At 45.1% G+C, this 57,671-nt stretch carries 47 protein-coding genes (1 of these 47 only partly in view); 31 read left to right on the top strand and 16 right to left on the bottom strand.

Features of this window, described 5'->3' with window-relative positions:
* Window positions 1–391 carry the 5' end (the start) of a KAP family P-loop NTPase fold protein gene (locus MJ764_RS04490; protein WP_239325009.1) on the bottom strand. It extends 1,043 nt beyond the left edge of the window, so the window shows 391 of its 1,434 coding nt (coding positions 1–391); the start codon lies at window positions 389–391; the stop codon falls past the left edge of the window.
* A 512-nt stretch (window positions 392–903) separates the two neighbouring features.
* On the opposite strand from MJ764_RS04490, the gene uvrB reads away from it, so the two are divergent.
* A complete protein-coding gene (gene uvrB, locus MJ764_RS04495) occupies window positions 904–2,931 on the top strand; it encodes an excinuclease ABC subunit UvrB (RefSeq protein ID WP_100090757.1) in 2,028 nt (675 codons plus the stop codon).
* 14 nt (window positions 2,932–2,945) lie between these two features.
* On the opposite strand, the gene MJ764_RS11445 is transcribed toward uvrB, so the two are convergent.
* Window positions 2,946–3,068 carry a hypothetical protein gene (locus tag MJ764_RS11445; RefSeq protein WP_275415250.1) on the bottom strand — a complete coding sequence of 41 codons (123 nt, stop codon included), beginning with the start codon at window positions 3,066–3,068 and terminating at the stop codon, window positions 2,946–2,948.
* A gap of 66 nt (window positions 3,069–3,134) precedes the next feature.
* Between MJ764_RS11445 and MJ764_RS04500 the strand changes: the two genes are divergently transcribed.
* The 7 genes from MJ764_RS04500 to MJ764_RS04530 all read left to right on the top strand — a co-directional run bounded on the left by MJ764_RS04500 (window position 3,135) and on the right by MJ764_RS04530 (window position 15,443).
* Window positions 3,135–3,581, top strand: a complete 447-nt coding sequence (locus tag MJ764_RS04500) for a hypothetical protein (protein WP_239325010.1) — start codon at window positions 3,135–3,137, stop codon at window positions 3,579–3,581.
* 382 nt (window positions 3,582–3,963) lie between these two features.
* A complete protein-coding gene (gene mqo, locus MJ764_RS04505; RefSeq protein WP_239325011.1) occupies window positions 3,964–5,457 on the top strand; it encodes a malate dehydrogenase (quinone) in 1,494 nt (497 codons plus the stop codon).
* A gap of 1,164 nt (window positions 5,458–6,621) precedes the next feature.
* Window positions 6,622–7,404, top strand: coding sequence for a DUF3304 domain-containing protein (locus MJ764_RS04510; protein ID WP_239325012.1), 783 nt, complete (start codon window positions 6,622–6,624; stop codon window positions 7,402–7,404).
* A 521-nt stretch (window positions 7,405–7,925) separates the two neighbouring features.
* Window positions 7,926–8,702 (top strand): DUF3304 domain-containing protein, encoded by a 777-nt coding sequence (locus MJ764_RS04515; RefSeq protein WP_239325013.1) that lies wholly within the window; start codon window positions 7,926–7,928, stop codon window positions 8,700–8,702.
* Between the two features lie 342 nt (window positions 8,703–9,044).
* Complete coding sequence (locus MJ764_RS04520; RefSeq protein ID WP_239325014.1) at window positions 9,045–9,827, top strand: DUF3304 domain-containing protein; 783 nt, start codon at window positions 9,045–9,047, stop codon at window positions 9,825–9,827.
* 317 nt (window positions 9,828–10,144) lie between these two features.
* Complete coding sequence (locus MJ764_RS04525) at window positions 10,145–14,341, top strand: T6SS phospholipase effector Tle1-like catalytic domain-containing protein (protein ID WP_239325015.1); 4,197 nt, start codon at window positions 10,145–10,147, stop codon at window positions 14,339–14,341.
* 319 nt (window positions 14,342–14,660) lie between these two features.
* Window positions 14,661–15,443 (top strand): DUF3304 domain-containing protein, encoded by a 783-nt coding sequence (locus MJ764_RS04530; RefSeq protein ID WP_239325016.1) that lies wholly within the window; start codon window positions 14,661–14,663, stop codon window positions 15,441–15,443.
* 66 nt (window positions 15,444–15,509) lie between these two features.
* Here the strand turns inward: MJ764_RS04530 and MJ764_RS11450 are convergent, their stop codons facing one another.
* Window positions 15,510–15,632 carry a hypothetical protein gene (locus tag MJ764_RS11450; protein WP_275415251.1) on the bottom strand — a complete coding sequence of 41 codons (123 nt, stop codon included), beginning with the start codon at window positions 15,630–15,632 and terminating at the stop codon, window positions 15,510–15,512.
* A gap of 289 nt (window positions 15,633–15,921) precedes the next feature.
* On the opposite strand from MJ764_RS11450, the gene MJ764_RS04535 reads away from it, so the two are divergent.
* Complete coding sequence (locus MJ764_RS04535) at window positions 15,922–16,698, top strand: DUF3304 domain-containing protein (RefSeq protein ID WP_239325017.1); 777 nt, start codon at window positions 15,922–15,924, stop codon at window positions 16,696–16,698.
* Here the strand turns inward: MJ764_RS04535 and MJ764_RS04540 are convergent.
* Complete coding sequence (locus MJ764_RS04540) at window positions 16,687–16,923, bottom strand: hypothetical protein (protein WP_239325018.1); 237 nt, start codon at window positions 16,921–16,923, stop codon at window positions 16,687–16,689. The two genes, MJ764_RS04535 and MJ764_RS04540, sit on opposite strands and share 12 nt — an antisense overlap.
* 255 nt (window positions 16,924–17,178) lie before the next feature.
* Between MJ764_RS04540 and MJ764_RS04545 the strand changes: the two genes are divergently transcribed.
* Window positions 17,179–17,967, top strand: coding sequence for a DUF3304 domain-containing protein (locus MJ764_RS04545; RefSeq protein WP_239325019.1), 789 nt, complete (start codon window positions 17,179–17,181; stop codon window positions 17,965–17,967).
* A 67-nt stretch (window positions 17,968–18,034) separates the two neighbouring features.
* Here MJ764_RS04545 and MJ764_RS04550 read toward each other — a convergent pair whose 3' ends face one another.
* Window positions 18,035–18,190: a hypothetical protein gene (locus MJ764_RS04550; protein ID WP_239325021.1), complete on the bottom strand. Its 156-nt coding sequence runs from the start codon at window positions 18,188–18,190 to the stop codon at window positions 18,035–18,037.
* 256 nt (window positions 18,191–18,446) lie between these two features.
* Between MJ764_RS04550 and MJ764_RS04555 the strand changes: the two genes are divergently transcribed.
* Complete coding sequence (locus MJ764_RS04555) at window positions 18,447–19,223, top strand: DUF3304 domain-containing protein (RefSeq protein ID WP_239325023.1); 777 nt, start codon at window positions 18,447–18,449, stop codon at window positions 19,221–19,223.
* Between the two features lie 478 nt (window positions 19,224–19,701).
* Window positions 19,702–20,478 (top strand): DUF3304 domain-containing protein, encoded by a 777-nt coding sequence (locus tag MJ764_RS04560; RefSeq protein WP_239325025.1) that lies wholly within the window; start codon window positions 19,702–19,704, stop codon window positions 20,476–20,478.
* A 2,241-nt stretch (window positions 20,479–22,719) separates the two neighbouring features.
* On the opposite strand, the gene MJ764_RS04565 is transcribed toward MJ764_RS04560, so the two are convergent.
* The 3 genes from MJ764_RS04565 to MJ764_RS04575 form a co-directional block, all read right to left on the bottom strand.
* Window positions 22,720–23,661 (bottom strand): SHOCT domain-containing protein, encoded by a 942-nt coding sequence (locus MJ764_RS04565; protein ID WP_239325026.1) that lies wholly within the window; start codon window positions 23,659–23,661, stop codon window positions 22,720–22,722.
* 43 nt (window positions 23,662–23,704) lie between these two features.
* Entirely contained in the window at window positions 23,705–24,190 is a 486-nt protein-coding gene (locus tag MJ764_RS04570) for a hypothetical protein (RefSeq protein WP_239325028.1), read from the bottom strand.
* A gap of 465 nt (window positions 24,191–24,655) precedes the next feature.
* Window positions 24,656–25,030, bottom strand: coding sequence for a hypothetical protein (locus MJ764_RS04575; RefSeq protein ID WP_239325029.1), 375 nt, complete (start codon window positions 25,028–25,030; stop codon window positions 24,656–24,658).
* 1,428 nt (window positions 25,031–26,458) lie between these two features.
* Between MJ764_RS04575 and MJ764_RS04580 the strand changes: the two genes are divergently transcribed.
* The 5 genes from MJ764_RS04580 (at window position 26,459) to MJ764_RS04600 (ending at window position 33,964) form a co-directional block, all read left to right on the top strand.
* Window positions 26,459–28,150 (top strand): glutamine--tRNA ligase/YqeY domain fusion protein, encoded by a 1,692-nt coding sequence (locus MJ764_RS04580; RefSeq protein ID WP_239325031.1) that lies wholly within the window; start codon window positions 26,459–26,461, stop codon window positions 28,148–28,150.
* Between the two features lie 129 nt (window positions 28,151–28,279).
* A complete protein-coding gene (gene yccS / locus MJ764_RS04585) occupies window positions 28,280–30,412 on the top strand; it encodes a YccS family putative transporter (protein WP_239325032.1) in 2,133 nt (710 codons plus the stop codon).
* Window positions 30,413–30,610: 198 nt separating this feature from the next.
* Complete coding sequence (gene proP / locus MJ764_RS04590; protein WP_239325034.1) at window positions 30,611–32,176, top strand: glycine betaine/L-proline transporter ProP; 1,566 nt, start codon at window positions 30,611–30,613, stop codon at window positions 32,174–32,176.
* A 109-nt stretch (window positions 32,177–32,285) separates the two neighbouring features.
* Entirely contained in the window at window positions 32,286–33,164 is an 879-nt protein-coding gene (locus MJ764_RS04595) for a hypothetical protein (protein ID WP_239325035.1), read from the top strand.
* Between the two features lie 473 nt (window positions 33,165–33,637).
* Window positions 33,638–33,964, top strand: a complete 327-nt coding sequence (locus MJ764_RS04600; RefSeq protein WP_239325037.1) for a GIY-YIG nuclease family protein — start codon at window positions 33,638–33,640, stop codon at window positions 33,962–33,964.
* Window positions 33,965–34,000: 36 nt separating this feature from the next.
* Here the strand turns inward: MJ764_RS04600 and MJ764_RS04605 are convergent, their stop codons facing one another.
* Window positions 34,001–35,002 carry a L,D-transpeptidase gene (locus MJ764_RS04605; protein WP_239325038.1) on the bottom strand — a complete coding sequence of 334 codons (1,002 nt, stop codon included), beginning with the start codon at window positions 35,000–35,002 and terminating at the stop codon, window positions 34,001–34,003.
* A 118-nt stretch (window positions 35,003–35,120) separates the two neighbouring features.
* Between MJ764_RS04605 and rlmD the strand changes: the two genes are divergently transcribed.
* From rlmD to MJ764_RS04620, 3 genes are all read left to right on the top strand, one after another.
* A complete protein-coding gene (gene rlmD, locus MJ764_RS04610) occupies window positions 35,121–36,440 on the top strand; it encodes a 23S rRNA (uracil(1939)-C(5))-methyltransferase RlmD (RefSeq protein ID WP_239325039.1) in 1,320 nt (439 codons plus the stop codon).
* Window positions 36,441–36,615: 175 nt separating this feature from the next.
* Window positions 36,616–37,191 (top strand): YceI family protein, encoded by a 576-nt coding sequence (locus MJ764_RS04615; RefSeq protein ID WP_239325041.1) that lies wholly within the window; start codon window positions 36,616–36,618, stop codon window positions 37,189–37,191.
* Window positions 37,192–37,483: 292 nt separating this feature from the next.
* Window positions 37,484–37,918 carry a GNAT family N-acetyltransferase gene (locus MJ764_RS04620; protein WP_239325043.1) on the top strand — a complete coding sequence of 145 codons (435 nt, stop codon included), beginning with the start codon at window positions 37,484–37,486 and terminating at the stop codon, window positions 37,916–37,918.
* A 131-nt stretch (window positions 37,919–38,049) separates the two neighbouring features.
* Here MJ764_RS04620 and MJ764_RS04625 read toward each other — a convergent pair whose 3' ends face one another.
* Genes MJ764_RS04625 through MJ764_RS04645 form a run of 5 tightly spaced genes read right to left on the bottom strand, consistent with a single transcriptional unit; the run spans window position 38,050 to window position 40,869 of the window.
* The gene (locus MJ764_RS04625; RefSeq protein WP_239325044.1) at window positions 38,050–38,808 is read right to left on the bottom strand and encodes a peptidylprolyl isomerase; all 759 of its coding nucleotides are present in this window, start codon (window positions 38,806–38,808) and stop codon (window positions 38,050–38,052) included.
* Between the two features lie 52 nt (window positions 38,809–38,860).
* Window positions 38,861–39,727, bottom strand: coding sequence for a SurA N-terminal domain-containing protein (locus tag MJ764_RS04630; protein WP_239325046.1), 867 nt, complete (start codon window positions 39,725–39,727; stop codon window positions 38,861–38,863).
* Window positions 39,728–39,759: 32 nt separating this feature from the next.
* Window positions 39,760–40,035, bottom strand: a complete 276-nt coding sequence (locus MJ764_RS04635; RefSeq protein ID WP_239325047.1) for a BolA family protein — start codon at window positions 40,033–40,035, stop codon at window positions 39,760–39,762.
* Window positions 40,028–40,321, bottom strand: a complete 294-nt coding sequence (locus tag MJ764_RS04640) for a YciI family protein (RefSeq protein ID WP_239325049.1) — start codon at window positions 40,319–40,321, stop codon at window positions 40,028–40,030. The genes MJ764_RS04635 and MJ764_RS04640 overlap by 8 nt, the downstream gene beginning before the upstream one ends.
* A complete protein-coding gene (locus MJ764_RS04645; protein WP_239325050.1) occupies window positions 40,321–40,869 on the bottom strand; it encodes a septation protein A in 549 nt (182 codons plus the stop codon). Before MJ764_RS04645 ends, MJ764_RS04640 begins: the two co-directional genes overlap by 1 nt.
* A 378-nt stretch (window positions 40,870–41,247) precedes the next feature.
* Here MJ764_RS04645 and MJ764_RS04650 point away from each other — a divergent pair, with 378 nt between their 5' ends.
* The 11 genes from MJ764_RS04650 (at window position 41,248) to accD (ending at window position 55,866) form a co-directional block, all read left to right on the top strand.
* Complete coding sequence (locus tag MJ764_RS04650; protein ID WP_239325052.1) at window positions 41,248–43,620, top strand: motility hub landmark protein FimV; 2,373 nt, start codon at window positions 41,248–41,250, stop codon at window positions 43,618–43,620.
* A gap of 712 nt (window positions 43,621–44,332) precedes the next feature.
* Entirely contained in the window at window positions 44,333–45,541 is a 1,209-nt protein-coding gene (locus MJ764_RS04655; protein WP_239325054.1) for a hypothetical protein, read from the top strand.
* A gap of 919 nt (window positions 45,542–46,460) precedes the next feature.
* Entirely contained in the window at window positions 46,461–47,312 is an 852-nt protein-coding gene (gene truA, locus MJ764_RS04660; RefSeq protein WP_239325056.1) for a tRNA pseudouridine(38-40) synthase TruA, read from the top strand.
* A gap of 38 nt (window positions 47,313–47,350) precedes the next feature.
* Window positions 47,351–47,983, top strand: coding sequence for a phosphoribosylanthranilate isomerase (locus tag MJ764_RS04665; RefSeq protein ID WP_239325058.1), 633 nt, complete (start codon window positions 47,351–47,353; stop codon window positions 47,981–47,983).
* A gap of 305 nt (window positions 47,984–48,288) precedes the next feature.
* Window positions 48,289–48,897: a hypothetical protein gene (locus MJ764_RS04670; RefSeq protein ID WP_239325060.1), complete on the top strand. Its 609-nt coding sequence runs from the start codon at window positions 48,289–48,291 to the stop codon at window positions 48,895–48,897.
* Between the two features lie 915 nt (window positions 48,898–49,812).
* Window positions 49,813–51,015, top strand: a complete 1,203-nt coding sequence (gene trpB / locus MJ764_RS04675; protein WP_239325062.1) for a tryptophan synthase subunit beta — start codon at window positions 49,813–49,815, stop codon at window positions 51,013–51,015.
* A gap of 55 nt (window positions 51,016–51,070) precedes the next feature.
* On the top strand, window positions 51,071–52,249 hold the full coding sequence (locus MJ764_RS04680; RefSeq protein ID WP_239325064.1) for an MFS transporter: 1,179 nt from the start codon (window positions 51,071–51,073) through the stop codon (window positions 52,247–52,249).
* Window positions 52,250–52,337: 88 nt separating this feature from the next.
* Window positions 52,338–52,613, top strand: a complete 276-nt coding sequence (locus MJ764_RS04685; protein WP_100090785.1) for an ACT domain-containing protein — start codon at window positions 52,338–52,340, stop codon at window positions 52,611–52,613.
* A gap of 9 nt (window positions 52,614–52,622) precedes the next feature.
* Complete coding sequence (locus MJ764_RS04690) at window positions 52,623–53,984, top strand: PFL family protein (protein WP_100090786.1); 1,362 nt, start codon at window positions 52,623–52,625, stop codon at window positions 53,982–53,984.
* A 154-nt stretch (window positions 53,985–54,138) separates the two neighbouring features.
* Window positions 54,139–54,924, top strand: coding sequence for a tryptophan synthase subunit alpha (gene trpA / locus MJ764_RS04695; RefSeq protein WP_239325069.1), 786 nt, complete (start codon window positions 54,139–54,141; stop codon window positions 54,922–54,924).
* A gap of 69 nt (window positions 54,925–54,993) precedes the next feature.
* Window positions 54,994–55,866, top strand: coding sequence for an acetyl-CoA carboxylase, carboxyltransferase subunit beta (accD, locus tag MJ764_RS04700; protein ID WP_239325079.1), 873 nt, complete (start codon window positions 54,994–54,996; stop codon window positions 55,864–55,866).
* 214 nt (window positions 55,867–56,080) lie between these two features.
* Here the strand turns inward: accD and MJ764_RS04705 are convergent, their stop codons facing one another.
* Together MJ764_RS04705 and MJ764_RS04710 are read right to left on the bottom strand one after the other, a co-directional pair.
* Window positions 56,081–56,428: a DUF488 domain-containing protein gene (locus MJ764_RS04705; RefSeq protein WP_239325081.1), complete on the bottom strand. Its 348-nt coding sequence runs from the start codon at window positions 56,426–56,428 to the stop codon at window positions 56,081–56,083.
* Between the two features lie 227 nt (window positions 56,429–56,655).
* Entirely contained in the window at window positions 56,656–57,504 is an 849-nt protein-coding gene (locus tag MJ764_RS04710; RefSeq protein ID WP_239325083.1) for a DsbC family protein, read from the bottom strand.
* Window positions 57,505–57,671: the final 167 nt, after the last annotated feature.

The following is a 57,671-nucleotide window of genomic DNA, read 5'->3' on the forward strand; positions in this document are numbered from 1 at the left end:
TAGCAGGGGCAGCGGCTTTAGTAAAATTGACCGCAAGTTTATAGAGATGCCCCATTATTTTTTCTGCGGTTGTTTTATCTTCACCCACTAGTTCCTGTATGGATAAACCAATCTCCCCAATCAACGCAATCAGCGCATCATCCGTGTAATCACTTTCCCATGCATTAAAATAAATAGTCGGAATATCCTGATTTTTCAGATATTGCTGCCACATCTTAATAAAAGTGGTTTTACCCTGTCCCCAGCCAGCATCAATACACAGCACTATCGATTGTTCATAGCTGGTAATAAATTGGGTCAGAATTTCAATATTGGCTTTTCTATCCAGCACATCGTTTTTAAACGGATCAGCGGCATCAATTTCCACTTGCTGGCATTTCTTCATGCTCATAATCTGCTTATTCCTTGTATACTAATGGTTGGCCGGTAATTGCCGGCCATTCTGTTTCATCTAATTATTGTGCCATTATAATGGTTTATCTATTTAAAAATGGCGGTGATACATGGCTAATCACAGAAAATTGGCGCAAAACATACTAGTTAGCCGGTTTTGTAGCACAAATACAAACACCCAAGTATTAACTGGCCATTAAATATTACCCATACCCTATCAAACCCCAGCAGTCAGGCAGCAGTGCTAATCCAGAGAAAAAAAGAATCATCCAGCCTCTGCCGAATATTCTCTTATATCTGGATAACAAGCTGATTTGTAATAAAATGTATAGTGAAAGTAAAGTCTGGTTGCAGCCGCGCATTTAGCCACTGATTGCGCTATAAAGCCAGCAGACAAACTTGCTTTTTGTCCATACTGGCCTTATGTGTAGCATAAACCGCCCAGCGCGGTTTTAACTGTTTTAACCACAGTCATTTTCTTCGGTTGAATTTATTTCAGGTTACAAACTTATGGATGTTATTCAGTATCCCGGTAGTGTGTTTAAACTGCACCAGCCATTTCCACCGGCTGGCGACCAGCCCACGGCAATTCAGGGATTGCTGGAAGGGCTGGAAGATGGCCTGGCCAGCCAAACCCTGCTCGGGGTTACCGGCTCAGGCAAAACCTTTACCATGGCCAACGTCATCGCCCAGAGCGGCCGCCCGGCCATCATCATGGCGCATAACAAAACCCTGGCCGCACAGCTATACGCAGAAATGCGCGAATTTTTTCCCGAAAATGCCGTCGAATATTTTGTTTCCTACTATGATTACTATCAGCCGGAAGCCTACGTACCCAGTCGCGACCTGTTTATCGAAAAAGATTCAGCCATAAACGAACACATCGAACAAATGCGCCTGAGCGCCACCAAAAGCCTGATGCAGCGGCAGGACGTAATCATAGTGGCCACCGTATCGGCAATTTACGGTATTGGCGACCCCAACGAATACCATCAAATGATACTGCACCTGAAAGAAGGGCAGAAAATCGACCAGCGCGACATCATCGCCAGACTGGTAGCCATGCAGTATGAACGTGGCGATATCGACTTTGCCCGTGGCTCATTCCGTGTGCGCGGTGACGTGATTGACATCTTTCCCGCCGAAAGCTCCGAGCTGGCCTTGCGTGTCAGCCTGTTTGACGACGAAGTCGACCGCATGCAATTGTTTGACCCAATATCCGGCAGCCTGCAACAGCGCGTTGGCCGCTATACCGTATTCCCGTCCAGCCACTACGTTACCCCGCGCGACACCGTTTTACGTGCCTGTGAACACATCAAGCAGGAGCTGGGCGACCGCATCAAATGGTTTACCCATGAAGGGCGGCTGGTAGAAGCACAGCGCATCGAACAGCGCACCCGCTTTGATTTAGAAATGCTCTACGAAATGGGTTTCTGCAAGGGCATTGAAAACTACTCACGCCACTTTTCCGGCAAGCCAGAGGGCGAGCCGCCACCTACCTTAATGGACTACCTGCCCAAAAACGCCCTCATGTTTATCGACGAAAGCCACGTTACCGTCAGCCAGATTGGCGGCATGTACAAGGGCGATGCCTCACGCAAGCAGAATCTGGTGGACTACGGCTTTCGCCTGCCATCCGCCCGCGACAACCGCCCGTTAAAATTCCATGAATTCGAGCGCGTCATGCCGCAAACCATATTTGTATCGGCCACCCCGGCCAAATATGAAGAAGAACATGCCGGCCAAGTAGTCGAGCAGGTAGTACGTCCCACCGGCCTGATTGATCCGGAAATCATCATCCGCCCCGTGGCCACACAGGTAGACGACTTACTATCTGAAATCAATATCCGCCGCGAGCAGGGCGAGCGCGTACTCGTTACCACCCTCACCAAACGCATGGCCGAACAGCTCACCGACTACTACGCCGAGCTGGGCGTAAAAGTGCGCTACCTGCACAGCGACATCGACACCGTAGAGCGCGTAGAAATCATCCGCGACCTGCGCCTTGGCCTCTTTGATGTCCTCGTAGGCATCAACCTGCTGCGAGAAGGGCTGGATATTCCCGAAGTTTCACTGGTGGCCATACTTGATGCCGACAAAGAAGGCTTTCTGCGCAGCCATCGCAGCCTGATACAAACCATCGGCCGCGCCGCACGCAACGTTAACGGCAAAGCCATACTATATGCCGACAAAATCACCGACTCCATGAAAGCCGCGATTGACGAAACCGAGCGCCGTCGTGCCCGCCAGATAGCCTTCAATACCGAACACGGCATCGTACCGCAGCAAATCAAAAAACAGGTACGCGACCTCATTGATGGCGTTTATCACGATGAAAACGGCAGCAAAGGCCGTGGCCGCAGCAAGCTCAAAGTAGGCGAAATCCACAACGAAGACGATGCCGTTAAAGAAATCGCCAAACTCGAAAAAGCCATGCAGGCCGCCGCGCGCGACTTACAGTTTGAAGAAGCTGCCCAGATTCGCGACAAAATCCGCGCCATCAAAGAAAACCTACTTTTTGGTGCCAGCGATACCTAAGCAGCCAGCATCGGCTACCGGCAAAGCATTACACCGTGCTTCTTGCCGGTAGCCAGAACATACCAGCCACCACCAAACCCAGCATACAGATTACACAGCGAAAAATACCCCCACACAGCCATTTCAGGTATACTCAACACAACATCCGCATGCCCGCATGCACATCCACAACCGCGCATAGCCAGCCAACAGGGGACAGCATCATGCAGAACCAGCACACACACCAGCCATCGGCATCAGCCCGGCTAGCCACACTTATCCTGCAAACCATAAGCAGCATAATCATTACCGGTGTATTCTACATCGTACTATTCTACTGGCAAGCTAACCGTGGCGTGCCACTCAGTCATCTTAGCTTACTCGATACTGGCGACATCAAATTTTTACTATTATTTATACTGAAGTTCGTCGGCATTTACGCCTTTATACCTTCACTGCTGGCCGCCATAACCAGTTGCTACTTTATCAATCACCATCCGCCTTATCGCATCAGCATCGGCGCAGCCATGATCGCACTACTATGCGGATTCGTGCAAAACCTGCTGTTAACCTTCGCGCTAGGCTGGAAGCTTATATTGTTCAACGCACTGGCCGCCGCCCTCAGCGCCCTGTATTTTGCCCGGCAAAAATCAAAGATACAGAAACATTAATAATAGCCCGAGGTTTCCACCAATCATCGCCCATTATCTGTTCACCCAGATAAGCTATTGTATTGAATTAAATAATCAAAATAGCAACAATCAATCCATAAACACCCACAGTGACCACAAAATAGCTACGTCATATAAAAACAAAAAAACAATTAACTGAATAATCAATAAGCTACGCTTTTTGGTGCCATTCCGGCCTCGCCCAAACCCCATTTTGCTATTGCTGCCAGCAAGCAAAAGTGCTTAAATTAAGCTCTTATTATTGTCAATGATTTAAGTCAAAAACACATAAATCACACCAATACTGAATGCTCCTTGTGTGAACTACCAGATAAACATTTAATCAGCATAGCCTGATAGAGAAGAGAGAAGAGTTTACGTTATGAAAAACACCGATAGCGATAGCTCAGCAGATGTGGTACTAATCGGCGCAGGCATAATGAGCGCAACACTGGGAACATTTCTGAAAGAGTTACAGCCAGACTGGCAGATCAACATCTATGAACGTCTGGCCAACGTGGCCACCGAAAGCTCCGATGCCTGGAATAATGCCGGCACCGGCCATTCAGCCCTGTGCGAACTCAACTACACACCAGAGTTAAAAGACGGTACCATCGACGTATCCAAAGCCATCAAAATTATCGAACAGTTTGAACTATCCAAACAATTCTGGGCATCACTTGTCGATGCCGGCCTGATTAACGACCCCAGCGCATTTATCCGCAGCGTGCCTCACATGAGTTTGGTGCGCGGAGAAACAGACGTCGCCTTTTTGCGCAAACGCTTTGCCGCCTTGCAGCAATACCGCCTGTTTCAGGACATGCTCTATACCGAAGACAAAGACCAGATTAGCCAATGGGTACCCCTCATGATGCAGGGACGTGACAGCAGCGAACCCATTGCCGCTACCTGGTCAGACCTTGGTACCGACGTCAACTATGGCGCCTTAAGCCGAATCCTCATCAACAACCTTATAAACGACGGCTGCAAGCTGCACCTGCAACACGAAGTTGTCGACCTCAGACAGCACAATGGCCGTTGGCATCTCGACATCAAAAACCTCATCAACGGCACACATCAGCAGGTATCAGCCCGTTTTGTCTTTATCGGTGCCGGCGGTGGCTCCCTGCACCTATTACAAAAAAGCCGTATCGAAGTTGGCAAAGGCTATGGCGGTTTCCCCGTATCCGGCCAGTGGCTCGTATGTAAAAATCCCGACGTCGTCGAGCAGCATAATGCCAAAGTCTATGGCAAAGCCTCCGTGGGCGCACCGCCCATGAGCGTGCCCCATCTCGACAAACGCGTCATCAACGGCGAAGACGCCTTACTCTTCGGCCCCTTTGCCGGCTTTACCACCAAATTCCTCAAACGCGGATCCTTTCAAGACTTATTCAAAACCCTCAATTTCGCCAACATCCGCCCCATGCTCACCGTAGGCATACACAACTACGCCCTCGAACACTACCTCATTCAGCAGGTGCGATTAAGCTTTGCCGACCGCATGCAGGAATTACGTACCTTCTACCCCGAGGCACGCGATGAAGACTGGCATCTGGCTATTGCAGGCAATCGCGTACAAGTAATCAAAAAAGATCCGCAAAAAGGTGGCGTCCTGCAATTTGGTACCGAGCTGGTAAAATCCACAGACGGCTCACTGGCTGCCTTATTAGGCGCCTCCCCAGGTGCCTCTACCTCAGTATCCATCATGCTCGAACTGCTCGAACACTGCTTCCCCGGCAAAGTCAGCAACGAATGGGCACCAATACTGCACAAATGGATACCCAGCTATGGCCAGAAACTCGAACACAACCCCGCACTCGTGCAGCAAGTGCGCGACTGGACAAGCAAATCCCTCGGTTTACACAGTTCAAAATAGCAAACACATAACATCAACTACCATAGCCATCACAGCCTTACCAAATTCATACCGAATTTGGTTTTTTTTATCCCAGCCAGAAATGGCCACCTAAACCAGCCGCAAACACCATCCACATATCAATCATCACAACCTACTGTCGTAATCATCCAACACAAAACACTGATAAAAACCACAACAAAAGCCTAAAATATAAAAAAACTTGCTATATTTAGTAAACTTATTTAATATAAAGATAAATAACATAGACTTACAAATGCAATAATTGATACCTATAATCCGTAGCAATTGACGCCGCTGCCATCTTAACGATGTCACGGCGTTATTTTTATCAACACACCGGTTCCATAGCATCACCGCACCAACAATCCTGCCCCCATAGCAAATTAACCGCATCATCCAGCTACAACTTAACCAAAATAATTCCCCATCCGCCTTATAGTATCAATACCTTAACCCCACAATCATCGCCCATTAGCCAAAACATCCCCGCATACTACAAATTAAACCCAAAATCAGCCAAAACACCCACCACCCACAGCATCAGCATTAATACCATCTAAACATATAAAACCATTATCTTTCCCAGCAACAATCCAATAAACACCAACATATTAATAATTCACACCAAGCCCGGCTGGCAAACCAAAAGTACCCAATCAACCACACAAAAAAGCATCAGCAATAAAAACATTAATTCACAATAGTGAAGAAAACACATAATAGAAAATAGATAACCCTAGCAACCAACAGCACCAAAACAGACAGCAAAGCTAGCCATACGATTATTATCAGCCCCAGCCCTAAGCTCATAGCTTGGCCTAACCGCCGGCAACAACAAATCCCGTATCGCCCCAGTCGAAGACAACAATGAAAATATAGCCGGCAGTCCGATTAAAAGAGGCTGTATTCCCAGTACTAACAACATCAATCATGACAAAGAGACTAAAACCCCACTGGCGGCAGTATCTGCCAGCCAAAATCAAGAAACTGTACCCCCGCTTATAATCGGATAAAATATTGATATATAATTAACATCAAGAAAATAGTTAGCACCTGAAACTAGCAAGCGGTAGCGTCACTACAGAGCGATACAATAAATTAATCAGCAAACAGCACCCATAAAAATAAGCCCAATATCACCCCCGCGTAAAGGAGCAACCCATGTCTGAACCATCCCCGGCAACCATACCGAAACTAGTAAAGCTAACCAGCTTATTGCTGGCCGTCACTGCCCTCAGCTCATGTAGCGGCGGCTTTGAGCCATTTATTGGCGTAACCTCCGGCAAAAACAAATCCTATGCCGCCCCAGTTGAAGCACTCGTATACAACTATGAAAATATCTCTGGTGGTTCGATAAATGGCGGCTGTATTCCGAATACACCGGGCGTGGATGATTATGAAGTGGGTAAAAAACGCTATGGCGGCGGCTCTACCTGTGGCGCTGCCTATCTGCCGGCCAAATGGAAACCGGGCATGACTGCGCGGATTTATTGGCGGGTGTTACCTTATCCTGGTTGGCATGCGAGGGGATTAAATTTACCAGGGGTTAATGTTGATGAGAATGAGCGAGCAATTATTCAGCAATATAGCGAGAATCATTCCGCAGTGATACCTTTACCCCCCCCTCCAGCATTTGCTGGCGATGATTTTGGCAAGGTAAGAAATATTACTGTTCATTTTCTGGCGTGTAATCAGATTTTTATTGATTATGGTACCAGACAGGAAAATGCCCCTGAAGTAGTAAAAAAACAGTTTGAACTGTTTGCCAAAAGCCAGAAACTCTGTACCCCGCGCCCATCGATTAAATCCATGGCCGATTATCGGCGCAATAAAGCCAAGCTGGATGCAATAAAGAAAGAACGCGAAAATATTCCACAAGTAATCCTGCCTGAATATATTCAGGAGTTGCAGCAGCAGGGCAAATTCCCCGTACCCAGCAAATAAGCTATTTCTCTTTTTACCGTAGCCATACTGCCCATATTGCGGGCACGGCTGTTATTGCTGCGCTATCGCGTATCTTTTACCAATATCTGCCGGCGATGCTTTTAGCAAAGTCGGATATCACCGTCCATTTTCTGGCCTGCAATCAGCTCTACATTACTTATGGCACAGTAGAAGAGGGTAGAAATATCCACATACATTACAAGCAGGCTGCCAAAGGCCAATTGTTCCGTCCCAAACCAATTTCAGGCCTCAATACGCCATATCGTAGTGCAAACCAGCCAAGATACACAGCATAATACCCACGTCCGCCTATTGGCCTAAATAGCATATACGCATCAGTCAGGAAACTGTACCCCCGCTTATAATCGGATAAAATATTGATATATAATTAACATCAAGAAAATAGTTAGCAACTGAAACTAGCAAGCGGTAGCGTCACTACAGAGCGATACAATAAATTAACCAGCAAACAGCACCCATAAAAATAAGCCCAATATCACCCCCGCGTAAAGGAGCAACCCATGTCTGAACTATCCTCGGCAACCATACCGAAACTAGTAAAGCTAACCAGCTTATTGCTGGCCACCACCGCCCTCAGCGCATGTAGTGGCGGCTTTGAGCCATTTGTTGGCGTTACCTCCGGCAAAAACAAATCCTATGCCGCCCCAGTAGAAGCGCTCGAATACAATTATGAAAATATGTCGGGTGGTTCGATAAATGGCGGCTGTATTCCCAAAACACCGGGCGTGGATGATTATGAAGTGGGTAAAAAACGCTATGGCGGCGGTTCCACCTGTGGCGCCGCCTATCTGCCGGCCAAATGGAAACCGGGCATGACTGCGCGGATTTATTGGCGGGTGTTACCTTATCCTGGTTGGCATGCCAGAGGCTTAAATGTTCCCGGTATGGTCAGAGATCGTAATGAATTGGCTATTATCGATCAATATGATGAAAATTATTCCGCAGTCATCCCTTTACCTCCACCCCCTCCATCGGCTGGTGATGATTTTGGCAAGGTAAGAAATATTACCGTCCATTTTCTGGCCTGCAATCAGCTCTACATTACCTATGGCATGGTAGAAGAGGGCAGAAATACCCCCATGCATTACAAGCTGTTTGCCAAAAGCCAGAAACTCTGTACCCCGCGCCCATCGATTAAATCCATGGCCGATTATCGGCGCAATAAAGCCAAGTTGGATGCAATAAAGAAAGAACGCGAAAATATTCCGCAGGTAATCCTGCCCGAATATATTCAGGAATTACAGCAGCAGGGCAAATTACCTGTGTCTACTAAATAAGCTTTTATTGCGTTTTTTGTGGCCGCCACCAGCACCAATACAACGACTTTTACCACACACCAGCAAAATAGAATAATCGCTCACCACACAGTAGCCATCATACATCGCTCAAGCCCTAAGTACACCACGCTGGCCATAAATAGCCGCAATCCCTGAAAAATATTCTGCACAAACGCTTAAAATTGAGTAAAATATTGAAATATAAATAAAAGTAAGGAAGAGGCTATAAACTGAAAATATAAAAAAGCAATAGCATCACAACCGAACATTAAAAAATAAAGTACACCAGTAAATAACATCATAAAAATAATCAACTTATCACCCTGAATGAAAGAGATATCTATGCCTGCACAATCCCCGGCAACCATACCGAAACTAGTAAAGCTAACCAGCTTATTGCTGGCCACCACCGCCCTCAGCTCATGTAGCGGCGGCTTTGAGCCATTTGTTGGCGTAACCTCCGGCAAAAACAAATCCTATGCCGCCCCGGTAGAAGCGCTCGAATACAATTATGAAAATATGGCTGGCGGTTCGATTAATGGCGGCTGTATTCCCAAAACACCGGGCGTGGATGATTATGAAGTGGGTAAAAAACGCTATGGTGGCGGCTCCACCTGTGGCGCTGCCTATCTGCCCGCCAAATGGAAACCGGGCATGACTGCACGGATTTATTGGAAGGTCTATCCTTATCCCGGCTGGCGTGCGCGAGGATTGAATTTGCCGGGAGTTGTTGTAGATCGTAAAGAATCAGCTATTATCGACCAATATGATGAAAATTATTCCGCAGTCGTACCTTTACCCCCCCCTCCACCGTCGATGGGGGATGATTTTGGCAAGGTAAGTAATATTACCGTCCATTTTCTGGCCTGCAATCAGATATATATTGATTATGGCACTTTGGAAGATGATTCACGCGAATCAGTAAAAAAACAGTTTGCCCTATATGCTAAAAGCCAGAAACTCTGTACCCCGCGCCCTTCCATTAAATCCATGGCCGATTATCGGCGCAATAAAGCCAAGCTGGATGCAATAAAGAAAGAACGCGAAAATATTCCGCAGGTAATCCTGCCCGAATATATTCAGGAATTGCAGCAGCAGGGCAAATTCCCCGTACCCAGCAAATAAGCTATTTCTCTTTTTACAGCGGCCGTACCGCTATATTGCAGGCACGGCTGTTATAGCTGCGCTATCGGCTATCGGCTATCGGCTATACATATGTAAGCAAAAATACAAATTTGTATAAAATATGTTAATATACCCTGATGACAACTGTATCTAAAGCATTGGCTTAGCAGCCATATCTGGCTGAAATTCCACGGGCAGGCGGGCACTGTGCGCAACTGGCTATGCCGGCAAAACACCGTTATTACCTGCCTGCTTGTAGTGCCGCTCGCCGGCTGCCCGGCTTTTTTTGTATAAATGAGTGAAAGAGGAAGCTCGCCATGGCTGAACAAGACGATAATAACAAACCAGTACCGCCGGCTGCGGCCGATAAACCGGCAGCGGATACCAAGCCGGGCGCTCCCGCCGGCAAACCGGCAGCCGGGCTCAAGTCCTCGCCCAATAATCCGCATAACCACACCATCAGCCTTGATGGCATTACTGCCGGCCATAAAGTAGAGCAGAATGATTATGGCATTTATGATAATGCCCAGGCCGCCGATGCTGCCAATCGCCCCCCCGCCGCCAGCCCCAAAAAACCAGACTCGGCCAAAAAAAAGCCGGCGCCCCCCGCTGGCCAGCAGCCGGGTAAAAACACGCCGCCAACCATACCCGATTTGCCTGCCGCGCCACCAATAGCAACTTTGGAAACAAAGTTTAAAGAGCTGGCTGCGCCATATATGCCGGCCATCAAGCCAGTTGAATTTCAATGGCCGGGCATACTCAAGCCGGATGAATTTCCCACCGCTGCCGGTGGCCGCCTGCCGGCATCCATCAATAGCATTCACGACAATCGCAAAGACAACCATTTTATCGACCGCACCAAGGCTAAGCCTTGCCAGAAAATACTCAAAATCAGCTTCTTCTTTGATGGTACCAACAACCACGAAAAAGCCGATAGCGTGGTCTCCGGTGCCACTCCGCCTACTGCCGAGCAGCTTGATCCGCTCCAGCACGCCGCCGCTCAGCAGGCCAAGCTGATACCGGCCTACACCTATCCGCGTACCACCAATGTGGCGCGCCTCTATCATGCCTGCATGGGTGCTGGTGGCCGGCCGGGCGATAATAATCGTGACGAGGTAATGATTGAAAACGGCTGGTTTAAACATTATATTCAGGGCGTCGGTACCCGCTTTGAGGAAATCGGCGATGATAATCCAAAAATGCTTGGCGAAGCGTTGGCTAAATATGGTCAGGCGCGTATTAACTGGGCTTTAACCCGCATCTGCGATAGCTTGGGTATTTGCAAACTATTTAATGAGAAAGATTTATCTTTAGCTGCCGCGCAGAAAATGGTCAAAGGCATGGATTGCCGTATCGGGCGTAAAGTGCAGTTGGATAGCTTTCTTAATACCTTGCAGCGCCCCAGCTCCGCTCCCTTGCCCATAGCCATCAAGCTGTATGTGGTTGGTTTTTCCCGTGGCGCCGCCGAAGCGCGTACCTTTATCAACTGGCTGCTTGATTACCTGCTCGACCGCGACGAAAATGCCGCCGCCCGCGCTCAATTAGAGCAGTTACAGGCGCAGCAGGCGCAGGCGCGCATCAATCAGCGGCAGGACAATCGTGCTGTGGCCGCCGCCGCTGCTGAAGCCGCAGCAGAGGCCAAGCAGGATGCAGCAGATAACGACAAACAGCCAGCCGCTGCTGCGCCTGCCAGCCCGGTAAACAGTGCTGCCGATAAGGCCGCCATCCAGCGTGTACAGGCGCAGGCGGCCGCCATGCGTTCTGCCGCCCCCAAAACAGCGCCCCAAGATAAAGCCGCTACTGCCCCCGATGGCGAGCAGCCTTATCAGGGTATTGAGCTTAAACTGCTTGGTATTCCCATCTATATCGAAATGTGTGGCCTGTTTGATACCGTGGCCACTGTAGGTATGTCGCCGCTGGTGGCCATGGTTACCGGCCACTGCTCCTGGGCTCACCGTACCATGTCCCTACAGCGCGCTGGCAGCGCCGGTTTTGTTAAAAACTGCTACCAGTTTGTTTCTGCCCATGAGCAGCGCAAAAGCTTTTCCGTTGACAGCATCTGCGTCGATGGCGGCTATCCCAAGGGCAATTTTAAGGAATATGTCTATCCAGGCGTGCACTCCGATATCGGTGGCGGCTATCCGCCCGGCGAGCAGTTTAAAAGCAACTACGGTATGGGATATGTACTGGCACAGATTACCCTGCATGATATGTATGCACGTTGCTGGCAGCATGGCATGCCTTTGCAAGTTTTACCTGACCATCCAAAATTAGCAAAGGATATAAAAAAGCAATCACGTTTTAAATTACAACAATATGAAATAATGGATCAGGTTACTGCGAGAGAATTTGACGTACAATCTGAAATGGTTGAACTTTTCAATGGCTGGCTGAAAACGCTGGAAACCAGTAATATCAGTACCGCGCTGCAAAAACAGATTCACCATTTCACCGCCTACCGCATTTTGCGCTGGGTACGCTCCGGTATTGCTGGCTATGCGAGCTATCTAGGCTTGCCGCTTACTGCGGATGGCAGTGTGGGCGAAAAAGAAAATAAAGACACCAAAAAAAGCCGCACCAAGCTGATTGGGCAGGGGCGCAAAGAGGCCAACGAAGCCGGTAAGGGCAATCTGCCGGATACCCGCGTGGTGGATAATGATGAGCTGTGGCAACAGGCCGGGCTTGACAGCATCTCCAAAGCCGAGCGCAGCAAATTTCTCGACGGCATCATCAATAAAAATTATGTAGCCGGCAACGATGGCTGGGATTTAATCGAAGGCGCCAAGGAATTCAAGGCCGATTATCTGCATGAATTCCATCTGGAAAACATCCTGTCGGCCGGCTTTCTGGTTTCCACCACATTTGCCGGCAGCATGTATATGCTCAATAACGACGACGAAGCCGCCGAATATCAGGATATCCACAATAATGGCGATACCCTGTATTTCGGCACTGATCCTGCCAAGCTCAAAACGCCGGAGCCACCAGCCAATCCGCTGCCCATTCCGCCACTGGCTCACACCTTTGTGGAGCAGCGGCATCCGGCCGGCGCGGCGGGCGACAAAGAGCGTAGCCAGCCGTGGGAATTTTCATCATATGAAATCAGAGATATGTGGGCGAATGCCGATAAAGGCTCCCTGATTAGTGGTGCAATGCTCAACATACTGCGCCAGCGCTATCAGCACATGCTCGGTGCCGATCTGCTAGCCAACACCGCCAAAGACATCTGGCGGCGCCTTCAGCAGGCTGATATGCGCGACAGAGTGGTCTTGCAGCAACGCCTGAAAATCCATGCAGAAAAATATTCCGCCACCTATCCGCATATGGTGCAGATTTTTGACAACCAGATTCACGACTCGCGTGCCTGGTTTATGCATGATTCTGCCCTCAGCAGCCGCGAGCCCTTTACCAGCTATTTTGCCCACCGCCTTGTATTTAGCGGCGGCTTTTCCAATAAGCCGCTGTCACCGGTATTGCTGGCCGAGCGCGTCGTTGGCATTGCCGGTATTGCCCGCAGCGCTTATATGGGCGTGAAATACGGCAACCCTGCCTACATCCTGATTGGCCTCAACAACCCCGAGCTGTTTGTTACCGAAACGGATAAAGCTGCCTGGACCATGCTTACCAAAGACTACGAAGCACTGGCCATCGACCCCGATACCGGCAAAATTCTGCCCAACAGCAAAAATCTGGAAAAGCTGCGCCAGTTTAGCAAAGACATGCAAACCGCACTCGAACAGATTAAGAACGAATACGCCCAGCAGCCACGCTGGACAGACAAAGACTTTGCCGATAAAACCTTAGATCAGATTATTCAGAATAGCGATGAAACCATCAAAAATCTGAATGAAATCCGCGAGCTATTGCTTGAGCAGCAAAGAAAACTCGACCAATTGGCCTCAGCCAGCCCGCAAGTGCAGCAGCAGGCACAGCAGCTCAGTAAAATGCTGGATAAGGTAAGCAGCAATCAGCAGCAATTGCAAGCTGCTGTACAGCAGGCCAAGGCCGGCAGCATCGATAAACCGCAGCTCCAGACAGCACTCCAGCAGGGCATGAAGGTATATACCGACCCACTGGCCGATATGCCGCAAACCAGCCTGATGCAGCCGCCCGGCTTGGAAAACATCAGCAAAGAGAGTCTGGCCGCGCATCTGCGCCAGCAGCTTAGCCAGTACCAGCAAAACCTCAGCCGCAGCAGCCAAACCAGCGCCACCCTGCTTGAAAGCGGCGCGCAGGAACCACAAGCTCTGGCACAGGCCTTTTACCACAACGGCAGCGGCGATATCTATGATCAGGCGGTGGAACAGATAAGCCAGTCAGCCCTAAACCGGCTCGGCCTTGGCCAGTTGGAAATCAATCAGTATCTGCCGGAAAACATCGCCAGTCGCAGCCAGCCGGAAATCAGCCGCCTGCTGCAACAGTTGCAATCAGGTGACATTCCGCCACAACTACAGACAATTTCGCCACAAAAGCTTGAATTAATAAAAAAAGTCTTGCAAAGTTGGCTGGTTTAGCAGTAATCTAAACCCCGCGTATCATTAACGCCGACTTCGTATCAACGCCATTGTATCCATACCGGTGCAATGGCGTTTTATTTTAGCTGGCCGCTATGGGTATACCGCAGCCGGCGCGGCAGGCACAACAAAACGTGCACTATCCGGCATAACAGTTTATAATTAAGTAAATTATTGATATTTAATTAGAAGATAAAGCTGTAAGCTGAAACTACAAATACAGCGGTACATTACTACTGAACATTAAAATGGTTAAGTTAAGCAGTAAATAGCCCAGTAAAAAATAATCTAATGATAACCCAGAGTCAAGGAGCAACCAATGCCTGAATCATCCTCGGCAACTATCCCTAAACTGCTTAAGCTAGCCTGTTTATTACTCGCCACTACTGCTATCAGCTCATGCAGTGGCGGCTTTGAGCCATTTGTTGGCGTAACCTCTGGCAAAAACAAATCCTATGCCGCGCCGGTTGAGGCACTAAACTATACTTTTGAAAATATTCATGGTGGCAGTATTAATGGTGGCTGTATACCTAATACATCGGCTATTAACTTTGAAGATGTAGGTAAAAAACGTTATGGCGGTGGTTCTACCTGCGGTGCCGCCTATCTACCGGCTAAATGGAAGCCGGGTATGACCGCACGGATTTATTGGACAGATTTACCTTATCCTGATTGGCGACCAAAAGTATTGAATAAGCCAGGATTGGTTTTTGATGAGAATGAATATCAAACCATAATGCAGTATACTGAGAACCACTCAGCAGTCATACCTTTACCCCCCCCTCCAGCATTTGCTGGCGATGATTTTGGCAAGGTAAGAAATATTACTGTCCATTTTCTGGCTTGTAATCAGATATTTATTGATTATGGTACCAGACAGGAAAATGCGCCTGAGATAGTAAAAAAACAGTTTGAACTATATGCCAAAAGCCAGAAACTCTGTACCCCACGGCCTATCATTAAATCCATGGCCGATTATCGGCGCAATAAAGCCAAGCTCGATGCGATAAAGAAAGAACGCGAAAATATTCCGCAGGTAATTCTGCCCGAATATATTCAGGAATTGCAGCAGCAGGGCAAATTCCCCGTATCAAGCAAGTAAATCCTGCATACCTAGCAACGCCGGCCGTCTGTATTTTCGCAGCGGCCGCTTTGTCTATTTCCGTCACTAGGCATTCTGTAATCTTGCGCCTCTGGTCTGGCACTGTGCCCGCCACGCCCGTCTGCCGGGCTGCTTTTGTGCCCGCTTCACTTCTTCCCTAGCCAGCCATAGTCGCCTGCCCACAGCCAATTGTTCCGCACCAAAGCTGATTTTAGGCCTGAATACACAATAGTATGGCGCAAACCAGCCAAAATACGCAGCATCATACCGGTATCTAGCTGCTTAGCTATAAGGTATATGCGTATAAACAACCCTTCTGTACATAGTTTATAACTGAGTAAAATATTGATATATAATTAACATCAAAAGAGATGAGCAACTGACAATAGCCAGCGCTAGCGATTAAAAAATTTAATCTAAGCAACAAACAACATAGTAAGAAATAATTCCAATATCAGCCAGAGTCAAGGAGCAACCTATGTCTGAATCATCCTCGACAACCATCCCTAAGCTGCTTAAGCTAACCTGTTTATTGCTTGCCACTACTGCTATCAGCTCATGTAGCGGCGGCTTTGAGCCATTTGTTGGCGTTACCTCCGGTAAAAACAAATCCTATGCCGCGCCGGTAGAAGCTTTAAATTACACAGGTGATAATATTGGTGGCGGTAGTGCAAATGGCGGTTGTATACCTAATACAGCAGGGGTAGAAGATAATGAAGTAGGTAAAAAACGCTTTGGTGGTGGTTCTACCTGTGGTGCCGCCTATTTGCCGGCTAAATGGAAGCCGGGTATGACTGCACGGATTTATTGGACGGTTTTACCTTATCCTGCTTGGCAGCCTAAAGTTTTGAATTTACCAGGGGTTAATTTTGATGAAAATGAAAGAAGTACTATTAGGCAATATAGAGAAAACCACTCAGCAGTCATACCTTTACCTCCCCCTCCAGCATTTGTTGGCGATGATTTTGGCAAGGTAGCGAATATTACCGTCCATTTTTTGGCCTGTAATCAGCTTTACATTACTTATGGTACGGTAGAAGAGGACAAAGATACTCCCATGCATTACAAGCTGTTTGCCAAAAGCCAGAAACTCTGTACCCCGCGCCCATCGATTAAATCCATGGCCGATTACCGGCGCAATAAAGCCAAGCTGGATGCAATAAAGAAAGAACGTGAAAATATTCCGCAGGTAATCCTGCCCGAATATATTCAGGAATTGCAGCAGCAAGGCAAATTCCCCGTATCAAGCAAGTAAATCCCACATACCTAGCAACGGCCGGCCGTCTGTATTTTCGCAGCGGCCGCTTTGCCTATTTCTGCCATTAGGCACATTCTGTATTCTTGCGCCTCTGGTCTGGCACTGTGCCCGCCACGCCCGTCTGCCGGGCTGCTTTTGTGCCGGCTTCACTTCTTCCCTAGCCAGCCATAGCCGCCAGTCCACAGCCAATTGTTCCGCACCAAAGCTGATTTTAGGCCTCAATACACAATAGTATGGCGCAAACCAGCCAAAATACGCAGCATCATACCGTATTCACCTGCTTAGCTATAAGGTATATGCGTATAAACAACCCTTCTGTACACAGTTTATAACTGAGTAAAATATTGATATATAATTAATATCAAAAGAGATGAGCAACTGACAATAGCCAGCGCTAGCAATTAAAAAATTTAATCTAAGCAACAAACAGCATAGTAAGAAATAATTCCAATATCAGCCAGAGTCAAGGAGCAACCAATGCCTGAATCATCCCCGGCAACTATCCCTAAACTGCTTAAGCTAGCCTGTTTATTGCTTGCCACCACCGCCATCAGCTCATGTAGCGGCGGCTTTGAGCCATTTGTTGGCGTAACCTCCGGCAAAAACAAATCCTATGCTGCACCAGTAGAAGCATTGAACTATACAATTGAAACTGTTCATGGTGGCAGTATTAATGGTGGCTGTATACCTAATACATCGGGGGTAGAAGATAATGAAATAGGTAAACACCGTTTTGGTGGTGGTTCTACCTGTGGTGCCGCCTACTTACCGGCTAAATGGAAGCCGGGTATGACCGCACGGATTTATTGGACAGTTTTACCTTACCCTGATTGGCAACCCAAGGGATTAAATTTACCCGGTGTCAATGTTGATGAAAGTGAGTATCGAACTATTGTTAAATATGCTGAAAACCGCTCAGCAGTTATACCTTTGCCTCCCCCTCCCCCTCCATCATCAATGGGCGATGATTTTGGCAAGGTAAGTAATATTACTGTCCATTTTCTGGCCTGCAATCAGATATATATTGATTATGGTACTTTGGATGATGATTCACGCGAATCAGTAAAAAAACAGTTTGCTCTATATGCCAAAAGCCAGAAACTCTGTACCCCACGCCCATCGATTAAATCCATGGCCGATTATCGGCGCAACAAAGCCAAGCTGGATGCAATAAAGAAAGAACGCGAAAATATTCCGCAGGTAATCCTGCCCGAATATATTCAGGAGTTGCAGCAGCAGGGCAAATTCCCTGTATCAAGCAAGTAAATCCCGCATACCTAGCAACGGCCGGCCGTCTGTATTTTCGCAGCGACCGCTTTGTCTATTTCCGTCACTAGGCATTCTGTAATCTTGCACCTCTGGTCTGGCACTGTGCGCACCACGCCCGTCTGCCTGGCTGCTTTTGTGCCGGCTTCACTTCTTCCCTAGCCAGCCATAGCCGCCAGTCCACAGCCAATTGTTCCGCACCAAAGCTGATTTTAGGCCTCAATACACAATAGTATGGCGCAAACCAGCCAAAATACGCAGCATCATACCGTATTCACCTGCTTAGCTATAAGGTATATGCGCATAAACAACGTTTCTGCACCCAGCTTATAACTGGGTAAAATATTGATATATAATTAACATCAAAAAGAGATGAGCAACTGACAATAGCCAGCGCTAGCGATTAAAAAATTTAATCTAAGCAACAAATAGCATAGTAAGAAATAATTCCAATATCAGCCAGAGTCAAGGAGCAACCAATGTCTGAATCATCCCCGGCAACTATCCCTAAACTGCTTAAGCTAGCCTGTTTATTGCTTGCCACCACCGCCATCAGCTCATGTAGCGGCGGCTTTGAGCCATTTGTTGGCGTAACCTCCGGCAAAAACAAATCCTATGCCGCGCCAGTTGAAGCACTTGAATACAACTATGAAAATGTGCATGGTGGCAGCATTAATGGTGGCTGTATTCCTAATACTTCAGGCGTTAATAGTGACCAAGTTGGAAAAAAGCGTTATGGTGGCGGTTCTACCTGTGGTGCTGCCTATTTGCCGGCTAAATGGAAACCGGGTATGACCGCACGGATTTATTGGACAGTTTTACCTTATCCAGAGTGGTTACCTAGAATGTTAAATCTACCAGGGGTTAATTTTGATCAGAAAGAATCAGCAGCTATAGACCAATATGAAGAGCATCATTCCGCAGTCATACCTTTACCCCCCCCTCCAGCATTTGCCGGCGATGATTTTGGCAAGGTAGCGAATATTACCGTCCATTTTCTGGCCTGTAATCAGCTTTACATTACTTATGGTACGGTAGAAGAGGGTAAAGATACTCCCATGCATTACAAGCTGTTTGCCAAAAGCCAGAAACTCTGTACCCCACGGCCTATCATTAAATCCATGGCCGATTATCGGCGCAATAAAGCCAAGCTGGATGCGATAAAGAAAGAACGTGAAAATATTCCGCAGGTAATTCTGCCCGAATATATTCAGGAATTGCAGCAGCAGGGCAAACTCCCTGTATCAAGCAAGTAAATCCCGCATACCTAGCAACGCCGGCCGTCTGTATTTTCGCAGCGGCCGCTTTGTCTATTTCCGTCACTAGGCATTCTGTAATCTTGCGCCTCTGGTCTGACACCGTGCCCGCCACGCCCGTCTGCTGGGCTGCTTTTGTGCCGGCTTCACTTCTTCCCTAGCCAGCCATAGCCGCCTATCCAAAGCCAATTGTTCCGCACCAAAGCTGATTTTAGGCCTCAATACACAATAGTATGGCGCAAACCAGCCAAAATACGCAGCATCATACCGGTATCTAGCTGCTTAGCTATAAGGTATATGCGCATAAACAACGTTTCTGCACACAGCTTATAACTGGGTAAAATATTGATATATAATTAACATCAAAAGAGATGAGCAACTGACAATAGCCAGCGCTAGCGATTAAAAAATTTAATCTAAGCAACAAACAGCATAGTAAGAAATAATTCCAATATCAGCCAGAGTAAAGGAGCAACCAATGCCTGAATCATCCCCGGCAACCATCCCTAAACTGCTTAAGCTAGCCTGTTTATTGCTTGCCACCACCGCCATCAGCTCATGTAGTGGTGGTTTTGAGCCATTTGTTGGTGTAACCTCCGGCAAAAACAAATCCTATGCCGCGCCGGTAGAAGCTTTAAATTATGATTTTGTTGATATTGGTGGCGGTAGTGCAAATGGCGGTTGTATACCTAATACATCGCCAATTAACCCTGAAGATATTGGAAAAAAACGTTATGGTGGTGGCTCCACCTGTGGCGCTGCTTATCTACCAGCCAAATGGAAGCCAGGGATGACAATTAGAGTATCTTGGAAAGTATTACCTTATCCCGATTGGCGACCAAAAGTATTAAATATGCCTGGGCTGGTTTTTAATGAAGAGCAATCGCGGATAATCAGTCAATATAATGAATATCATTCAGCAACTATTCCTTTACCTCCCCCTCCAGCATTTGCCGGCGATGATTTTGGCAAGGTAGCAAATATCACCGTCCATTTTCTGGCCTGCAATCAGCTTTACATTACTTATGGTACGGTAGAAGAGGGCAAAGATACTCCCATGCATTACAAGCTGTTTGCCAAAAGCCAGAAACTTTGTACCCCACGCCCATCAATTAAATCTATGGCCGATTATCGGCGCAATAAAGCCAAGCTGGATGCGATAAAGAAAGAACGTGAAAATATTCCGCAGGTAATCCTGCCCGAATATATTCAGGAATTGCAGCAGCAGGGCAAATTCCCCGTATCAAGCAAGTAAACTTTAAACGCTATTATAAGCAAGCCTGCTGGCGGAAAGTGCTGGCTGGCTACTTGTCTATTGGTGTGGATTATATGTTGCGAGGCTCAGATGTGGTTAATGTTGGTATATTGTCTGTTTTTAGTGGTTTTTATCTGGATTTTTAATTTTATATCAATTAGCTAGGGTTTTCGGGCTGAAAATTTTGGTTGGTCAAAGATACGGTTTATGCTGAGCGATTTTCTGGCATGGCAGATTTGTGTGTAACAAATGTTATTATTATATTAATATAATGATTTTATTGGTTAATTTGCGTTTTTTGCTAATTTTTATGTAGCCGGTAGCTATGCATAATATTGCTTTGAGTGGGGTAGCCAGTTTGTTTATGGGGTGGCGGGCTATTAATTCTTTTGATTGGAAAGTGGTGTTTTTTAGCTGATGTTGTTCACTGCGACAAGGATAATTCAGGCGATAAGGGTAATAATGTATATTGGGCTGCTATGGCAGTGTGGTTATGCCGTTTTTTTGTTGCAGCTTTCGATATTGGGTGTTTTGGCTTGGCTGCTTTTGGTATGGCTATTTTATCAGTGCGGAAAGTCTGCTGCTGATATGTGTTGGCCGCTTCTTTCTGCTGGTTTTTTCTGTTTACGCTAATTCTGTTGCTCCTTTGGTTTACGGTGTTGGCTGACAGAATATTCTGTACTATTCAGGCCTGAATGATGTAATGATTGATAATCTGTAGTAGGACTAGTGTGTAGTGCGGTGTTTATGCGGATGATATCAGCCGGATGGTGATTATTGCTGGCTAAAGTATCACTTGCTCCCTTGGATCGCTGAACGATAGTCTGATACGGGCTAACAATTTTGTTGTAATAGGTAAATAAGCCTTTTCGGACGGATGCTTGCGCAATCTTTGCTATATTATTTATTGTATGGATAGGAGGTTATCGGCCGGTAGTATCGGGATGCTGTACTCATTGAGTATGCCCAGTAATTATTAAATATAGCATTGTCAATGATGCGTCTGCTATGCTTATCTGTGTATTAGTAGCAGCGATTGAGGTCTTTGAGGTTTGGTACATTCGGAATGTTTTAATGGCAGTATGATTTACTTCAATGAAAAAGCCAGTATAGCTGGTTTGCTGTAGTCTAAAAATCGGTTAATAAATCTAGGGCGCAATTCTTTTATTGGCACATTTAATCTTGAATTGCAGCGCTCTCTATGTAATAAAATCTTCAATTTTAGGGACGTTTTAAATAAAAAACACTTTGTTGATAAACAACGATTGGTGCAAATTTTTCTTTCTTAAATTGAGATTCTTCAACTAGATATATTTTCTGGCACGAGACTAGGCTGGTTTGATATATGATTATGGAGTATTGGGTGATAACTTTTGTATTCTATATATTGTTTTCTTTAATACTTACAACAATGGAAGCAACATTTTTTAAAGCTTCAGCGATCAATGTTTTATTTGCATTCGAAATAGCACTTTTCGCTATAGCTTTCTATCCACGGGTATCTCCTGAAAAAATTCGCTATAGCTGTAATTAATTTATGTTTATGGCATAATTGTGCATAATTTTTGTATGTTTATCATATTGATTAGAAGTGATAAGCATGGAGCACAATTATATTGATGCTCTTTTATTTGCGATATTTTGTGGATGTATATCTTTGGTTATATCTGCACGAATAGTTAGTCCGATAAATGTTCCTTTACAATCAAAGATAGTTTCTCTTTTATCTGGAGAAAAAGACTTAGTTTCACTTTGGTGTAGATGTATTTTGCTATGTTGTGTGATAGTTGTATAAGGATGAATAGTAAATAGACCGTTTTTTGTGTCAGCAATCTCATTGAGTATAGGTACACCTATGATAATATTTATTTTATATTTATCTGATAAGTTTTGAAATACAGGTAATCTTTTATCTTTTCTAGTAAGTCAAAGATTTTTCGATAAATATAGTTTATGTCCAGTTAAAGATAATTTAGGAAGAATAATAACATCAATACGTTTGTTTATAGCTAGTTTTATAAGTGCTATATGTTTCTTTCCATATTTCTGTTAACCGGACTAAACTGTGCTACTGCAATTTTAATATCATTGTTGATGTTCCTATCCAATATTATTTTCAGACTATACTTTCAATAAAAAGTCAGATAAAAATCTTTGCTACAAATGATGGCAATATCTAATAAGCTTGATAATTCAAGATGTTTATTTATTAGTGTGGTTGATTGTGTGACGCAAGCAAGATTAAATTTTGTATCCTTGAAGCTCTTTAATCTTGGCTTTTGCCAGTTTTGTTATGCAGGTATGTCGGTTGATATCTGTCTGCACTTGGGTATCAGCCGGCTGTGCTGTATTGCATTCTTTGTTGGCACTCTCAGTCCAGTTTTTGAAGTTTGAATTTAACTGGTCTTTAATGGGTTCTGGTATGGTATCCCATGTTGTATGTAGTGTTTCTAATGAATCTTTTGCTTCTTGTTTTACTTTCTGTAGTTGCGCTTCTTTTATTTCTGTGTAAATCTGGTTTTTCTGAGCTTGAAGTTCGAGAATGCGTGTGCGCGTTATGTTTGTCTCACAGTTTAAATAAGCTATTTGGTTTTGCTCAGGTGTTGAGTATTCGTTGGCTTGGCACTGTTTTTTCTTTTCATGGTTCCATGTGAGCTGCTGAGGCTTTAAGTAATTGCGCACGTCGGCATCCATGTCTGTCCATACGGTATTGATTTCGTTATTTGCTGCGGTGTTCTCTTGTAGTGCGCTTTGTAATAAAGCCTGTATGTTTTCCTGTGCAGTCTTCTGATTATCTGTGTTGGCGATATTCTGAGCTGGTTCTGGTGCAGGGGTGTTTGGTGTTGTCTTTTCGTTGCCAGAGCATGTTTGCAGAAGTACGGCAATAATAACTAAAAAACCAAGTGCCGCTAAGGTGGTTTTCACGCAGCCTCCATTTTTAGCTATGACTGCTGCGCTAGATGATGCTGCCGCTGAGGTACTTTGGTTGATGATGATTTGCGGCTTTTCTTCTGCTGGTTTGGGTTGAGCGGGATTGCTGTATTCGTCGTTAGGAAAGGAAGTAGCACGGGCTTGGCTTAACAGTAAAGCTTTGTGCTCTTCGTATTCTTCTTTTGTTATTGCTCCTTTTTCCAACAATTCATACAGGCGAGTAAGTTCATTTGTTAGAGATGGCTTAGACATATAGACTCCTTATGTAATATCTAAGTTGCTACGAAGATTGGCATTAGTGCTTTTTGATATAACGACGATAAAAATCATTGGTACATTTTGTCGTTTTTTTCGTAAAAGGTTTGCCGTGCTCAAATATTTCAGTAATTTGACAATTATTGTCTGGTTTGCATTGAACCTGATAAGCAACTGTGTGTTTTTTTGATCCTGTTGTTGTGCCTATGTTTACTTTAATCTTTGCTGCATTTGGTTGTGTGAATGTTAGTTTGGCTTTAGGGTTGAAATCGTTGCTCTGCCATAATATATCATGGTCTATGCAAGCGGTACGCTCGGTGATTTCACTGTACTTTTTATCTCTGGCATATATTTGCCTTAGGTTTCTATCAAGGTATTTTAGATAGTAATCTGGGCTATTATTGGTTTCACGGCTTTTGAGTTTTACGCTTTTTTGATACATTGATTTTATGTACTGCAATTGTGGACTTTTTGCGCAAACATAGGAGCTGATGCATAAGCTGAAAAGAGTTAGTGGTTTTTTCATTTGCTTTCCCAATTTAAATCTATTTTCCAAACTGTGCGCTACTAATGGTGCATAGTGCTTTTGTTGTATGGCGTGTCTTAAAAAGGTTAAATAAATCAAAAAAGTGAGTGATAACTGTTTCTTTATTTGCAAGCGTTAACTGATTATATAGCTTATTTTATTTCTCAGCAGAAAGTTGTATAAAGTTAACATTTTTTCTGTTTTGGTTGTTTTGTTTTCAGGACTGGCTTTTATGTTGATCGTGGGATATTAAGGCGCATTGCTGGCTACTTTTCGCCTTTAAATGTTGGATTGGAAGCGGTATTTTTGCGATGATAATTTTGCCTTTATGTGTTGCTGGTTTGTGATAAGTTTGCGAGTTGGCAGCAGCAGAAAATCTGGCGTTTTGCGCGATGAAAACTAGGGCAGTTGATGTGATTGAGGCTCTGAGTAGGTAAGGTAAAATTGGGGGTGCTGGTTGATTAGTTATTTGATTGTGTATTTTTCAATCTGGTCTGGTTGATCTCCCCAGCCTGCCCAAATATTTTTGACTGTGGCTTTATTTTTCTTTATTGATTTAAATTGCATGACCATAACTTGAGGAGCATTTGCTGCGGTTTTATTCCTCTCTACTAGCATGACGGTATTGTTATTTAGCCATTTAACGCGTAAAGATAAATTAGGTAAACACTTGGCGCTTTGTTCTGCATAGATAAATGCATATGATCCATTTTTTGAAAAAGCTACTCCTGCGCAATTTTGGTCTTTATAGGTTAGTTTTTTACCAGTTATGATTGTTTTATAATCTTTTGCTATTGCTAAAGAGGGTAGAAGTAAAAGAGTTATCAATAGTTTTTGCATGTCGTTGATTCTCAAGCTGGTTAAATATGTAGTTTTGTGTTTCTTTTATTGCGGCTATGGTATGGCACATTTATTGTGCTTGATGATGTTTTAACGTCAAGATTTTGTCTATTAATATTAACATGTTTGCTATTGTTAGTATGGGTTACAGATTAACTAAATTTTTGTTGATTGTTGGCTACATGTGTTGGGCTTTTGCTGCTCCGTTGGCTATGCCAATTGCGCGCGTATGATTTTTTATTTTATTTGCGCTATTCATGGGTATGAGTAGCATGATTTTATCTGCTGTATAACTCGTCTTTTGTTTTGTAGGATGTACTTTAGTATATATATATATATTTTGTTGATGAAATTTAATCTGTTCTTGAGCTAAATTATCTTTGGAATAGACTCTGTAATCAGCCTAATTTCCAGTTCTTTTGTCTAAAATTTTGTTTTTGCTCCTTGTCTGTATTTATCGGTCTTATGGTGTTTGAGTTGTATTCAGTGACGGGGGGATATGTTGCCCCTGTGCGGTTTCTTGCGCTCATTAAGTTAAGATGTTTTGTGGAGAAATCGCCCAGTTAACTCTGTTAAATCTCGGCAGCTACGCTGTTATGTTTTTTACTGAGTTTTTTTTAGCTGACGGCTGTTTTTCGATTATATGCACGTTGCCGGTAGTGCTATTACACATAGCTTTGTTTGTTGTGACGGAGACGTTGGATTTAAGCGGCCTCGTTATGCTGTTCTGCTTGGAATAATCGTTACCACTATGTGTTGCTCTGTTCTGTGGTTGGTTACGCTATGAAGTAAGTTTGGGGATTTGGCTGTTATGTTGTGATTGGTTACCGGTACAAGCAGAGCAGGCTTTGGTGTTTGATGCGGAGATAGTCGGTGATTTGCGGTGAATGCCGGTAATGGTCTAGACAGTATTCTGGTGGTAATGTTTGTTTACAGGATGGTTGAATGTTGCTGAACACCGGTAATCCGAATAGTGGTATCTGGAGGCAGGGTAATGTGTTGTATAAATTTTGTCCTACAGCTATTTGTAGCCAAAAAATTTTATCGCTGAATAAGGTGAGTTTCTGAATAGTTGGCCATTGTTGCCGGGAAATATTTGCTGCTCAGATTCAAGGATGAAGCAATATAATTGTTAATTATGATTGTTTTGTAGCTATTCGTTTCTTATTTTATTCGTTTCCTGCAAGGCGGATTGAATTGAGTGTGTTGCCGGGTTTTTATTAAATTTTAGTAATTGGTAAATTTTTTTTATGTTTTACTTGATTTAGTTTGGTATTTACTTAACTATTGCTAAATCATTTAATACTTTTTTTGTTTAGTATAATTGTATATTTCTTATATAAGTTGGGTATATAATTATAACCTTTTAGTTGGTGTTTTCTGGAGTTTCAATTCTGAAAAACGCCTTTGCACACATTCAGAATAACTATGCTTAATAAAGATCAGTTTGCCGATAATCATTTTATACGTTCTATTATTGAGGATGACCTGCAAAGCGGGAAATGTCAGCGGGTGATGACTCGTTTTCCTCCTGAACCAAATGGATATCTGCATATTGGCCATGCTAAATCTATCTGTCTGAACTTTGGTTTGGCCTATATTTATGATGGTTTGTGTAATCTGCGCTTTGATGATACGAATCCTGAGAAGGAATCGGATGAGTATGTGCGCTCGATTAAGGAAGATGTGCAGTGGCTGGGGTTCCAGTGGAATGAAGAGCGTTTTGCTTCGGATTATTTCGAGCGTCTGTATGAGTATGCGTTGGAGCTGATTAAGGCTGGTAAGGCGTATGTGGACGATTTGGATGCGGAGGAAATGCGCCAGTATCGTGGTACGCTTACGGAGCCGGGTAAAAATAGTCCGTATCGTGAGCGTACGGTTGAGGAAAATCTGGATTTGTTTGCGCGTATGCGTAATGGTGAGTTTCCGGATGGCAGTAAAACGCTGCGGCTGAAAATTGATATGGCGGCGGGCAATGTTAATCTGCGTGACCCGGTGATTTACCGTATTCGCCGTGTACATCATCATCGTACCGGCGATAAATGGGTAATTTATCCGATGTATGATTATACGCATGCGATTTCAGATGCGATTGAAAATATTACGCATTCGCTGTGTACGCTGGAGTTTGAAGCACACCGGCCGTTGTACGATTGGGTGGTGGAAAATATTGAAATTGCGCATCATCCGCATCAGTATGAGTTTTCCCGGCTGGAACTGTTGTATTCGATTACTTCGAAGCGTAAGCTCAATCAGTTGGTGGTGCAGGATCATGTGTCTGGCTGGGACGACCCGCGCATGCCTACGATTTCGGGGATGCGCCGCCGTGGCTATACGCCGGAGGGGCTGCGCCTGTTTGCCAAACGGGTGGGTATTTCCAAGAGTGAAAATGTGGTGGACATGAGTGTGCTGGAAGGCGCGATTCGTGAAGACTTGGAAAGTGTGGCACCACGGATGATTGCGGTGCTCAATCCGATTAAGGTGGAGCTGATTAATTTTGATGAGGCGTTAACGCAAAGCCGTGAGGCGCCGTTTCATCCGCATCATCCGGAAATGGGTGAGCGCCTGATGCCGCTGACGGAAACGATTTATATTGAAGCAGATGATTTTGCGCTTGATCCTCCTAAAGGCTGGCAGCGCCTGACTCTGGGTGGTGAGGTACGCCTGCGCTATAGTTATGTGATTAAGTGTGAGGAAGTGGTGCAGGATGCATCTGGCCGGGTGGTATCGCTGAAATGTTCGATAGACCACGATACGCTTGCGTCTAAGCCGCAGGGGCGTAAGGTGAAAGGGGTTATTCACTGGCTGTCTACTGAGCATGCTGTATCGGCTAAAGTGCGTTTATACGACCGGTTGTTTACGGTTGAACGCCCTGATGCAGTGCGTGGTGATGATGGGCAGTATCGTGATTTTGTTGAGTTTCTGAATCCGGCATCGGTAACGGAAATTGATGCGCTGGTGGAACCAGTAGCGAATACGCTGGCACCGGAAACGCGCTATCAGTTTGAGCGTCTGGGCTATTTTGTGACTGACCGCTATGACCACAGTGCGGAAAATCCGGTATTTAACCGCACGGTAACTTTGCGTGATACGTGGCAGGCACAGGCAGAGAAGAAGTAATGGTGCTTGTGTTTGTGCAGAAAGCCGGCCTTTTATGGCCGGCTTTTTTACGTTAAATATTTGGCTGGGTAATTCGCTGGCTTGTTAAAATGAATTGAATGGTATTTTCTGGTGATTAGAGGCGGTGTGATGCGAGTAATTCCGGTGCGTGCTGGTTATCTGGCTAATTTACCGATGCTGCTGAGTATGGTGTTGGCAGCATGGTGGGTATGGTATACGGGCAATACGGCAGAGAGTACGGCGCTGTTTCTGGGGATTATTGCTGGCGGGCTGGTGGATTTGGATGATGGTTTCACCGGCCGTTTGCGCAATCTGTTTTTTACACTGGTGCATTTTTCGCTTGCAGCTACGGCGGTGCAGTGGACATTCGGGCATCCGCTGGGGTTTTCGTTGCTGATGGTGTGGGCGGCATTCAGTATGACGATGATGGGTGCAATTGATGTGCGTTACCGGACGATTGCCTTTGGTACGCTGCTGGTGATGCTGTATACGGTGCTGACTTATTTGCCGCATTTGCCGTGGTATACCAATCCGCTGATGCTGGTTTGTGGTACGTGTCTGTTTAGTATATGTACGCTGGTGCTGCATCTGTTGTTTCCAAACCGGCCGGTACAGGACAATTTGGCTGGTGCTTTTGCCAGATTGGCAGACTATATGCTGGTGAAAGCACAGTTTTTTGACCCCGATGAGGCCGATTTGCTCTCGGAAAGGGAGCTGGCGCTGGCAATGAAGAATACGGCCGTGATTGATGGGTTTAACCGCTGCCGTGCGGCGCTGTTTTATCGCTTGCGCCGGCAGCACCGTCAGCGTGGTATCGGGACGTTGCTGCAATATTATCTGACAGCACAGAATATCCATGAGCGAATTAGTTCGCGCCATGTGGATTATGTGACGCTGGCGCATAGGCTGGCGCACTCGGATTTGATTTACCGGATTCAGCGTCTGATTGTGTTGCAGGCGCAGGCTTGCCAGCAGATGAGTGAGTGTCTGCATGAGGATAAGCCCTATGTGTTTAATATAGTGCTTCAGCGTGCTGGTGAAGGGGTGCAGCAGGCGGTGGCACGTTATTGTGCTGAATATGGTACGGATGAGGATACGCCGGGTTTGCAGCAGCTAATTGCAAATATTCTAACGATTAATGAGCAATTACTCTGGCTGGAGCAGGTAAAGGCTGCCGGTGCTAAACAGGAGGCTGGCGATATGCAGATTGCCGGGCAGGATGTTGAACGGATACGCGATATTCTGCCGGCGTTAAAGACGCATTTTACTTTGCAGTCGAATGTGATGCGTCATGCAATCCGGCTGGCGATTCTAACGGCTGTGATTTGTGTGGTGGTTGAAAGCGGCCAGTTGAAGATGGGCTACTGGATTTTGCTCACGGGTGTGATTGTGTGCCAGCCGAACTATTCGGCAACTACTACTCGCTTGAAGCAGCGGATAATGGGTACGCTGCTTGGTGTGCTGGTGGGTTCGGTATTACCGTATTTTGTGCCTACGCTGGCTGGCCGGCTGGTTGTGGTGGTGGTGAGTACGGTGCTGTTTTTCGCATTCAGGCTACGCCGTTACAGTTTTTCTACCTTTTTTATTACGGTGCAGGTACTGGTGGGCTTTGCGATTATTGGTATGGATACGCAGTCGGCAATGCTGTCGCGTTTTGTGGATACGATTCTGGGCTCGGTGCTGGCGTGGTGTGCGGTATCGTGCCTGTGGCCGGACTGGCGCTATTTGACGCTGGGGCGGATTGCCAGACGTGCTTTATGCAGTGATGCTGTTTATCTGCGGCAGGTGGCACAACAGTTTCAGAACGGGCACTGTGATGATGTGGTTTATCGTGCTGCGCGGCGCAATGCGCATGAGCTGGCCGCTATGTTGAGTAATACTGTGGCGGATATGTCGCTGGAACCAAGGCGTTACGGGCAGCATCTGGTTGAGGGTAAAACTTTGTTGCAACTGAATTATGTGCTGCTTAGCTGTATTTCTGCACTGGGTGCGATTCGGATACAGGTAGACCGTGTGCAGCCGCTGTTGACGCCGGAGCGGGTACAGCACTGGTGTACGATTGCTGGTAGTCTGGCAGAGCTGATGACGCAAAACGCTGGTTATTCTGTGTTTCAGGCTGAATGGGAGGCCGTTGGCGAGCTGTTAAAGGTGCACAAGCCACAGCCGGATGATGATGTGGTGGAAAAGGTGTTATGGCGGCAATTGCAGCGGATTCATGTGCAGTTACCGTTGTATCGGCAGGCTCTACCGGCCGATACCTGAACCTACAGGCTAATGGCACTATGACTTGTAGAGTGGGCGGTTTAAAAGTCTGTCTAAAATAAAATAATTGTAGCGCATTTAACCCTTTTTCGATTATGCTGTTGGTAGTTTTCTTTAAAATTCAAGTATAAAGCACCTTTGTGGCTGCATGTTATAATCTTAAAGAATCATTTCAATGTTAATAATGAAAGGGTTACCATGACAGCACCGAATGAACAGAATGAGGGTTCTTCTCATGTACCGCCATTGATTCCTACCCAGAATGGAACACTGGAGTTACACGACATTACGATTATTGACCAGACTAAGCTTAGAAAGGCGATTTCTGCCGCTGCGCTGGGTAATGCCATGGAATGGTTTGACTTTGGCGTGTATGGTTTTGTGGCTTATGCGCTGGGGCAGGTGTTTTTTCCGTCTGCTTCTCCCAGTGTGCAGATGATTGCAGCATTGGGTACGTTTTCTGTACCGTTTCTGGTGCGCCCGTTGGGCGGGGTGTTTTTTGGTATTCTTGGTGACCGTTTTGGCCGGCAAAAGGTATTGTCGACCACGATTATTATTATGGCACTCAGTACTTTCTGTATTGGGCTGATACCATCGTATAACAGTATTGGCATCTGGGCACCGGTATTGTTGCTGCTGTGCAAGCTGGCGCAGGGATTTTCGGTGGGTGGTGAATATACTGGTGCAGCGATTTTTGTGGCGGAATATTCGCCCGACCGCCAGCGTGGTTTTCTGGGCAGTTTTCTGGATTTTGGTTCGATATGTGGCTTTGTGCTGGGCGCAGGGATAGTGGTTTTGCTGGAAAATATCATGGGTTCGGGGCATTTTCTCTCATGGGGCTGGCGCATTCCGTTTTTTCTGGCCGCACCTTTGGGTTTGCTCGGCTTGTATCTGCGTCATGCTGCTGAGGAAACACCGGCATTCCAGAAACATCTGGATATGATGGAAAAAGAAGAACAGGAAGAGGTGAGCAGTCGTCCGCGGGTTTCGTTTACGGAAATTGTGCGGCGCTTCTGGCGTACGCTGCTGGTAAGTGTGGGGCTGGTATTAACTACTAATATTACTTATTATATGCTGCTGACCTATATGCCCAGCTATCTGTCGCACAATATGCATTATGGTGAAGACCGCGGTGTGCTGATTATTATTGCGATTATGATTGGCATGATGTTTATGCAGCCGATTATCGGTTTTATGAGTGACAAAATCGGGCGCAAGCCGTTTGTTATCGGTGGTTCTGTTGCGCTGCTGGTTCTGGCCATTCCTTGCTTTCAATTGATTACCAGTGGCAAGGTAGGGCTGATTTTTCTTGGCCTGTTTATTCTGGCACTGATTCTGAATTGCTTTACTGGGGTGATGGCATCAACTTTACCGGCGCTGTTTCCTACGCGTATCCGCTACAGTGCGCTGGCCAGTGCTTTTAATATTGCGATTATTGTTGCTGGTTTAACGCCGACTATCGCCGCGGCACTGGTGGATGCCACTAATAATCTGTTTATTCCCGCCTATTATCTGATGGTGGTAGGGGGTATCGGGATTGTTACCGGTATTTATCTGAAAGAAACAGCTAACCGTCCATTACGTGGCGTCTCTCCTTCGGCTTCGAATAAAAAGGAAGCACGCGAGTTGCTGGCTGAGACGTATGAGCATATTGAGCAAAGTGTGGATGATATTGATGCAGCCATCGCCAACCTGCAGGAGCAGATACAGGCGCTGGAAAAACGCAAACAGCAGTATGTTGATTTGCATCCGAAAATGGAGTAATTAGTTCGGTATCCCTAGCTGAAATTTTAGCCACTAATGTTAGCCTGTTTGGGTTAATATTAGTGGTTTTTTTACATTCTGGTTTGCAATTTTATAGGAGGAAGAAAATATGGATAATCTGGAGTCAGGATTCAAAATCACCAAAGAATTTTTTGGGTTATCAGGGCTTATAAGCAATGTCATTGGTACAGCTATTGTAATATTCTATTGTTGTACAATAAGATTTTTTCCAGCAGGGTTGTCGGTAGGAGATGTATTATTTTGTTTATGCATATTTGCCATATTTGGAACTTTGTATATTTTTTTAGCTGGTACATTGCATATTGCTGGTAAATCAATTTTAATTTTATTGGAAAAGCAAATAGATACAAGATTTAAAGTTGTTATTTCCTATAATGATCGAAGCATGTCTCTTTTCTATGGTGTGATTGCACACATTCTGATTTTCTTTATTGCTTGTTGTATATCGATTCAATTATATAATTTAATTTCAGGTATAATTTTTTGGTTTACAAGCTATATAACAATTTTTATAATGTGTTTTATGGAAGTTATAATTCTTAAACCTGAAAAGAAAAGAATAAAAAATGAAGATGATAGTACATTTTATCTTCATATTTGGAAAATAAAAATTTCTATAAAGGTAGTTTTGAGAATAATAATATTTTTTATGCCTATGGCATTTGTTTTTGGTTGTTCGGTTTATCTAGTTAATATGAGTTTTTCTTTAATTGGCGTAAGACAATCTGATGTTACGATCTATTTGGATAAAAATTATCAAGATATATTTGATAATTATGAAAAAAAAGACCATTTTGATAAGATGAATTGTTCATCTGTATGTCAATTAGACCATATAAATATTTTGATGACCAATATTGGTACGAAAACTAAATTCCAAATTCCGGCTAAATCAGTTCATAATAAAACTAATAGTCCGATAGAATTCGAAGTGCCTAATGAGGCAATTAAAGGCGTTAGGAGCTAATAGAATTTTTATAATAATCAATTTTAAGTAGCAAATTATAAAATTCATAATCTAAATTAAAGTAGGAAATGAATCTGGCAGAGTTGATGAAACTGTGAAAAGAATATACCCGGCTCGTGGGATTAGCAGGTGCAGCAAGGGGTATGCTGGCGGTATTCGGTGGTTATGGTTTGTCTACGGAGTAGGGCCAGCATATTGATTAGATATGCCGGTACTATTTATTTGTCAGGGTTGTGATTTGGGCTTCCACTATGTTTAATGCAAAATATTTAATATTTTAGGGATAAATGAAAATGTCTTATCTGCTGTAATGCTACTTAAACATGAGGGTGGTTTTCGGCTTGATAGCTGTTTCTGTATGATGGGTAAATCAGGCATTGCCGGTATGGTTACGATTTTTCCTTGCTGATGTGGATAGGCTGTCTGGTATGGATATTTTTATGTGAATTTTTAAGAGTTGGTTGGTCTGGACAATGGAATTGGTTTTATCGGCATCTATTCTGGCTGCATTGCCCCCTTTGCCACAGGCAGATGCTGGCTGGGCAGTTTATTTGCTGTATTGTGCTAATGGTGCATTTTATTGCGGGATTACTAACCGGCCGGCACAACGCTGGCAGGCACACTGTTCGGGGAGTGGCGCCCGGTATACGCGTATGTATCCGCCACTTCAGATGCGTCTGGTTTGTGAGGGTATAACTAAAGCCGCAGCAGCACGATGTGAATATCGGCTAAAGCGGCTTAAGACAGCAGACAAGGCTGTTTTATGGCAATCGCTGGAGGATTTTTTACCCCAGACTTAATTTTTTGAACCAATTAAACAGCCAGATGGTATTGGCTTACATCAGTGCATCAAAATCTGAATCGGCAGAGGCTGGCGCAGTGGTAGCTGGAGCAGACCGTTTGGGATTAGCTGGTGTGGTGGTTGAGTGTGGCGGGGTGATGTTTTGTTTGGGTGCTTGATCTGCGTCTTCATCAACCTCAATACTATTACTTTCAGGGGCAATTTCCTGTTTTGGTTTGTTGTCTGTTATATCGATATACTTCAATTCAACAATTTCACCGATGCCGTTGGTCCATTGCAGTGAGCTCAGATTACCGCTAACTTTGGTTTTGCCGCCACTACAGGTTAGGCAGATTAAGGTGCTGGCCGGTTTGCTCAGGGCATTGTTCAAGCGTTTGTGGTTTACTTGTAGCTGATGTTGCTCTGCCCATGAGCTAATACTTTGGTTTAATAGTTTTTTGTTCAGGGTGCGCTTGTTATAGGGGTCTCGGTAAACGGCAATCCAGATGTCGTTTTGTGCATCGGTGTTTACTGAAGCCTGTTGGTAAATTACGGCGGCATCGGCACCGCTTTGTACGGCAGCGGCAAAATCCAGTGCATTCGGGCTGCGTAAACGGATACAGCCATGACTACGTACGCCGGGTACGCTGCTGGGTACGTTGGTGCCATGGATGCCCAAACCCAGACGAGGGGCACCAAGGCGGACAAATACGGGGCCAAGCGGGTTGTCGGGGCCGGGCGGTACAGATTTTTGTACGGTTTTACCGCTTGCTGCCATTTCTTTCTGGATGCTGAGCGGTATGTTCCAAGTAGGATTGGTGATTTTGGCACCAATCTTGTATTCACCCAGCGGTGTTTGTGTACTGGCTTTGCCTACTGTTATCGGGTAGGTTTTGATTAGTTTCCCATCCTGAAATAAAAATAGCCGCAGTTGTGGAATATTCAGGATGACCTGCTGCCCTTGACTGGGTACGGCATAGTCTGGCATTGGGATGGCAGCATATGCACTTGTCGATATGATGGTGGTAGTGAGTGCATAAAGTATTGGTTTCAACATTATTCTGAAAATCCGGTATGGCAATATGAATATAATCATAACGTAATTTGTCTGCAATGTGAGAAAATAAACGTAGTTAAGTTTATTTACGGCCATTTATCTGGCTTGAGGTTACGATTTGAAACAACGGTTTATAGCACAGGTTATTGACTGGAATCAGGAAGGGCGCGGTGTTGCCCGGGTAGACGGTAAAGCAGTTTTTATTGATGATGCTTTACCGGGTGAGGTGGTGGAGTGGCAGCCAGTGCGGGTGAAAAAATCCTATACTGAAGGCAGAATGAGCCGGGTGCTGATGCCTAGTAATGCGCGTGTACAACCGCCCTGTGAATATTATGAGCGTTGCGGTGGCTGTAATAGTCAGCATATTGAATTTACCACGCAGGTGGCGCTGAAACAGCGTGCCTGGCTGAATCAGATGCGCCGTTTGGGCAAGGTACAGCCAGATGAGCTGATGCCACCAATTTATGGGTTGCCCTGGCGTTATCGTGAACGGGTGCGTTTGCGCGCTGTGTATGAAGATGGCCAGTTAAAGCTGGGTTTTCAGGCCAGACAGACGCATGCGATTGTGGATATTGATGGTTGTCTGGTGTTGCCGGTGGTGCTGTCTGAGGCTTTGAAGCCGATTAAAGCTTTATTGCAAAGCTGGCCTGTAGGCAGTGTGGAAGGCATGATGCTGCATCAGGGTAATGCGGTTATTGCGCTTACTTTGCAGGTTTGCGGCGGGATAAGCCAGAAAATGCGGATGCAGGTGGATGGCTTACTGGCGCAGCTACAACGGCAAAGTGGTTGTGTATGGCAGTGGTGGTTACAGGTTGGCCGGACAACTACTTTGCAGTCGGCATCGGCGACACCGGTACTGGCTTATGGTTTATCTGAATATCAGCTTGAGATTCCGTATCAGCCAGAAGATTTTACGCAGGTTAATCAGGCTACTAATGAGCTGATGGTACAGCGTGCCATGCAGTGGTTGCAGCCGCAGGCTGGCGAGCGGATTATCGACTGGTTTTGCGGGTTGGGTAATTTTAGTTTGCCGATTGCACGGATGCAGGCAGATGTGGTTGGTGTGGAAGGTATGGCGGCTATGTGTCAGCGTGCCGGTAGTAATGCGCAACGCAATGGGCTAGCACAGTTGGCTCGTTTTCAGCAGGCTGATCTTTTTGCTATGAATGGGCAGCGTCTGCGCCGGTTTGGTTATGCGCACAAATGGCTGCTCGACCCGCCAAGAGCGGGTGCTCAGGCTTTAATATTGGCTTTAAATGAACTGGAAGACCGGCAACTGCCGAGCAGGATTGTATATGTTTCCTGTGACCCGGCAACACTGGCACGTGACGCTGGCTTGCTGGTTAAGCGTGGCTATCTGTATCGTGCCGGCGGTATTATGAATCTGTTTGCACAAACTGCGCATGTTGAATCTATGGCAGTATTTGACTGGCGATAAAAGGTATTGGTTGGTTGCCAGTTAGATAAGCAGGATTATCTGGTTAAAAATATACGTGAATCTGCGAATATTGTTTCTTCTGAGGCAATAATATTTTTACTCTGCGGAATTTTGCTGTTTTGGTATTCACGTTAATATAGTTGCCATTAGATAAATGTTTTAGAGGAGTTTATTCATGAACAGATTAGCCGGTATTTTGATGGCAACTTTGCTGGGCATCGCTGTTCCAGCTATGGCTGCGAATTATAAAATTGAGCCATTGCATACCAATGCGCGCTTTACGCTCGACCATTTTGCCACTTCTAGTAATGTGGGTGGTTTTTATAATCTTAATGGTGAGCTACAATATGATGCAGGTGCGAAAACCGGTGCTGTAGATATTACTATTCCGCTCAGTACTTTGGATACTGGTCGCAGTGAGTTCACTAAGCATCTGCAAAGTAAGCCCTTTTTTAATGTTGCTCAATATCCGATTATGCATTTTGTATCTCATAACTGGAGTTTTGATAAAGAGGGTAAGGTTAGAGCCTTACGTGGCCAGTTAACTATGGTTGGACAAACACATCCGGTTACTTTACGAGCCACCAAATTTAATTGTTATAAAAGCCCGATGAATCAGTCTCAGGTTTGTGGTGGTGATTTTGAGGCTGTGATTGACCGCTCACAGTGGGGAATTAATGAATATCTGACAGCTATGCCAGCCAGTCGATATGTTAAGTTGAATATTCAGATTGAGGCGATTAAACAATAAAATTAATTGTTTTTTTTACACGGATTATCTGTTTCGTTAGCAGATAATCCGTTTTGCTGTTCAGTATGATCATTTTTGGGTTGAAATTTCGGTATGATGCTGATAGTAGACATTAAAGATGATGAATAGCTTTGCTGGATATAATGTTCTCAATTTAGTTATTTTTGCAGATATTGTGGTATTGTTCGTATATGGATCCGAATGTTTTTCATTAATGTATTTCGAATATTATGGCTAGGGTCGTGCCTGAGTAATCAATTTTGTACCGTTAATAGGGAGAGTGGAGGGGCTTATGTGGTGCATCAGAAAATTTAATGAACTTTCGTCACGTGATTTTTATAGTATTGCGCGCTTGCGTATTGATACTTTTATGGTAGAGCAACAGCGGATTTACCATGAGCTGGATGAGTGGGATTTACTGGCCAAGCATGTTTATTACCAGCGTGATGGGCAGATACTGGCCTATGCGCGTATGTTTCTGGCCGGCACTTACTTTACTTTTAGCCGGTTTGTGATGCATCCGTGTGTTCGTAGTACTGGGCTGGGGGATCTGTTGATTAAGTTAATCGTGCATAATGCGCAGAAGAATTATGCTGAATATCCAATCAAAATAGAGGCAAATCGTCAGGTACTTAAATTTTATCAGCGCCATGGTTTTCAAATACAGGGAGCGCCGTATATCTCCGACGGGATACCCTATGTGCAGATGTTGTATCAGCCACAGTAATAGAACGATACAGAGTATATCGGGTTAATGCGGGCTGAATGTGGTATTAGTAGCTTGTTGGCAGGATGATTTATATATGATAAATAAATAAAAACCGGTACGTTTGTACCGGTTTTGTTTGGGCGCAAATTTTATTCGTTCAGATTAATGCCATTTTTTTGCAATAACTGATTGATTTGCTCTTGTACTTTTTGCTGTTTGGCCTGTTCACGCAACTGGTCTTTAATCTGATCAAAAGCGGGTGCGTTAGGTGCCTGACGCATACCGGCCAGTTTCAGCAGAATGTGATGCTCGTTAATGGTGATAACGTTAGGTGAAATCTGCCCGTTTTTTAATTGTGAAGCTAACTGGGCAAAATCAGGTGGCAATTGTTGCGGGAGTATCCAATTGCTGGCTGGTGCTTCTGGGTTAACCTGTTTGAGCAATGTTTCATAAGGCAAACCTTTTCTCAGCTTGGTTAAACCTTCTTCAGCAGCTTCTTTGTTTGGGAAAACAATAGGCAGTAAATTGATTTCCTGACTAACCTGCTCGTATTGCCGGCGCAAATCTCTGTCATTTACTTCAATGCTGGCCGCCAGATGCTCTACATATTGAGCCGCGTAGAATTGTGCCTGTACATTTTGCCACGCTGCCTGAGTATCAGGCTGTTTATCCAGCCCGGCCTTAATGGCTTCGGCTTTTAATATTTCAGCCGTTTGCAGGCGCACGGTAATTTCTTTCTGAATCTCGGCTTTATTCGGTGCAGGAGCACCCGGCTGGGCTTGCATCTGACGCTCAAACTGCTTGAGCATGACGTTAATACGCTGGTTGTCAATTTTGGGTGCGTCGGCAAAAGCGAGCCCGGCGGACATGATACTTAAGCTGGCCAGCCAGGTAATGCTTTTTTTCATGTTGAGTATTCCTTATTTTCTGTCGTGATTAATAATCGTCAGAATAAAGTTATTATTTAATGCTGGCGCTTTTGTAAAGCTGGTCAATGGCACGAGCCATTGCAGCGCTTTGCATGCGGCGTGACAGGATAGGTTCCATTTCTTTTTGGGTTGGCAGTTTAACGTTGCGCTTGTCGTTTATGTAGAACACAGCGTAAATATTGCCGTTACCTTGCACCGGTGTTGTGGTGTACTGGCCTTTTTTCAGGTCTTTAATTGCGTTGAAAACCGGAGGAGCACTTTCCTGTAGGTCTTTGATGGCAACATAGCCTTTAGGGATGCCGCCATTTTCACGACCAGCCGGGTCAATGGTGTACTCTTTAGCTACTGTGGCAAAGCTTTTTTTCGCCTGTAATTGAGCAATTGCTTTCTTGGCTGTGTCGGCGTCGCGGGTGAGGATTTCACCTAATTGTATTTCCTGAGTACCGCTGTAGTATTTCACCATGTCATTGTAGGCACTGCGTACATCTTCAGGTTTTACCGGATTGTTTTTAACCACGTTGGCCAGATAGGCTTGTGTCAGTAAATTGTCTTTGAAGAAAGCCCATTCTTCTTTGAAACCGGGTTTTTTATCATCACCCAGACGTTTGGCTTCCGCTTCCGCTTGGCTCAGGGCATTCAAATATTCAGGGTCATTGTTCAGATTCTGTTTTTTTGCGGCCTGAATCAGCAAAGCACGGGTTATGAGACGGCTAGTGATGCTTTTACGCAACTCGGGCGAGTCCTGAATCTGATTCTGGCTTTCCTGAACCAGTATAGCTACCTGATTATCAACTTCTTTACTGTCAATTTTGGTTCCATTAACAGTAGCTACAGTCTGGGCAGCGGCAATGCCGGTTAATCCGAGCGTGATTGCAGCAGCAATTAGTTGTTTTTTCATAGTTATCTCTCTTTAGAGTGGATAGGAATGGATTATTGCATTACATATTCGCTGTTGGTACATGCCTTGATGCTTAAGGCATGAATGGTATTTGCCTTGAATAAATCTTCAAGTAGCTGATGAACTTTACGCTGCCGAGCCAGGCGTGATAGGCCGGTAAAGGCATCGCTGACAATCAGCAGGCGATAATGTCCGCCGCCGCGATGGCCTTTATGCCCAGCATGCAAATGGCTGTCGTCTATCAGTTCCAGCTGCAGTGGTGCCAGCGGTTGCAGGCGTGTGCGAATGGCAGTCTGAATATCAGTCATTAGGTAAGACTTTTTTAAAGGGACGAATCAAGATTTCTTCATAAACCCCGGCATCCACATAAGGATCTTGTTCTGCCCATGCCTGTGCTTCATCCAGCGAGTCGAAGTCTGCAATCACCAGACTGCCGGAAAAATGACTGTCATCATCAGGCAGCGGATTTGGGCCGGCCAGAATCAAACGATTTTGTGCCTGTAATTCCTGTAAACGTGCCAGATGTCTGGGTCGTGCTTTGATACGTGCTTCATGACTGTTATCGGCGTCAGTAGCCATTAACATAAACAGCATTACAACTTATCCTTTTTAAGATTGGTTTTAATATATGGGCTGATGTAAATAGATTGTGCTATGGTAAAAAGAACAATTATTGTCATACTGCCAAAGAGTTTGTAGTTTACCCAAACTTGCTCAGAGAAGTTTAAGAATACCCACAAATTAAGTGCACCCAGACCCAGCAGAAAAATAACCCAAGCATAGGTAAGTTTTCGCCAGACAGTTTCCGGTAGCGTAATTTCCTTACCAATCGTGCTTTTCAGTGCATTTTTATTGCACATATGCGAACCCAGCAAGCCAACAGCCATAACCCAGAATAGTATTGTAGGTTTCCATTTAATAAAGCGTGGATCTTTGAAAAAGATAGTTGCACCGCCCATTACCACAACCAGTAACAGGCTGACCCATTGCATGGTTTGCAGGCGACGATATTTAAACAGGCACCACGCAGCCTGAATAATGCCGGCAACAATAGCCACTTCAGTGGCAAGGATAATATTTTTGGTTAAAACGTAGGTAGCAAAGAAAAGAATAACTACCAAGAATTCAAATACTGCTTTCATTATTAGGACTGGATATCTGTTTTTCTAGTTTGGGTTAATAAAAGATGTGAGATAGTTGCCATGATACCCTGAGTTTTTACAATTGGCACCTGTTAAAGCAATGTGTTAAACAAAATTTAACTTTTGTTGTATATTGTTTTCCGGCTTTTCTAGCATTGATGCGTCTGAAAATATCCACAGTTATGGGTACTTTGAAAGCAAAACATGTAAAGGTAACTTGGCATTAAAGTGTCGCAAAAGCTATTATAGCGTGAGATAATATAAAAACAGGTTTAGTAAACGTTAAACACCAGTTGATTTTAGAGTACTTGTAGAAATTATCATATTGAATTGGCACGCGCCTGTTGGCAATGGTGCATTACCGGTGAGGGTACGGGATTGAAGAACGCAAATAATTTAAAAATCATCGCACTGTCTTTATGTATGTTAGCCAGTGCACCTGCATGGGCAGGGCTGGGCAGCTTACAGGTTAATTCGGCCTTGGGTGAGCCGTTTTCAGGAAGTGTGGTTGTGACGGGTGATGAAGCCAGAGCTGCATTACAGCGTCGGCCAGCAGTTTCAGGAGCACCATTACAGGTACGTGTAACAGCGCAAGGGCAAAATGCTGTGATTCATTTGCGTTCCAGTAAGCCTGTTCGTGATCCAATGCTATCTTTCAGTCTTATGGCTGGCAGTCAGGGGCGGCAATATACCGCGTTACTTGACCCGCGAGAATCCCACCATAACTCAGCAGGTGTTGGCAAAACAGCAAGCAAACACCGTAAGCCAGTTCGGTCTGCAAAAGATAAATCAGCCGCTCGGGCTACTGCTGCGCTGCAAAATGGGCTCGCTTCTGATAAGGCAGTGGTGAAATATCATGTAGACAATAATGAAACACTGATGGATGTGGCACGTAAGGTACGGCCGCAGGGGTTGAGTATAGAGCAAACCATGCATGCTCTGATGGTTGCTAATCCGCATGCTTTCCGCAATGGCAATCCGGATTTTATGTACCGTGATATCAGCCTGAATATTCCATCTACTTCACAGCTGCATAAATTATCCAAAATAAAAATTGCAGCTCAAAAACCGGCAGATGCTGCACAGAGCACTGCGTCGGTATCAGCAGCAGCGGGAACAGCGGAAAATGCTGCGCCACAAAAATCAGTTAAGGCGGATGCAGGTGCGAGCAAATCTGCAAATACGGTAGTTTCTGAAAGCGGTAATGCAGCCTCAGCTCCAACCAAGGATAAGAAAGCTAAAACAGAAACTGTACCTGTATCTGTGCCAGCTCAGGCTTCAGCGCCAGCTCAGGCTTCAGCACCTGTAGCAACTGCAGCATCTGTGGTAAGAGCTGAACCAGTACAACCTAAAGTTAATCAGGTAGCGCAGCCGGCGCAATCTGTTGAAGAACCAGCAGAAGAATCCATGCTGCCTGCATGGTGGCCATATGCATTGGCTGGTGTGGCAGGGGTACTGTTAATTGCTGCTTTACTCTGGCAAAGACGTAAAAAAAGCAATAATGCAGAAGATGATGACGATTATGCATCTGATGAAGATGATGTGGTGTTTGATGCTGTACCACCTAAAATTAAACAATCTGTATCTGCTTCGGCCACATCAGCTAAAGCAGCACCAACTGCGGCAGCTACGGCTACAGCGGCTACTACGGCTACTACGGCTACAGCGGCAGCAGCAGTTGCTAGCAGTACAGATGAAGACGATAGCGACTGGTCATGGTTAAATGACGCTGCAACAGACACGCCAGTTAAAGCTGATGCACCGGCTGGAAATGTGAATCAAGTGGCTGCAACACCACATCGTGCTGATACAGTACCAGTTGCTGACAAGCAGGAAGATGATACTGACTGGCTGAATTTTAATTTCAAGGATGATGCTCCTGCTGCTACGGCGGTTCCGTCAACTACTGAGCTGGATAATGCTGACGATTTATCTTGGCTGGATCAGATTGATGAAACCGAGCAGCCAGAAGTTTTGACTTCACACAAACCGGTTGTTGCTGCACCTCATGAAGAAATGGCAGACAACACAGATTTTGAGTGGGTTGTGGCTGATGAATCGCAACGGGATGAACCTAAAGCAGGAGCGCATCAAGATGCTATTCAGGCTGCACAGCAGCCTAAACCAGCAACATCAGAAGATGAGGCGCTAAATACTCTGGATGATTTGCAGTGGGATGAAGACTTCAAGTTTGATCATGAGTCCAAGCAGGATACTACACCTGCTGCTGAGGAAGTGCCATCCATTATAGAACCGGCTCTGACTCCACATGAGCAGCCTGCATTTGTGGCAGAAGACGATACGATTTCAATGGATATTAACTGGGAAACTTTGGGCGTAAGTGATGATAATTCACCAGCTCAACCAGCTAGCTCAGTACCTGCATTTGTTGCTGAGTCTACCCCGGCAACAGAAGCTGATGGCCTGGATATTCCATCCATGGACTTTGTGTTGGATGATGATAAGTCTGAATATGCTGCTTCAATTGCTACTATACCGGCTTCTTCATTTGCTACCGGAAGTGGTGCACAGGACTGGCTGGAACGATCAGCCGAATCTGGACCTGCTGATCAACCTCTGTCACCTGAGCAGCAGGCTGTTCCGCTACAGGCTAAACTGGAACTGGCAAAAATGTATTTGGAAATGGATGATGCAGTTACTGCGCGCCAGACCTTGCGTGAGCTGGTTGATGAGGCCAATGGTTCAATACTGGCCGAAGCTCAAAATCTGTTGCAGCAGTTAGGTGGTTAGTTTTGCATTGATTGTGCTTTAGTTACCAGACGTGAGATTTTTTACTTCTGGTTAAGACTGAATCCTGTATCAGGATTCAGTCTTTTTATTTGCCCTGAATCTGTATATCTTATTTAAATTTTATTATCTGGCAAAAGTTGTTTTGTTTAATATTCTCCTGACGGTGATTAAGTTTGGTTTTATGAACTGCATTGGCGTATGAATCAGTCTGACCAGATTTGCCAATATATTTCAATTGTGGGGGAGGGAAACAGCAATGACCGCTACAAATTAAACAAAGAGGGGATAAGGATCGCGAACTGAAATATTTGGCAGAGGCAGAAAATGTGTGGCAATTTTAGCTTGCGATGATATTTTTTTAATATTGTAGAAAGATATATTGTAAGTTTGTTGCATAAATATAATCTTGAAGATTAATTAAATTTTGTATAAATAATTGATTAATAATGAAGTTGGAAAGATTTATTATGCTATTTTCACTATTATTCAGTACGGTTGTGTGAGGTAGTTAGCTACTTAGTGGTTTTTTATCATTCATCTGACAGAATAAAGATGAAATTTCAGTGTGTTGATGCTGAAAATCAAAGCAGTATTAGTGATTAAATATTAGCTATAAACAGCACAGTTTTTGATTTTTCCTGTATTATAATTATTAATATAAGTTAATAGCGTCTGAAATATTTACATTTTGTACTGAATATGGGGATGGTATATGCGAGTGGTAACTGGTAAAAAAATGCTGTGGCTGGGGATAGCACTGGTGTTGTCAGCATGTAGTACGGTGGGTAACAAAACACCGGATGAATTGGTTCGGCAGGGAGTACAGCGTAATTTGCTTCATGATAATCAGTTTAATTTTACTGGTCAGATTCGATTGTTGGCTGATCAGGATGAGGTGAAAAAATCTTCGGATAAGGTAGCTGATCAAGCTTTAGATCATAAGACACAGGCAACAGATTCTGCATCTTCTTCTGAATCTGTTCGAAAAAAACAGGCGACAAAAATAAGTGCTAAGGCAAATAAAGAGTCATCTTGTGTGTATGATAATTCGGCAGAGGATTGTGATAAAAAAAATGAGCCGTTAAATGGGGCTTTAAGTTTTATTGCACAAAATACGACAATTCCATTTAGCGGAGCGGTAGATATACCACGTGGAAAATTTGAATTTGTTCCTGAAATGCGTTACGAAGCATCAAATATATTATTTTCGATCAAGATGCCTATACAGATGGATCTTAAAAAGAAAATGTTGATTGCGGATATAAGGGCGATTAAACCTTTTTTTAATGTTTTCAGCAGTACAATAGGTAGATCAAGCAAAATTCTTGATAAACCATATATTGCTAAAAAATTTCCTGAACGTGCAAATAAGCTGCCATTGAAAGAGTTAATGCTTGCAGCGCCAAAGGCAATTGATGATGGTTATGCCAGTTATGATAAAAAAGCTTTTGCACATTTATCTATAGATGAAGCTGGAAAAAAAATAGGAGCTCATTATCGAATTCGGCTCAACTCCACTGATGAGCAAGATCGGGTAATGCTAGCTGCTATTTTTGATAGCTTGAGTGAGCAATTAAAGCAATCAGAAATACGAGAAACAAGTTCAAATGCTCGAGCTGATCAGTCACAGCAAAAAAACTATGCTGCTGTGCAAAAATTATTGACTGAAAAACGTGAGCAAGTACTGAATGATAAGCTGGATAAACTTAAATATGACTCTGCAATAACGGATTTCTATTTAGATGACCGGGGGCGTTTGCTTGCAATGCATGAAATGTATAGATTTATCTTTGATAATTCAAGAATTAGTCGAAATAAAACAATCAATACTTCGTTGTGGATTGAATTTGATTATACGTCTCATCCTAAATTTACGCTCAATCAAACTCCGGAAAATACGGCTTATCGCCATAATAAATAATATCAATTTATTAAAATTTGGTTTTTAGATACTTTTTAATTGAATAGATTTGTGTTTTGAAAATGCCAGTGCTGTTATGCGCTGGCATTTTTTATCGATATGACCTTTGGTCATGTGAATGATTTTGTTATTCGTTTGTTGGTAATAATGGATATAAATTTGGATTATGCTGCTATCCGTTCAGCGCCGTGATATACCCAGATAAGTAGCAAATATGTGATGCATTCCGTGCAGATTTAAAATGGTGAATACCTGTTTTTTAACATATTTGCTTACAATCATCCATTGCTAGCTGGTAAGTTATGGCACATTTTGTGGGCTGACGAGTACAGCACTGTAGGCGCAACCTGCGGTAGGATTGGGCTGGATTGGTTAAGGCAATACTGCAACCAGTCTATGGCTTTTCACCAAGGGGTACTATTTTTTGTTTGTTATCTTTAATGATGGTGCTTGATAAACCGTTTTATTGGTCAATTTTGTTTATATGTACAGGTTTACGGCTTTGCTGATACGCAAGCCTGTTGTATACATGACTTCAAGTAATATGTTGTTGCGCACGCCATAAGCAGTATCAGTATCTGGAATCGACAATAAGCCTTTTATTTGCGTTTCGGAGGTGATATCGGGTAAACACAGGTCTTTTTTAGGTATTTGGCGTTGTTTGATAGACGCATCTATGCTGCGAGTGTATTCCTGTAGCCAGCGGAATAGTTTTTACAGGCCGAAAATGCGCTGGCTTGTAAGAAGATTTTTTCTTCTCTGTTCAATATTGCGTAAGCTAGGGAAAATGAGTCGATATTAAGCCAGTATAGCGTCAGTTTACCCAGTAGACGAGTTAGTTATCGGTGTGAAAGCAGTTAATGGCTATGCGATAATAATGCATTCTGTTGGCGTAAATTAGTGTGGATTAGGAAGAGCAATGGCTGCTAATGTAGTAGAACAACCGGCGATGATGGCTGATGACAATCAACCCGTGCAGCGTTGGGCATTAACACTGGCTTATGATGGTGGTGCATTTCATGGCTGGCAAAAGCAGCCGGATGGTTTGTATACCATTCAGTCGGTACTGGAAGCAGCCTTAAGCGCTATTGCGGCAGAACCGATTAATGTTGTGGTAGCTGGCCGCACGGATGCCGGTGTTCATGCTACAGGGCAGATTGTACATTTTGATACCCATGCACAGCGTAGTGCCGAAGCCTGGCTGCGCGGGACGAATACGGCAATGGATAAGAATATCCGTATTGTGAAAGCGCAGCCGGTAGCTGCTGAATTTCATGCCCGCTTTGATGCGTATGGACGTCGCTACCGCTATATGCTGGAGTCCAGTCGGGTACGTATGCCGCAATTACGTGGGCGGGTTGGCTGGACTCACTATCCGCTGAACATGGGATTGATGCGTGAAGCCGCGGCGATGCTGATTGGTGAACACGATTTTTCCAGTTTCCGCTCCAGTGACTGTCAGGCTAAGTCACCGGTAAAAACCTTATATGAGCTAAGCCTTGCTGGCAGCCCTGAGTTGATGGCGATTGATTTTCATGGCAGTGCCTTTGTGCACAATATGGTACGCAATATTGTGGGCGCACTGGTGTATGTAGGCGCCGGTAAGCTGAGTGTGGCCGGTTTTGCTCAATTGGTGGCCGCGAAAAGCCGCCGTCTGGCACCGCCAACGTTTATGCCCGATGGGCTGTATCTTACTGGTGTAGATTACCCGCAACAATGGGGGGTGGCTACGGCAACTCTGCCGGTGTGGCTATGGCCGTATCTGAGTTAATACGGCTTGTGGCCGGCAGATTTTAAAAAGGGCTGGATATGAAAATTCGGAGCAAGATTTGCGGGATGACGCGGGTGGAAGATGCACTGCTGGCTGCACGGCTGGGCGTGGATGCCATCGGATTGATTTTTTTTGCCGGCAGCAAACGGCATGTCACTCTGCAACAGGCACAGGCAATTGTGCGTGCTGTACCGCCGTTTGTCACGGTAGTTGGTTTGTTTGTTAATGCCAGTGCGGTCGAGGTACAGGAAGTATTGGCGCATGTGCCATTGGATGTATTGCAATTTCATGGTGATGAGGGTGCTGAATTCTGTCGCCAGTTTCAACGTCCGTATATTAAGGCAATAAGGGTGTGCAATACGGGTGATATTGAAGCTGCTATTGCCACGTATACGGATGCGCGCGCGTTATTGTTTGATGCTGCTGTCGCTGGCCAGTATGGTGGTACGGGGCAGACATTTGATTGGCAGATATTGCCGCGGCAGCTAAATCGGCCGTGGATTCTTTCTGGCGGGCTGAAGCCGGAAAATATTGCTTCTGCGATTAGGCAAAGTCATGCGCAGGCTGTGGATGTGTCCAGTGGTGTGGAAATCACAGCCGGAATTAAGGACGGGCAAAAGATGCAGGCATTAATGGCTGCAATTAATAGTTTTGGGCTGTCTGTGGACTAATATTTGTACTGTAGCTCCAGAAAATATTTATTATCTTATTGGGATTATTTATGCTGTTTCTTAACGCTCTTGTTCAGAATAAATTTAATTAATCGATTTAAAATGCACACCGATTTTATATTTTCTTGTTGGTAAATATTTTAATTATGCTGCTTGTTTTATCCTCTGCTCAGCTTGTTGCTGTACTGATATGAGTGTTATGCTATAAGAGTTATGTATTAATAACAGTTGTGTACATTTTAATTGTTGGTTAGTTAAATTTCACAGTTTTGTTATGGGTAGAATGTCAAAAAATAAGGGGAAGAATGAATCTTTCAGAGCATAAAGTTTTTTTACAGATGAAAGCAGATGTGCAGTCAGAAAAGCCGATAATTGAGTGGCAATCTTGTCCGGTAAGATTTTCTAAATTATTTAAATGGACAGGCCAGTATTTTAGTATTTGGAATGTAATTATATTTAGTTTGTATTTTATCGCTGAGCTACTTTTTATTTATAGTCTTTCGATTGTAGTATTGTTTATTTCAATCATTATTTATGCGATATGGATGCATAATAATAAGAAAACCTGTGCTATAAAGGAGTCTCATTTAGTCAGCCTAGATCGTAAAAATAGAACGATCACAGTAAGCAATGAGCAATATGCGATCAGGCAGCACCAGCTTACCGATAATTATTTTATCCGAGTTGAGTGTGCTTTACCTTATGGGCGTAAAGTTTCATCATATAAACCACCACTTTGGCGCAGAGGCAGGCTAGTAATCAAGGATGAAAATCTGAAAACTGCTGAGATCCTGTTTGAATATTTCTTCTGTGACGTTGACGCTTTGAAGCAATTGATTGAGGTGGCAGATATTCTTGCTAAAGAATTGAATATTATCCGTGCACAGGATTATGTTATCAATAAAATATATTGAGTATTAGTGGTGTTTGGCTACGCAGGCTTCGGCCAAGGGAGATGATAATAATACGCAGAGTACAACAAGTGCTCAGAACTATCAGGGAAGAACCGGAGCATGGACAAATAATACTGCAATGGCAAGGATACGCTGATTTACAAGGAAAAGATAATCTGTTTGAGAGTGAATTAAGGTACGGCTGTTTGTTGGCTGCAATGCTTGTTATAAATTACTGTATTTGTAAATACTTTTTATTTGATACCTTTATTGCAGCAACTATGTTGAATGCGGTTTTTGTATTGTTTATGTGGCTTATTCGGTGCGTAAAACGTAGCTGTTCAAAACAGCTCGGCGGATTATATTGGATCGGGCGGATAGGACATTAGCGGTAATGACGCCAAGTGGGCGTAAAATGGAATACCAGCCAGAGTGAAGCTGGGGCTTGTAGGTTGTCCGCAGCAACTGGGGCTGGAATGAAAAGTTGTTTTTTAAGTACTCAGAAAAAACAAAGATTCTGTTACTTGAATATCCCAGAGCATTAACCGTTCATGAGAAACAGGTGGGTGCATTTGCTCAGAAACTGGCAGAAAATTTTGATATTCATTATTTTAATTGCTGTGCCAAAGAGGTAATCAGTCAGATTGATACTAGATTAAAAATTTATGGTGAGTGTATTCAGGCTGTTTAACTGGTGGATATACAGGCTGATAGTGAGCAGGATTAGTCTTCTCTTTTGAGTCAGATACTGGTAAATCCCCGTTGTCAGTCAACTGCTAGGTTGGCGGTAACTGGGATTTTGTTGTTATTTGGCAGGGTGAAATGGTTTTATTTATTCTGAATTAAGTATGGATAACAGGATAATGAATTTAAAAAATGTTAATATGGCTGAATAGTTTTACTTTGCGGGTAAATTGTTGCTCAATGGAATGAAATATGGAAAATTATCACTATCCAGATGAACAGGGTTTTTTTGGTGAGCATGGTGGGCTGTTTGTGTCGGAGACGCTGATTACAGCTTTAACTGAATTAAAACAGGCTTATTATGCAGCGAAGGCTGATCCGGCGTTCTGGGCGCAGTACTATGAGGATTTAAAATATTATGTGGGTCGTCCCAGCCCGGTTTACTATGCCCGTCGCCTGTCTGCCTATCTGGGTGGGGCACAGGTTTATCTGAAGCGGGAAGATTTGAATCATACTGGTGCACATAAGATTAATAATACGATTGGTCAGGCTTTGCTGGCGCAGCGAATGGGTAAGAAGCGGGTGATTGCTGAAACCGGTGCCGGTCAGCATGGTGTGGCTTCGGCTACGGTAGCGGCGCGCTTTGGTATGCAATGCACGGTGTTTATGGGCACGGAAGATATCCAGCGTCAGGCGCCGAATGTATACCGGATGAAGCTGCTGGGTGCACAGGTGGTAGGGGTGAGTTCTGGTTCGTGTACCCTGAAAGACGCTATGAATGAGGCTTTGCGTGAGTGGGTGGCGCGGGTAGATGATACCTATTATATTATTGGTACGTCGGCAGGCCCGATGCCATACCCGGAGATGGTGCGCGATTTTCAGTGTGTCATTGGCAATGAAGCGAAAGAGCAGATGCAGGAAGCTATCGGCCGCCAGCCGGATGTGGCTGTGGCCTGTGTCGGTGGCGGTTCAAATGCCATAGGTCTATTTTATCCTTATATTAATGTACCCGAAACGCGGCTGGTTGGGGTTGAGGCTGGTGGTTTGGGTTTATCCGGTCATCAGCATGCAGCACCTATCAGCTCACGCAGTCCGATGGGCGTATTGCATGGTTTTCGCAGCTATCTGATGCAGGATGAGTATGGGCAGGTTGTTTCCACTCATTCTGTGTCTGCTGGTCTGGATTATCCGGGTATTGGCCCGGAACACAGTCTGCTGCATGATATTGGCCGGGTGCAGTATGAAGCAATGGGTGATGAGGCAGCCATGGAAGCTTTTCATTTGCTGTGTCATCAGGAAGGTATTATTCCGGCACTGGAATCCAGCCATGCGCTGGCTTGGGCGGTGGCTAATGCGCCGAAGATGAGCAAGGATGAGGTAATTCTGGTGAATCTGTCTGGCCGCGGCGATAAGGATATCAATACGGTAGCCCGGCTGGATGGAATTAATCTGTGATTATTCGGGTTGCTGCGCTATGCTGGAGGCCAGATAATAATTATTTGTTGTGTGTATGAGTAAGTGTATTAAGCTGTCTTCTGTGCAGATTTTTCTGATGGCTCTGGCCATCGGTCTGGCGGTGGCCAGTAATTATTTTGTGTTTCCGCTGATTGAGGTAATGGCACGCTATTTTGGTCTGGATGTGGCCAGTAGCGGGATGCTGATTACGCTGACGCAGCTGGCTTATGCGCTCGGGCTGATTTTTCTGGTGCCGCTGGGTGATTTGCTGGATAACAAAAAGCTGATTGTGTCGTTGTATGCGGTGGTGAGTATCAGTGCACTGCTGATTGCGCTGGCACCGAGCTTGTGGCTGTTTGTTGCTGGCTTGCTGTTGGTTGGGGCTTTTTGTACGGTGGCGCAGATACTGATGCCGCTGGCGGCCAGTCTGACGGCTCCGGAGCAGCGCGGACGGGTGATTGGTACGCTGATGAGTGGACTGTTGCTTGGCATTCTGCTGTCACGTACTTTTTCTGGTCTGGTTGCTCACTGGTGGGGCTGGCGCATGGTCTATGTGCTGGGTGCGGCGATGCTGTTGCTAATGACTTTGATTTTGCAATGGAAGTTGCCTCATGTGCAGCGCGAGCGCAGTGCGCTGGGCTACTGGCAGACGCTGGTATCGGTATGGTCGTTGCTGTGGCGTACGCCGTTATTGCGTCAGCGTGGGGTACTGGGGGCGCTGGATTTCTGTCTGTTTTCGGTGTTGTGGACACCGCTGACGCTCTTGTTAAGCCATGCTCCTTATCATTTCAGTTTAAGTACGATTGGCCTGTTTGGCTTATTTGGTGCGCTGGGGATATTTGGTTCGAATGTGGGCGGCTGGGCGGCTGATAAAGGCCATACTTATGCGATGACGGTGGTGTGTGCACTGTTGTTTCTGCTTAGCTGGGTGCTGTTATATGCTGGTGGAGTGCATTTATGGGCGTTGATTGGCGGTGTGATACTGCTGGATTTTGCCATTCAGGCTTTGCATATTTGTAATCAGTCGCTGATTTATCGCTCAGATCCGGCACTGAAAGGCCGGATTGCTTCTGGCTATATGAGTATGTATTTTATTGGCGGGGTACTCGGCTCGCTTGCTTCTGCTATGGCTTATGCACATTATGGCTGGAGTGGGGTGGCACTGCTGGGTGGCGCGATTGCGCTGCTGATTTTGCTGTGTGCGCTGTTATTTAAATGTGAACATATGTCTTAGGTCTGTACGGCCGGTTTGGTGCTGGCTGGGCAAGTGGTTTGTATGACCTGCTCTGATTTGTAATTATTATTGTGAATAGGATTGTTTTATGTCTAATCATGCTGTGATGACTGTGATTGGTAAAGATCGTATTGGTATTGTTGCTGAGGTGGCTACGCTGCTGGCAGAACATCAGGTTAGTATTATGAATATCAGCCAGCAGTTAATGGATGATTATTTCACTATGATTATTTTGCTGGATACGGAACGCTGTACTTTGCCGCGTTTGCAGTTCAGTGAGTTTCTGGATAGTGAGGGTGAAAAACGGGGTTTGCACATCCGTGTGCAGGATGAGGCTTTATTTAATGCTATGCACCGGATTTAGGAGTTGTTTATGTCGTTTTCTATTCAGAATAATGAAATTCTGGAGACTGTACGCATGGTCTCTGATCAGCATTTCGATGTCCGTACGATAACTATTGGCATTGATTTGCATGACTGTATTGATACGGATATTAATCGTTTGAATGAGAAGATTTTTGCCAAGATTACTCGGGTTGGTAAAAATCTGGTGCAGACGGCAACTGAGTTGTCTGCCAGATATGGTGTGCCGATTGTGAATCAGCGCATTGCGGTAACGCCGATTGCGCAGATTGGTGCGGCTACTGGTGCAGATTCTTATGTTTCGATTGCGCAGACGCTGGATAAGGCAGCAAAGGCTATTGGTATTTCGTTTATCGGTGGTTTTTCTGCATTGGTACATAAAGGTATGAGTGCAGCGGATGAGGTGTTGATTCGTTCGATTCCTGAGGCTATGGCCTGTACTGATGTGGTATGCAGCTCGGTAAATATCGGTTCTACCCGTGCCGGTATCAATATGGATGCAGTCCGGCTGATGGGTGAAACCATCCGGCAGACGGCAGCAATAACGCCGGAAGGCTTTGGTTGTGCCAAGCTGGTGGTGTTTTGTAATGCTGTAGAAGATAATCCGTTTATGGCCGGTGCTTTTCATGGTGCGGGTGAGGCGGATTGTGTGATTAATGTCGGGGTATCAGGCCCGGGTGTGGTGTGCGCTGCGTTGCAGAATACGCAAGGCCTGTCTTTGACTGAAGTTGCCGAGCTGGTGAAGAAAACTGCTTTCAAGATTACCCGTGTGGGGGAACTGATTGGGCATGAAGCCAGTAAGATGCTGGGTATTCCGTTTGGTATTCTGGATTTGTCACTGGCGCCAACGCCAGCAGTGGGTGATAGTGTCGCCCGGATTCTGGAGGCAATGGGACTAAGTGTCTGCGGAACACATGGGACAACGGCGGCGCTGGCATTGCTGAACGATGCGGTAAAAAAAGGCGGTATGATGGCTTCCAGTGCGGTCGGGGGGCTGAGTGGCGCGTTTATTCCGGTATCGGAAGATGAAGGTATGATAGCGGCGGTAGAAGCCGGTGTGTTGACGCTGGACAAGCTGGAAGCGATGACTGCGGTGTGTTCGGTAGGATTGGATATGATTGCTGTGCCGGGGGATACACCAGCCAGTACGCTGGCAGGCATTATTGCTGATGAAGCGGCTATCGGCCTGATTAACAGTAAAACTACGGCAGTGCGGGTTATTCCGGTAACCGGTAAGGATGTGGGCGATTATGTTGAGTTTGGTGGTCTGCTTGGTCGGGCACCAGTCATGCCTGTGAAATCTGGTTCCTGTGAGGTATTTATTAATCGTGGCGGACGTGTGCCAGCGCCGGTGCAGGCAATGAAAAATTAAAGGTTGTGCCGCTACTGCATGTTATGATGCAGGCTATGACAATCAGCACTGGTGGTGTTGCAGGCAGTCAATATCCGGCTGCTTGCAAGGGGCGACAGCATGGTAGTTGTCTGGAAACACCACTGATGTGTTCGGGAATGAATAGAGAACGAAAATGAGTAGAATTCAACAGACCTTTGAGCGGCTGCATGGTCGCACTGCTCTGGTGTCGTACATCACTTGTGGTGATCCGAACCTGGCCACAACACTACAATTGATGCAGACGCTGGTTGCCAGTGGTACAGATATTATTGAGCTGGGCGTGCCCTTTTCTGACCCGATGGCGGATGGGCCGGTTATTCAGGCGGCAACTGAACGTGCTTTGCGCAATCATGTGTCTTTAGCAGATGTATTGCAGGTGGTAGCTCAGTTCAGGCAGGAAAATCAGACTACGCCGGTGGTTCTCATGGGCTATCTGAATCCGGTTTATCATATGGGCTATGAGCGCTTTGCACAGGCTGCTGCACGGGCTGGTGTGGACGGGGTGCTGACAGTGGATTGCCCGGCAGAGGCGATTGATGATTTGTATGTACAGTTACAGAAAAATGGGCTGGACTGTATTTTTCTGATTGCACCAACTACAACAGATGAGCGGATTAAGCTAATTGGCAGCAGAGCCAGTGGTTTTGTTTATTATGTGTCTCTTAAGGGTGTGACTGGTTCATCACAGTTGGATACGGCTGAAGTTTCGCGTAAAATTGATCATTTACGCCAGTTTATTCAGGTGCCTGTTGGTGTCGGTTTTGGTATTCGTGATGCTGACAGTGCCCGTCGTATCGGGGCGATAGCAGATGCGGTAATCGTTGGCAGTCGCTTTGTGCAGACGATAGCTGAGCATGCTGGTCGTGAGGCTGAGGCTCTGGCATCTGTTGTTGCCGAGCTCAGGCAGGCGCTGGAATAATCTGTGCAGAGTCCTAATTCTGCATGGTAGCCTGTTACAGGCTGCCGGCAAATAACCGGGAATGAAAAAATGAGTTGGTTAGATAAAATCCTGCCACCTAAGATTAAAAAAGATCCTGTGGCCAAATCCGCAGGTATCCCTGAAGGATTGTGGCAGAAGTGCCCGTCTTGTGCGGCAACTTTATATGCCACGGATTTAAAGAAAAACATGGAAGTGTGCCCAAAATGCGGGCATCATAATCCGGTTTCGGCGCGTGAACGTATCCAGATGATGCTGGATGAGACTAAACAGTATGAAATTGGTGCTGATATTAGGCCGATTGATATTCTGAAGTTCCGTGACAGTAAGAAATATACTGATCGCCTGAGTACAGCACGCAAGCTGACACAGGAAGATGATGCGCTGGTGGTGGTACGAGGTACCATGGATGGTGTACCGGTGGTTGTGGCGGCGTTTGAATTCAATTTTATCGGTGGTTCAATGGGTTCGGTTGTAGGTGAACGTTTTGTGCGCGGTGTGCGTGAGGCGGTGAAGCATAACTGTACCTTTATCTGTGTGGCTGCTTCTGGCGGTGCACGGATGCAGGAGGGCTTGAATTCGTTGATGCAGATGGCCAAAACCTGTGCTGCATTACATCTGCTTACTGAAAAATCGCTGCCGTTTATTTCTGTTTTAACTAATCCGACTATGGGTGGGGTATCAGCCAGTTTTGCCTTTATTGGTGATGTGGTGCTGGCCGAACCGAATGCGCTGATTGGTTTTGCTGGCCCACGGGTGATTGAGCAGACGGTACGCGAGACTTTGCCTGAAGGTTTCCAGCGTGCGGAATTTTTGCTGGATAAAGGGGCAGTCGATCAAATTGTTGACCGGCGTGAATTGAAAGAGCGCATTGTGCGCCTGATTGGTTTGCTACGTTCACAAGCTAGTGACGATGCAGCCTGATGGGTATTTTTTGTTGAACTGAATGATTAACCTATAGCCGCCCTGAAATGTTGTTTCAGGGCGCTTTTGTTTGTCTGGCAGGCGGAAACATGTGCGAAGTTGGCAAAACTGTAAACTGAAGTGTGTTCGTTCGGATTAATATTGCCAGACATTCTTTATCAAATAGTGATAACCGGCTTTTTGCGGATTGGGAAGAGTGGTACAAACTTTTGCTTTATGCCTGTAATTGCGCCAGTAATACAGGTACATGGCTGTGGGCAATGTCTTTAGCTGCGGTTAGTAGCCATAATTGCTGGTGTTGCTGATGCAGTTGTTGCAGTGTTTGTAATGCCTGCTGCTGTTGCGGCTGACACAGTTCCTGCTGATAAAGCTGGCAGAATTCGCTGTAGCGACTGGCCGGATTTTGATGCAGCCATTGTCGTAACTGGTTTGAAGGCGCAATAGTCTTAATCCATTCTACTGTGCTTAGTCGGGCTTTGCTGATGCCACGTGGCCACAGGCGGTCAATTAATACGGCTGGTTGCTGGTGCTGGTAGATGTAAACACGCTGAATGCTATACATGGCTATTGAGCTGAATTTTAGAAATGATTAATCATAATTTCTGAAATTCGTTGCGGCAACTGTTATGACGGCAATGACAGTTGAGAATATATTCAGATGCTGTGAATGGGTTGGTTAATGCTGATGTTGATAAATGCTATGGCTATGAGCAATATGCAGGCCGTACTGGATTATGGATAGAATAAAAAAAGCAGCCACAACTGGCTGCTTTTTGCTATAGATGCTGGTTATTTCTGGTTGTCGTTCAATTCCTGCTCTAAATCGTTTTTACGCATCAGGCCGGAAATAGTCTTACCATTCGGGAATATCATGGTAGGGGTACCATTAAAGCCGAATTTGTCCCCCAGTTTCATGGTTTCAGCTACTGGATTGTTACAATCGGCTACGCTAGCAGGCTCTTTGCCATGACGCATCCAGGCAGTCCAGGCTGTGGTGCGATCTTTCTGACACCATATCTGTACTGATTTTTTCTGTGCTTTCGGGTGCAGTTCGGGTACGGGCATGAGAAAAGTATAGACAGTAACGTTATCAATCTGGGCGATTTCTTCTTCAAGCTTTTTACAGAACGGGCAATCAGGGTCAGAAAATACGGCCATAATACGCTGTCCGTTACCACGAACTTCCTTGATGGCTTTATCCAGTGGCAGTTGGTCAAAGTCTACTTTGGATAATTCACTTAAACGCTGTTCGGTCAGATTCTGATGGCGTTGTAGGTCAAGTAGGTTGCCCAGCATGATGTAATCGGCATTTTCGTCGGTGTAGATAATCTGATTACCGGTAATTACAACTTCATAAATACCTTTAAATGGGGTGGTATAGATATTCTGTATGTTTAATTCCTGTCCTTTGAATGCTTTTTGCATTTTTTTTATCAGGTTTTCGCTAAGCTTTTTACTGGTGTTGGCATCAACAGTCTGGCCGATTTCAGTTGTTGCGTTACTGGAAGCGGATGCGCTGATGCCAGAAGCGGCACTGGCTGCTGAACCGGTATTGTGTACTGGTGTACCGTCGCAGGACGCGATTAAGGGTATGGTGAGCAGGGGGGCAAGCCAATGCCATAAGCAGGATTTTTTCATATTGAAAGGCTTTTACTTTTAGTTAATGGTTAATGAATGATTTGAAATTATATGCTGCTATTATGCACAAGCGGTGGATTGCATGAAAAGATTTGTGTGAAAACTGTCGCTATTTTGCTGCTGGCCATTTCTGAAATCAAACGGGCTGCAATCTGTTGTGTGATAGC

This window comes from Snodgrassella gandavensis (assembly GCF_914768025.1).
GTDB lineage: Bacteria > Pseudomonadota > Gammaproteobacteria > Burkholderiales > Neisseriaceae > Snodgrassella > Snodgrassella gandavensis.

Bases quoted from the DNA above. Each gene is read 5' to 3' on its own strand.
- uvrB (WP_100090757.1), top strand. From the start codon at position 904: ATGGATGTTATTCAGTATCCCGGTAGTGTGTTTAAACTGCACCAGCCA.
- MJ764_RS04500 (WP_239325010.1), top strand. From the start codon at position 3,135: ATGCAGAACCAGCACACACACCAGCCATCGGCATCAGCCCGGCTAGCC.
- mqo (WP_239325011.1), top strand. From the start codon at position 3,964: ATGAAAAACACCGATAGCGATAGCTCAGCAGATGTGGTACTAATCGGC.
- MJ764_RS04510 (WP_239325012.1), top strand. From the start codon at position 6,622: ATGTCTGAACCATCCCCGGCAACCATACCGAAACTAGTAAAGCTAACC.
- MJ764_RS04515 (WP_239325013.1), top strand. From the start codon at position 7,926: ATGTCTGAACTATCCTCGGCAACCATACCGAAACTAGTAAAGCTAACC.
- MJ764_RS04520 (WP_239325014.1), top strand. From the start codon at position 9,045: ATGCCTGCACAATCCCCGGCAACCATACCGAAACTAGTAAAGCTAACC.
- MJ764_RS04525 (WP_239325015.1), top strand. From the start codon at position 10,145: ATGGCTGAACAAGACGATAATAACAAACCAGTACCGCCGGCTGCGGCC.
- MJ764_RS04530 (WP_239325016.1), top strand. From the start codon at position 14,661: ATGCCTGAATCATCCTCGGCAACTATCCCTAAACTGCTTAAGCTAGCC.
- MJ764_RS04535 (WP_239325017.1), top strand. From the start codon at position 15,922: ATGTCTGAATCATCCTCGACAACCATCCCTAAGCTGCTTAAGCTAACC.
- MJ764_RS04545 (WP_239325019.1), top strand. From the start codon at position 17,179: ATGCCTGAATCATCCCCGGCAACTATCCCTAAACTGCTTAAGCTAGCC.
- MJ764_RS04555 (WP_239325023.1), top strand. From the start codon at position 18,447: ATGTCTGAATCATCCCCGGCAACTATCCCTAAACTGCTTAAGCTAGCC.
- MJ764_RS04560 (WP_239325025.1), top strand. From the start codon at position 19,702: ATGCCTGAATCATCCCCGGCAACCATCCCTAAACTGCTTAAGCTAGCC.
- MJ764_RS04565 (WP_239325026.1), bottom strand. From the start codon at position 23,661: ATGTCTAAGCCATCTCTAACAAATGAACTTACTCGCCTGTATGAATTG.
- MJ764_RS04570 (WP_239325028.1), bottom strand. From the start codon at position 24,190: ATGAAAAAACCACTAACTCTTTTCAGCTTATGCATCAGCTCCTATGTT.
- MJ764_RS04575 (WP_239325029.1), bottom strand. From the start codon at position 25,030: ATGCAAAAACTATTGATAACTCTTTTACTTCTACCCTCTTTAGCAATA.
- MJ764_RS04580 (WP_239325031.1), top strand. From the start codon at position 26,459: ATGCTTAATAAAGATCAGTTTGCCGATAATCATTTTATACGTTCTATT.
- yccS (WP_239325032.1), top strand. From the start codon at position 28,280: ATGCGAGTAATTCCGGTGCGTGCTGGTTATCTGGCTAATTTACCGATG.
- proP (WP_239325034.1), top strand. From the start codon at position 30,611: ATGACAGCACCGAATGAACAGAATGAGGGTTCTTCTCATGTACCGCCA.
- MJ764_RS04595 (WP_239325035.1), top strand. From the start codon at position 32,286: ATGGATAATCTGGAGTCAGGATTCAAAATCACCAAAGAATTTTTTGGG.
- MJ764_RS04600 (WP_239325037.1), top strand. From the start codon at position 33,638: ATGGAATTGGTTTTATCGGCATCTATTCTGGCTGCATTGCCCCCTTTG.
- MJ764_RS04605 (WP_239325038.1), bottom strand. From the start codon at position 35,002: ATGTTGAAACCAATACTTTATGCACTCACTACCACCATCATATCGACA.
- MJ764_RS04615 (WP_239325041.1), top strand. From the start codon at position 36,616: ATGAACAGATTAGCCGGTATTTTGATGGCAACTTTGCTGGGCATCGCT.
- MJ764_RS04620 (WP_239325043.1), top strand. From the start codon at position 37,484: ATGTGGTGCATCAGAAAATTTAATGAACTTTCGTCACGTGATTTTTAT.
- MJ764_RS04625 (WP_239325044.1), bottom strand. From the start codon at position 38,808: ATGAAAAAAAGCATTACCTGGCTGGCCAGCTTAAGTATCATGTCCGCC.
- MJ764_RS04630 (WP_239325046.1), bottom strand. From the start codon at position 39,727: ATGAAAAAACAACTAATTGCTGCTGCAATCACGCTCGGATTAACCGGC.
- MJ764_RS04635 (WP_239325047.1), bottom strand. From the start codon at position 40,035: ATGACTGATATTCAGACTGCCATTCGCACACGCCTGCAACCGCTGGCA.
- MJ764_RS04640 (WP_239325049.1), bottom strand. From the start codon at position 40,321: ATGCTGTTTATGTTAATGGCTACTGACGCCGATAACAGTCATGAAGCA.
- MJ764_RS04645 (WP_239325050.1), bottom strand. From the start codon at position 40,869: ATGAAAGCAGTATTTGAATTCTTGGTAGTTATTCTTTTCTTTGCTACC.
- MJ764_RS04655 (WP_239325054.1), top strand. From the start codon at position 44,333: ATGCGAGTGGTAACTGGTAAAAAAATGCTGTGGCTGGGGATAGCACTG.
- truA (WP_239325056.1), top strand. From the start codon at position 46,461: ATGGCTGCTAATGTAGTAGAACAACCGGCGATGATGGCTGATGACAAT.
- MJ764_RS04665 (WP_239325058.1), top strand. From the start codon at position 47,351: ATGAAAATTCGGAGCAAGATTTGCGGGATGACGCGGGTGGAAGATGCA.
- MJ764_RS04670 (WP_239325060.1), top strand. From the start codon at position 48,289: ATGAATCTTTCAGAGCATAAAGTTTTTTTACAGATGAAAGCAGATGTG.
- trpB (WP_239325062.1), top strand. From the start codon at position 49,813: ATGGAAAATTATCACTATCCAGATGAACAGGGTTTTTTTGGTGAGCAT.
- MJ764_RS04680 (WP_239325064.1), top strand. From the start codon at position 51,071: ATGAGTAAGTGTATTAAGCTGTCTTCTGTGCAGATTTTTCTGATGGCT.
- MJ764_RS04685 (WP_100090785.1), top strand. From the start codon at position 52,338: ATGTCTAATCATGCTGTGATGACTGTGATTGGTAAAGATCGTATTGGT.
- MJ764_RS04690 (WP_100090786.1), top strand. From the start codon at position 52,623: ATGTCGTTTTCTATTCAGAATAATGAAATTCTGGAGACTGTACGCATG.
- trpA (WP_239325069.1), top strand. From the start codon at position 54,139: ATGAGTAGAATTCAACAGACCTTTGAGCGGCTGCATGGTCGCACTGCT.
- accD (WP_239325079.1), top strand. From the start codon at position 54,994: ATGAGTTGGTTAGATAAAATCCTGCCACCTAAGATTAAAAAAGATCCT.
- MJ764_RS04705 (WP_239325081.1), bottom strand. From the start codon at position 56,428: ATGTATAGCATTCAGCGTGTTTACATCTACCAGCACCAGCAACCAGCC.
- MJ764_RS04710 (WP_239325083.1), bottom strand. From the start codon at position 57,504: ATGAAAAAATCCTGCTTATGGCATTGGCTTGCCCCCCTGCTCACCATA.